Genomic DNA, 55985 nt, shown 5'->3' on the forward strand with positions numbered 1-55985 from the left:
CAAGGGCCGCGAAAATCTTTTCCTGCATGGGGCTCTGGTGGATTCTTATGGAGCCGCCGCCGATTTCCGTACCGTTAAGCACCATGTCGTAGGCTCTCGACCGCACCCGCGCCGGGTCGGTTTCAAGAAGCGCAAGGTCCTCTTCCATTGGGGCAGTGAAGGGGTGGTGAAGGGCCACGTACCGCTTTTCGTCCGGGTCGTATTCCATAAGGGGAAACTCGGTCACCCAGGCGAACGCGAAGGTTTCATCCTCGATGAGCGAGAGTTTTTCGGCAAGGTGGTTCCTTAGGGCGCCCAGGGCGTCGTTGGCGATTTTTTTGGAATCCGCCACGAAAAACACCACGTCACCCTGCTCCATGCCTATGCGGGTTGCAAGGGCCGCCTTTTCGTCGTCCGAGAAGAACTTGGCGATGGGGCTCTGCCAATCGCCCTTTTCCTTCACCTTCACCCAGGCAAGGCCCTTGGCACCGTAGATGGCGGCGAACTTGGTGAGATCGTCCAAATCCTTGCGGCTAAGCTCGCCCGCGCCCTTGGCGTTCAGGGCTTTTACCATGCCGCCCCGCAGGGCAACCTCGGCGAAAACCTTGAAGCCGGATTTTTCCACGATGTCGGTTACTTCGCAAAGGGGCAGGCCGAAGCGAAGGTCAGGCTTGTCGCTTCCGTAAAGGTCCATGGCCGTCTCGTATGTAAGCCTTTGAAACGGCAGTGAAACCGTGACTCCAAGCACCGCGTCGAAAAGCCCCGCGATCATTTTTTCGGTTAAGGCCATGATGTCCTCCTCGCCGATGAAGGACATTTCAAGGTCTATCTGGGTGAATTCGGGCTGGCGGTCGGCCCGGAGGTCCTCGTCGCGGAAGCAGCGCACTATCTGGTAATAGCGCTCGTAGCCCGCAACCATAAGAATTTGTTTGAAAAGCTGGGGCGACTGGGGAAGGGCGTAAAAAAGCCCCGGATTCACCCGGCTCGGCACGAGGTAGTCGCGCGCGCCTTCGGGGGTGCTCTTGGTCAGAAAGGGCGTCTCGATTTCCAGAAAGGCGTGTTCATTGAGAAAATTACGCACGTACTGGGAGGTTTTGTGCCGGACGGTAAGGTTGCGAACCATTCTGGGGCGGCGAAGGTCCAGGTAGCGGTTCTGAAGGCGCAGGGGCTCGGAGACCTCCACAGTGTCCTCAATCATGAAGGGCGGAGTGGTTGCGGTGTTGAATATCCAAAGCTCGTTCACCATGACTTCTATGCCGCCGGTGTCGAGATTCGGGTTTTCCATTCCTTCGGGGCGAACAGAGACCGTACCGCGCACGCCAAGAACGTATTCGCTGCGCAAATCGTGAGCCTTTTGGTGGACTTCGGGGTTTCGGTCCGGGTTGAAGACCACCTGGGTGATGCCTTCCCGGTCGCGGAGGTCCACGAAAATCACTCCGCCGTGGTCCCGGCGGCGCAAAACCCAGCCCGTGAGCACCACTTCCCGCCCGGCGTCTGCCACGGTGAGGCTGTTGTTGTGGTGCGTCCTGCGAACGTTTCCTAAAGCATCCACGATCCTGCCCTTTCGTTTTACATGCGTATCAAAATCAGGCGCGCCGCGACATCCGGCGTGTCATGTGTTTGAAAGAATTTGCGCAAGGCGCTCCACGATTCCGTCGAATGGGACAGGCACCTGCTCCTTGGTTTCCATGTCGCGCAAGAGGGCGCTTTGGTTTTTAAGCTCGTCTTCCCCAAGCATCAGCACGAAATCCGCGTTAAGCCTGTCGGCCCGCTTCATCTGGCTTTTGAGGCCCTTTCCGGCGTAGTCGATCTCGGCGGCAATCCCACGACGGTTCAAGGCGCACTGCCAGGAAAAGCCGAGCTTTTTGGCCTCATCCCCAAGGCAGGCTATGAATAGAAGCCTGTCCTTGGGCAGAACCGTTTTTTCCGACAGAAGCTCAACCAGCCGGTCCATGCCCACGGCAAAGCCCACCGCAGGCGTCGCCGGGCCGCCAAGGGCCTCCACGAGCCCGTCGTAGCGCCCGCCGCCCGCAACGGCGTTCTGAGCGCCCAAAGACGTCGTCTGAACCTCGAAGGTGGTGCGGGTGTAATAGTCCAGGCCCCGCACGAGCCTTGGGTTTTCCACGTACTTTATTCCAAGCTCCGAAAGAGAGCCGGTGACCGCCGCGAAATGGTCGCGGCAGCTTTGGCACAGGTGTTCGCGTATGGAGGGCGCGCCTTCCACGGCGTCCCGGCATCCCGGAACCTTGCAGTCCAGCACCCGCAAGGGGTTGGCCTCGTGGCGGCGAAGGCAGTTTTCGCAAAGGTCAGCCTTTTTCTGAGCCACGAAATCCTTCAAGACCTGCTTGAATCCGGGGCGGCAGTCGGGGCAGCCAAGGGAATTTATGTGAACGGAGACATCCGGGGTGTCGAGCTTTTCCAGGAGTGTGACCAGGGCCAGAATCACCAGAACGTCGGCCTCGTAACCGGCGGCCCCGAAAAACTCGGCGTTAAGCTGGTAGAACTGGCGGAAGCGGCCCTTTTGCGGCCTCTCGCGCCTGAACATGGGGCCGGTGGTATAGAGCTTGCGCGCGGGGTCGGCGGAGGTCAGGCCGTGCTGGATAAGCGCCCGCACCACTCCGGCTGTTGCTTCGGGCCTGAGGGTTAAGAGGTCCCCGCCACGGTCCTCGAAGGTGTACATCTCCTTTTCCACGATGTCGGTGTCAGCCCCAATGGAGCGGGCGAAAAGCTCGGTGCGCTCCATTATGGGAAGCCGAATCTCGGAAAAGCCGAAACTTCCGAAGACCTCCTGCGCGGTGGCCTCCACCCTGCGCCAGAGGCTTGAGTCCGGCGGAAGAACGTCCCTGAATCCCTTTATGAGATGAATCATTTTCCCCTCTTTCCACATGCAAAATGCAAACATATATTATTTGCAGACGGGAAGGGAAAAATCAAGATGAAAAGTCGGCGGGTGGCGGGCGGCAAAAAGAAATTTGAAAATGATCCTGTTTTTTTGGCAACTATTCTCTTAGATTTTTGATAACATACTCAATATTAAACTCTTTTGCTATCTGGCTAAGCCGTCTCATCGCCTCCAAATCATCAATTCTACCAGCTTTTATGAACTGCTCTCTGCTATTGTTGGCTAAATATAGCTGATCAATTACTTTGGTTTGTACTTTTTCATGAAGCTGTATCGCTGTTTTAAATTCATCAAGAACTTTCTGCTGAATCTCATCGGCTTCATGCCCATCAAGCGCTTCATAATAATAAAAATTATTATACCTTTCAACAAATATCTGAAGCTGCATTTCTTGCATTATAACTTTAGAAACTAATAAAGTTGCATCAAGTAAAGATTTTATTGTTTCTGTTCTATACATTATTATCGAGCTTTCCTGTACATTCTCTTAAACTTCCCACTTTTATCATTTGGCGCGATATGAAGAAAAAGCGTATGTTGCAATTCAACCTCCAGATGAAGTGCAGCATATTTTGCATACCAAATCACTTCTGCCAATGGTTCGCCATCATGCCATGTTGTCATTACAAAAGAAGCTTCCGGTATTTCATCGAAGTTGGAATCCTCACTTCTTGCCCAATCAACGAAATCATGCCATGATCCGCATTCACGGCCCCAAGCCATCACATATAAACAGCCGGACCATACCAGCCATTTGCTCACTATCTTTTTACAATCAACTGAAGTAAAAATTTCAGAAATTACGACGGCTTTAAATGGGCTAAGATAGCTGAGGTCCGGCAAATCCTTTTCATCGGTTATCCGCAGGTATTTGATCATGCTGTTCTCCACCGTTTTTCCTCACCCCAGGGCGAAAAGCTCCACGGACCCTGTCCGTCCGGGCACGGGGACCGGGCCCAAGGGCCTCGCGTTTGCGGGGGGCGATGAAAGGCGCGAAAGCACCTCGCGGCTTATGAGCACAGCGGTTCCCAGGGCCTTGTTGAGGGACTCCACGCGGGCGGCCACGTTCACGGTGTCGCCTATGACGGTGTATTCCCCCCGGCTTTCCGAGCCCAGCACGCCGCACACGGCGGCCCCGGCGTGGATGCCGATGCCGATGCGGGTTTCCGGCAGGCCCTGTTCCCGGACGGTGCGCTCCACGGCGCCCTGCATCTCAAGGGCTGCGGCCACCGCGTTTTCGCAATAATCGGGGCTGTTGAGCGGAGCCCCGAAAACCGCCATGAAACCGTCTCCCAGAAACTTGTTGATTATGCCCTTGTGCCTTTCCACGATTTCAATGAGGGGCAGGAAAAGCCCGTTCAGGTAGTCCATGAGGTCATCGGGCGACATCTTCTCGCTTAGAAGGCTGAATCCCCGGATGTCCAGGAAGAGCACAGCCACCTCGCGCTGTTCCGGGGCGGCCTTGCCCTTTTCCAGGAGCTTTTCCGCCACTGCGTACGACACGTGCCGACCGAAAACGCCGGTTATGCGGTCCTGCTCCAGGACCGAGGCCAGGGCGGCCTCCATGCGGCGGCGTATCTGCCTGGAAACAAAGGCCATTGCCGCGCCGAAAAGAAGGAGCATGAGGGCCCGGTCGATGTGCAGGCCCATGAGGTAGAAAAAGCTCTGGCCGATTTTTTCCGGATTCTCGTTGAAAAGGCGCATGGAGAGTATGAGGTATTCCAGGCAGGCCACCGCCCCCATGAAAAGGCAGAGCCTGGGGCGCAAGCGAAGGGCGGCCATGCCGATGAAGAGGAAATACATCATCACGAGCGGGCTGTGCAGGGTGTCGATGCCGATGATCCTTGAGGCAAGGAACATTCCGAAGGTGGGGATGCTGGCCTCGGCCAGGGCGTTGCCGTAAAGGCCGGGGGTGGGAAAGGGCCTCCCGTGCTCCTTAAACCAGGAAAAGACCCGGCTCACGCCCCATTCGTAGGCGGCCACCGTTGCCAGGAACACGGCCACGAAGGGGTGCACGTCCTCGCCGAAGGGAAGCGGGACGGCCTTTGCGAGGTTCAAAAGCGGGACGTGGCGGGTGACCAGGACGTGCAGGGCGCTCACCGCGAAAAGGGCCGAGAGCAAAAGCGCCCGCGTTCTTTCGGCGGCCAGGACCTCGGTTTCAAAGCCCCGCCGGAAAGCCTCGCTCCGCAGGCCCCACGACCGCGCAAACTCCAGGCCCGCCCGAATGCTTTCCGGCAATGGTTTTTTCACCAGGCCCCTTTTCGGAAAAGCCGGAGTGAGATGTAATTGCACAACCCCGCTTAGGTTGGGTGGTTTAAGCCCAAGGGCAGGTTCGCCCAACAATTACCCAATGAAGCCAAGATGTTGGGTGAACCTGTGCTTCGCACAGAACCACCCAACCTACAAGCTCTGATTTTCGGGATAGTACGTAACATCTATATAGTTTAGCCTTATAATGACAAACTTGTAAAAATGTTCATATCGCCAACTGAATTGAGTTTCGATTTCACCATTATTATATTGATGACAAATTTCAACTTCATCTTTCCAGCTCTCAGGCGATGGTTTGCCAAGTATGGATTCAATATATTCCGGCGTTGTTTTCCTGGTGATAGCGGTTACAGTGTTATTGACTACAATAATCCCATTAAATGGCTTTGCAAAATCTGTTTTATTAAAGAATACTGAAAAACTGGTAAGTTTATTCTTTTCAACGCCTATTGAAATACCATATTTACGTAGGCATATCGATTTATCATGTTGTTCTATATTATACTTAAGACCTAAAAATGACAGATTATAAATATAAGTAAATAATTTTATGCCATTAACGCTGAAGTCGTCAAAATTTATTATAACATGGCATGTGTCATCGATTACGCTGATCGCTTCAGGTAGCTTCTTCATATAGCTATTCTTTGCATTGATATATAATTGAACAATTATACCGTTTTTGCGCAGGCGACTAGCTCACCATCATTGAGTCCCGGCGCGCCTTGGCTGTGGCCAGGTCCTCGCCGCTTATGACGGAGGTGGTCTTTATGACGAAACCTATCTTGCGGCCCTTGTATTTTTCCGTGGCGGTCATGGAAAGACGCCCCTCCTTGTTGAGGGAAAAGGTGATCCTAAGCACGGTTTTGGCCGGAAGATCGGGGGGCAGCACCACCCAGGCCCGGCCTATTTCCGCCGTCTGCTCCACCGCCACCCACTCGTCGTCCTCCTCGCTTTCAACGAGCCGCAACTGGATGCCCTTCTGGTTCGGGACCGAGGTGGAAAAAATCTTCTCGCCCATTGCCGGAAGAACCCTGTTCTTGGGGATGACGATAAAGACCGTCTCGTGGCCGTCCTTGGCCTTGGTGAGAAAGCCCATGGACTTGCACACCACGTCCTGGATTTCCATCATGGAGTTGCGAACGGCGGCCACGGCGTAGCCGGTGTCCTCGGCCACCTCCTTCACCGACTCCTCTATCACCTGCACGGGCACGTCTATGTCGATGTCCGAAAGTTCCTCGTCCAGGGTCTTCTTGGCGCTCCTGATCTTCTCGCCCCTGTCCGTGGGGTCCCAGGAGGCGTCAAGGGTAAGCTCCAGGTGGCCGTCGAGGTCGTCAAGGGAGGGCATCTTGGACTCGGCCTTTCTGGCAACCTTTTCCAGGTTGTCGGCCAACTCCCCCAAGTCCATCTTTATATCCACCTTTTTGGAGATGCGCTCCACCATGCGGTCGCGGAGAAAGAGCTTCCAGCCGAAGATGGCCGCGCCCCGCGCTATGGCCTCCTCAGGGTGGTAGAGCTTGGGCTCTATGCCGAACTTGTCGGTTATGCCCTTGGCCACCTGCCCCAGGTATGAGCTTCCCCCCACCAGGATTATCTCGTCGAAGCGGGTGTAACCCTTTTTCCGGGCGTCTTTGAGCATTCCGCTTGTGATGTTCAAGGTCCTGTGGATGAGGTCCTTGGTTATGGCGTTGAAGATGTCGCGGGAAAGCTCGATCCCGAAATCCTTTTCAAGGTAGGAGAAGCCGATTTTGGCCTTCTGGCTGTTGACGAAGGATTTCTTGGCCTTTTCCACCTGGTCGTGTATGTCCCAGTGGGTGGCATAATCGTCCAGAATGTTGTATTCCACGGGATCGAGGCCGGTGTCCTTGTAGAATTCCTCGGCCACGAACTCCATCATGCGGTCGTTCCAGTCCTTGCCTCCGAGCCTTGGGTCTCCGCCCGTGCCGATGACCTTGATGGACTTGGGCCTTATGTCGATCATGGTTATGTCGAAGGTGCCGCCACCCAGGTCGTAGACCACGATCTTCTTGGGCTCCTGCATCTCGGCGGCTCCGTAGGCTATGGCCGCCGCAGTGGGCTCGCTGATTATCTGGCGCACGGTGAGCCCCGCGATTTCCCCGGCAAGGCGCACGCTCTCGCGCTCGTTTATGCCGAAATAGGCCGGGCAGGTGATCACCACGTTTTTGATCCTGCATCCCACCTGCTCTTGGGCGTCCTGTACCAGCTTCCTTAGAATGAAGCTTGATATCTCCTCCACGGAAAAGGCGCGACCGCAGTTCTCGAAGCGGAACCCCGGGTCGTTGATGGAGCGCTTGACGTAGCTCACCACGTTTTCCGGGTATTCCTTGGCGGCCTCCACGGCGGCCAGGCCCACCCGGACGTTTATGCCGTCTATCCAAACCACCGAGGGGGTGGTATGATGGCCCTCACGGTTGCGGACGATTTTCGGGATGCCGAAGTCGTTGACGTAGGCGATGGAGGAAAAGGTGGTGCCGAGGTCGATTCCGAAAACCCTGTCGTGGGCGTACTTCCCCATGCTGGATGACATTATGCTCTATCCTTGCTGATCCGGTATCTTCCGGGCAAAATTCCTGGGGCGGGCGGGCCGCCCGGAAATTCTCCCGCCGCCAGTGAATGTTGGATAATATAAAAACCCGGTGAAGGATTCAAGGCAAATACCGATGAAGGTAGCTTCAAAAATTTTCCGGCTGCGGTTTTTCCGGTTTCGAGCCGCATTGATTTTCGCGGCTGGGGCGGTCCTGGCCCTGTCCGCCCTTCTCTGGTTGGCCACCGCGCGCGATTTGAAAGACCCGCCCCGACCCCTTTCGTCCGTTTTCGGCGGGGTGGAAAAGCTAAGGGTGCTGGACAGGTTCGGAATCCCCCTTTCAACCACTTACAGGAACTCCTATAACATCCACGATTACGCGTATCTGCATGAAATTCCGCAGCTTTTGCAGCAGGCCTTCATAATGGCCGAGGACCGCCGCTTTTATTCGCACAAGGGAGCGGACTGGGCGGCCCGGTTCAATGCCGCGTTTCAGAATCTGCTGGCGTTAAAGGTCGTGCGGGGGGCCTCCACCATCACCGAGCAGACCGCCCGGCTCGTGAACCCCAGGCCAAGGGGCCTGTGGAGCCGCTGGCTATACGCCTTCGAGGCGGGGCGCATGGAAAAATCCTCCTCCAAGGCTGAAATCCTGGAGTTTTATTTGAACGAGGTGCCCTTTGCCGGGAACCGCCGGGGAGTGGCCCAGGCGGCCCGTTTCTACTTCAACCGCGACCTTGCGACCCTTTCGGTGAAGGAAAGCCTGGCCCTGGCCGTCATGGCCCGGTCGCCGTCAAGGCTCTCGCCCCACAGGAACCCGGCTGCCGCTGACGCCGCCATAGCGCGCCTCGCTTCCGCCATGAAAAGGGCCGGGCTTCTTACGGAAGATGAGGCTGGGCAGGCGGAATCGGAAGTTCTCTCCCCGGCCTTTCCGGGGCTTTCTGTCTCGGCCTTTCATTTCGCCGAACGGGTGCTTGGGGAAAATCCTCCCACGCGCGGCAAGGCGACGGAAATCCGGACCACCCTGGATTCCGGGCTCCAGGACTTCTGCCAGAAGCTCCTGGACCAAAGCGTGGCAAGGCTTGCTTCGCGGGACGTGGGAAACGCGGCGCTTCTGGTGGCGGACCATGAAACCAGCGAGGTCCTGGCCTACGTGGTCTCCGGCAACGGCGAGGATGAAAACGCGCCCTCCGCCAGGATGGACGCGGTGACGGCTCTCCGGCAGCCGGGCTCGGCTTTAAAGCCCTTTGCCTACGCCCTGGCCCTGGAAAGGGGCTGGACCCCGGAAACCATCATAGTGGACGAGCCCATGAGCGAGAAGGTGGGACGGGGAATCCACCGGTTCAAAAACTACAGCCGCACCCATTACGGGCCGCTGACGCTAAGGGAGGCTCTTGGAAACTCCTTGAACATCCCGGCCATCAAGACCGTTCAGTTCACGGGGGTGGGGGATTTTCTGGCCGCGCTGAAAAGCATAGGCTTTTCGGATCTGTCCGGGGACGCCCTCTACTACGGCGCGGGCCTGGTATTAGGCGACGGCGAAGTCTCCCTGTGGCAGATGGTTTCGGCCTACGCGGCCCTTGGGCGCATGGGCGAGTTCCGGCCCCTTGTAACGGTTTCTGGAAGGGCGCGCGGGGCGGCTCGCAGGGTCTTTTCCCAAAAGGCTGCGGAAGATATCGCGCTCATCCTCTCGGACCCCAACGCGCGGACCCGCGAGTTCGGAAGCGGCGGGGTGCTGGAATTTCCGGTGGAGACGGCGGTCAAGACCGGGACGTCCTCCGACTATCACGATTCCTGGGCAATGGGCTACAACTTCCGCTACACGGCGGGCGTGTGGATGGGAAACCTTTCAAGGAAGCCCATGCAGAGGGTGACCGGAAGCGTGGGGCCTGGGCTTGTGCTGCGGGCGGTTTTCGCGCGCCTTGCCGAAGGCGGCGACACCCGGCCCCTGGCGGCATCCGCGAAAGGCCGGGATTCTTCCGGGGCAGGGGACGGCGGGGAGAACGCCGTAAAGGCCGCCCCCGCAGCAGTTCCCGGCAGGGCGAGGCCCTCCTCCGCCTTTTCGGGAAAGCCTTTCGATCCTGAAGGCATAAGCCTCGACCGGCCCTTTGACGGCCTGAAAATAGCCGAGGATCCGCGAATCCCCGATCAACTGGAATTCTACGATTTCAGGCTTTCAGGGGTGAAGCCCGCCGAGCCTGTTGCGTGGAACATCGACGGCGCGGTTTTCCGCTCCAAGGGAAGCCGCTTTTCCTGGCAGGTTAAAAAGGGCAGGCACGCGGTTTCCGCCTCTGTCCGAAGGCCCACCGGCAAAACCGAAAAGACCCTCACGGTGGATTTCGAGGTGAGGTGAGAGCACAAGCCATTTGCAGTACTCAAAGGGGGGGACCATGAGATTGAATAAGCTGCTTATCCTGGCCGTTGCCTCGATGGTCGCCTGCGCGCCCCTGGCTTTTAACGCCAAAAGGGCCGAGCGGGCAAAAACCCCCGCGCTCGATTTTTCCCTGTACCAATTCGATGCCGGAACCCCCCTGGCTGGCCGGGTCTGCGATCCGCCGGATTTCGTGCTGGATTACCTGAGGAAAATGGACGAGCGGCCCGATTACGCGGCCCATGTTTTTTCGGAAAAAGAGCGAGCCCTGGTCAAAACGAACCTGGACCTTCTTCCGTCCGGTTATAAAACCATATTGAGAGAGCGGCTTTTGGGACTGTATTTCGTGGACGGCTTTCTGGGCAGCGGCTACACGGAATTCGTTTTGGACGGACGGGGCCGGGTCTTTTCCTTTATGGTCCTAAACTCCAAGGTCTTGAAGGAAAATCTTTCCGACTGGCTGACCCTAAAGGAAACGAGCGCCTTTGTACCTGACACGGGCAAGGTGAAAATAACGGTTGACTGCGGCCCTTCCGCTTCGGCCCTTACATGGATTCTGCTGCATGAGGCCACCCACGCGGCGGATTACGCCGAAAACTTCACGCCCTACGTTGAACCCGCCCTGTGGGAACTGGAAGGCAAGCCCGAACGCGCCTCCGGTTTCGCCGATGGAGCCTGGGCTGATTACGCGGCTCCAAAAGATGGCGCGGCCTGGCCTTACACAGGCAAGGTGAGATTTTACGGCATGGGCAAAGGCCCGGGACTTCCTCTTTCCAAGGCGGAGGAAGTTTACGCGGCCCTGGCCCGGACCCCCTTCGCATCCCTCTACGCCACCCAGAACTGGGCCGAGGATTTGGCCGAATACATGGCCTTTTATCATCTCACCCAAACCCTGGGCCTGCCGTACACGATCCGGGTTGTCCAAAACAATTCAACGGTGTTCGAGTTCCGGCCCTTCGCCGATAAGGATGGCCCCTGCCTGAAACGGGACGCACCCAAAAAGCTTCTTTAGAAAATGATCGTTCTGCTAAGGTCCGTCGGCCTGTTATGCCGGAATCCGTATCGTGAACCTGCTCCCAAGGCCCAGGGAGCTTTCGGCCCTGACGCTTCCACCGTGGACCAGGGCTATGTGCTTCACTATGGCAAGCCCCAAGCCGGTGCCCCCGGCGGAGCGGTCCCGGCCTTTGTCCACCCGGTAGAAGCGCTCGAAAATCCGGTCAAGATGCTCTTTGGCCATGCCCGGCCCAAGGTCTTTGACCCTGATTTCCACAAAACCCTCCGAAAGACCGGCTTCAAGGCTTATTTCCGTACCGGGGGCGGCGTATTTCACGGCGTTATCAAGAAGGTTAGCCACTGCCTGCTCCATTAAGACCTCGTCCATCGGGGCCGTTAAGTCATCCGGGCAGTCAATGTTAACGGTCATCCGCCCCGCCCTGGCCTTTTCGGCGCAGGAGTCCGCCGCTGTCAGCAGAACGCGTTGCACCGGGACGGGCTTTTTCTCCGGGCCATCGGCGGCGGTTTTTGCGTGGTCCAGGCGGGATATTGTGAGAAGGTCGGCCACAAGGGCCGTGAGGCGCTCGGCGTGCTTTTCGGCCATTTCAAGGAAGCGCCGGGCCGTGGCCGGGTCGGAGAGGCCCCCGCCGTGGAGAAGGGTCTCCACCGCCCCTTTTATGGCGGCAAGGGGGGTGCGTATCTCGTGGGAGGCGTTGGCGGCGAAGTCCTGGCGCACCCGCTCCAGGGCCTTCAGTTGGGTCACGTCCAGCATCACCACCAGTATTCCTTGGGCCGCGCCGTCGGGGTCCGAAAGCGCCGCACTGCGCAGAAGCAGGGTTTGACCGGTGGCGGCGAGCTGGATGGTTTCCTCCAAAGGGGCTTCACTCTTTAAGGCTCTTGCCAGGAATTCCTCGAAATTCCGGTTCCTTAAAACCGATGAGACGGCAAGGCCGGGGTAATCCCCGGAAGGCCGCCCCAGAATCCGCGCAGCGGCCCGGTTGACCCTCATTATCGCCCCGTTCCGGTCAACGGCTATAACCCCTTCGGCCATGCTTGTTAGGACCGCGTCCAGCTCGTTTCTCTGCCGGGTGACCTCCCTTATTCGGCTTGTGACCTCATCCGCCGTGCGGTTCAAGGTTTCGGCAAGGAGGGCCAGTTCCTTCGAGGACGGAGGATCGAGCCGGAAATTGGTATCGCCCGCGCCCATGCGCTCCGCTCCGTCGCGGATTTTTCGCAGGGGCCGCGTTACCATGACCGCCGCAAGAAGGCTTACCAGGGCGGCGAAAAGGGCGATGAGAAGCCCGGCTGAGGCCATTCTTCCGGCCAGCACCGAGGCTGGCCTGTCCACCGTGGCGACGGAGACGGCAAGGCGCACCACCCCCTTCACCCTTCCGTCCTTCATCACCGGGTGGGCCGCGTAGATGAGATCGGACTTTATGGTGGCGCTGTAGCGGCGGGCCGTGGCGTCCCTTCCGCTTATGGCCGCAGCCACTTCGGGGCGGTTTGCGTGGTTTTCCATGAGCCCGGAGGGGGTGCTGGAATCGCCCGTCACCCGCCCGTCGGGAAGGATGAGGGTCACCCGGCAGAGGGTGAGAGCGGAAATCTCCCGGCAGGCGGCGTCCGCGTTTCCGCCGGTATCCAACAGCGGTGCGAGACGCGCGGTGGCGGCCCCGGTGCGGGCGGCAAGATCGGTTTCCATGCGGGCCTCGTAGGAGCCCTTCACGAGGTGGGCCGCGTAACCCGCCACCGCCGCCGCAGTGAGAAGCACCACGAACAGGTAGGTGGGATAAAGATGCCAGATGAGCGGTTTTCTTTTCATGGTTTCTTTCCCGCAGCCTGCGGTTTTTCACCGGTTTCCCTGATTGAGGCCGCCATGCTGCTCAGGGCCTCGTTGAGTTGAAACCTGCCGTCGGCGAAAACCCCGTAATCGCCGCCCCCGGCCATGGCTGCGGCAAATCGCGTGGAATTGGCGTAAAAGAGCCAGATTCTCGTCCACTTCCGCTCCAAAGGCTCGTCAAAGGGATTGGATTTTTGGGCAAGGCCCCGGCAGATTCCCTTTTCCCAGGCCTGCCGCATGATGCCCGTGGCGGCCAGGGTGGCGGCGTTGGTTTCGGCAACCGTCGCGTCCAGCCGGTCAAAGTGCCCGGCTGTCCAGCCTGTCGCGTGGCAGGCCCCGCAGACCGAGGACATTGATTTCCTGCGGGTCTTGGCCTCTTTTTCGGAAATCAGGAAATTCGTGGCCGGGCGTCCCTCAAAATCGCAGGCCAGAGGCAGGCCGTCGGCGTTTCGAATGATGGTGGTGTCGGGCGAAACCGGGTGCCTGTGGCCGTAGATCACCCCGAAAAGCCGGTATTCCAGCCGGTCGTTCATTCTGTGGCTGCGCTTTGCGATCACCGTTCCGTCCCTGTCCGTAACCAGGCTGACGTGGCAGGACGCGCATGTCGGCGCTGAAAAGTCGCGGCCCACGACCCAGGGCACGGCGTCCATGTTCCAGTTTTTTCCCGTGGCGTCGAAGATGTTTCCGTGCTTGCTTGCGGTATAAACCTTGTACGCCGGAACATCCGGGCCTGTGTGGCACTGGCCGCAGGTCTTGGGGCTTCGGGCGGATTCCGTGGAGAAACGGTGCCTGGGGTGGCAGGCGGCGCAGGAGCCTTCCGAGCCGTCCGGGTTCACCCGCCCCACGCCCTGGTTGGGCCAGCCGGAAAGCCTTGGAAACTCCATTTCCCCAAGATCGGTGTCGCGGGTTTCAAGGCCCGTCACTGTCACCTTGGTTCCGTGGCAGGAAAAGCAGCCGCCGTCCGACGACTGTTTTTCAGGCGCATCGAAATAAAGCCTCCCGTCCTTCGTTCTTGAAGGCCCGGAACCGGCCTTGACCAATTCCGCGTAAACCGGGTTTTCCCCAAGGTTTTTAACGGCTTTCGCCATTATGTTTTCGCCGAACTGGGCCTTTTCCTCAGGGTGGCAGGCCGCACAGTCGGAAGGCGTCACCACTGGGTGTATTTCGTAACCGTTGTGGCTTACCGTGTCCTTGTGCGATGATGGGTTTTGGGTGTGGCATTCGGCGCAGCCCACGGAAAAATCGCCGGTTCCCTCGGGTGCGGACTTGGCCGAGAACCTCCGGCGCATCTCGGTTTCCGCAAGGGCGGTTTTCGGCGTGGTCCGCGCGTGGCGGCTTTTTTCCCAGTCCGCGACAATTCCCGGATGAACCGACTCGTGGCAGCCCAGGCATTCGGCGGTGGCCGGGCTGATCGGAGCCTTTTCCGCTCCCGCCCCCGCGCCTTCCGGAGCGTTTCCGCCATTTGCAAAGGAGTGCGCGAAAACGAAAACAACGATGAGAGACGCAAGCGCCAGAAAGCTCCCGAACCTTTTCATCCTATCCTCCGGCCCCAAATAAAAAAGCGAACGCTCGTTGACATTTGAACCTGGATGTGGTTTCTTAACATTGCGTTTGAAAAGGTAGCTAAAGTGTCTGACCAAAGCCTGGCTAAAAACGATGAAGCGCAAGGAACGCGAGAAGGCAATGAGTAAGCGTACTAAAAGTACGTGACGGAATTGCCTTTGAAGCGTGACACAGCGATTCGCGTTTTTAGACGGGCGCTTACCTAAAGGAGGAAATTATGGTGGATTTTTCATTAAAAGGCAAGGTTGCCCTGGTGACCGGGGCAAGCCGGGGCATAGGTGAATCAATAGCCCTCAACCTTTCCCAGTACGGCGCAAAGGTCATCCTTGTTAGCCGCAAGGAGGACGCTTTAAAGGAAGTGGCGGAAAAGGTGAAGGCTCAAGGCGGCGAGGCCCTGGTTATGGCCTGCCACACCGGAAACCTCGATCAGGTGGAAGTCCTTGTAAAGCGCATCGAAGCCGAGGTGGGCCGCCTGGACATCCTGGTTAACAACGCCGCCACCAACCCCCATTTCGGCGAGATGCTCACCGCCCCTGAATCCGCCTGGGACAAGACCTTCGAGGTCAACGTGAAAGGCCCCTTCTTCCTCATACAGAAAATCGTGCCCCTCATGGAGAAAAACGGCGGCGGGGCAATCGTCAACGTGAGCTCGGTGAACGGCGTGCGCCCGGCCTACTACCAGGGCGTCTACTCCATAACAAAGGCCGCCATCATCTCCATGACAAGGGCCTGGGCCAAGGAGCTGGCTCCGCGCGGCATCCGCGTCAACGCCCTTCTTCCCGGCCTCACCAAGACCAGCTTCGCAAAGGCCCTTTTCGACAACCCTGACGTGTACGGCTTCGCGGTGAAGGAAATCCCCATGGGACGCCACGCCGTGCCGGAGGAAATGGCCGGGGCGGTGCTGTACCTCGTCTCCTCCGCCTCGTCCTACACGACAGGAACCTCCATAACATGCGACGGCGGCATGTTGGCGTAGGCGGCGTGAGGGCGCGACCTGCTGTGTCAGCCATCGTCGGACGGCGCGTTGCGTACTTTTAGTACGCGTCCTTCCCGTCCTTCTCGCCTTCCTTGCATTTCATCGCCCTCACACCGCCTACGCACGCGGAGGATTTGAGGTGGAGAAAGGCCGCGCCTTGCGGCTCATCGTAGGTGGTGCAGTATTTGTTTTTGCAGGTTGGCTTGATATGGGTGGCCCTGGCAACTGGTTGCCGGGGTGCGAAGCACAAGAGGCGCCTTGTTCGCGGCGGATCAGATAAGAGGAAAGCCAAGATTTTCCATAGGTTGGGTGGTTCTGCGCGTAAACGCAGGTTCACCCAACATTTATCGGCGAATGCCTTCACGACGGGATTACCCAGGGGCGGGTTTCGGCCCACTTGCGGACGGTTTTCGGGAGCCAGCCGGAAAGGTTGGGGGCGAGGTAGAAGGCCGGGTGAAGAAGGCCGCCTTCGGGGGGAAGAAAGCCCTCCGCCCTTGCCTGGGATTCCAGGAGGGTCCCGGGATAGACCCGGACGCCGCAGGTGACCTTCAAGGCTTCGGGGGCAAGGGAGTCGGCGAAATCCAGGCTTTCCAGCACGGTTTGCCGGGTCTCGCCGGGGCCGCCCAAAAGAAGGAAGCCCAAGCGGCGCACACCGTGAAGGGCGAAGAGGCGGCTGGCCTCCCTTATGTCGTCCAGGGTGAAGCGCTTGTTGTAGCGCTTGAGCATGGAGGGCGAGCCGGTCTCGAAACCCAGGCTCACTTCCCGGCATCCGGCCCTGGCCATTTTCAAAACCAGGGCCTCCCTGATTCTTCTTGGATAGACTATGGCCCGCCACTCTATGGAAAGGTCCCGGTCGATGATGGCGTCGCACAGGGCGTGGGCGTAGGAGGGCGGAAGATTGAAAGTGTTGTCCACGAAAAAAAACCGGTCGAATCCCGCCTCGACGAATTTTTCGAGGTTTTCCGCCACCAGAAGCGGCGAGCGGCGGCGGAGCCTCCGGCCTTCGATGGAGGCCGTGGAGCAGTAGGAGCAGTCCATGGCGCAGCCCCGCCTTGTCTGTACCGGAACGAAAAGCTCCGGCCCGCGCCAGTCGGCGGGAACGGCGAGATGGACGCCGGGAAGGGGCAGGGGAAAAGCATCCAGGCACTTTTCCGCCGTGATGGAGGAGTCACGGGCTTTTCCGGCCACCAGGACCCCGGGGATTTCCGAAGGGTCCCCTCCGTTTTCAAGGCAGGAGAGAAGTCGCGGCAGGACCGTCTCTCCCTCTCCCGCAACTCCGTAATCCGCGCCGATATACTCAAGGGCCTCTTTCGCGAACATGGTGAAGCCCGCCCCGCCCGCCACGACGGGAGCCCGCGTAAGGGCCTTCAACTCCCTCACCACGTCCCGCGCCTGATCCATGAGAAAGACCGGGGCCGTAGGGTTCTGGTCGTCCACGTTGCGCACCGAAACCCCTGTCGCATCCGGCGAAAAAGAGGCGGCGGCGGATTTCAGGCCGTCCGAAAAGCCCGGCCCGGCGTTCACGCAAAGGCACTCGTGCCCGGCCTTTTCCAGGGCCGCAGCCAGGCAGGCCGTGCCCAGGGGCAGTACGGGCATGTTTATCTTTTCCGTCAGAACGTAAACCAAGAGAATCCGCATGTCGCCCTTCTCCGGCAGATTAGGAATAGCCGCGCAGGAAAGCCCGCCGTGCAAGAATACATCAAGCGGGCCTCTTCTTCAATGCCCTCAAAGGGCCTTGCATTGGCAGGTGGGGATATTGCGCCCCAAAGCCGTTGACAAAAGGGAGCGGGATGCGGATACTTGCTGTGGGCCATAATGAGGGAGACTTTGAAAATGACTTTGAACGAGGCTGAAATAGGGTTCATAGGCGCGGGCAACATGGCTGCGGCCATGATGGGCGCACTTGTGAAGGCCGGGGTTTCCGGCGGCAAAATCAGGGCCACTGACGTATCCGAAGAGCGCCTCAAACTTGTGAAAGACCTTTACGGCGTGAATGCCGCCAAGGATAACCGGGAGCTTTTCGACTACTGCGACGCGGTGATACTGGCCGTGAAGCCCCAGCAGATGAAAGGGGTTCTGGAATCCCTGGCCCCGGTTTCCGCCTTTTCCGGGCGCAAGCTGTTGCTTTCCATAGCCGCCGGGGTGCCCATAGCCCTCATCGAATCGGTGCTGTCAAGGGGCCTTGACAAAGACGCGGCTGGCCGCCTTGCCATAGTGCGGGTGATGCCCAACACCCCGGCCCTCGTTAGCGCCGGGGCAAGCGGCATGGCGGTGAACGGGAACGTTTTAGAAGCCGACCGGGCCCTTGCCAGGGCCATACTGGAAACAACCGGAATCGTGCGGGAATTTTCCGAGGACAGGTTAAACGCCGTGACCGCCGTGTCCGGCTCCGGCCCGGCCTACGTGTTCTTCCTGGCGGAAGTCATGATGGAGGCCGCCGCGAATCTAGGACTCGACCCCGAAGACGGCAGGGCTCTCGTGGTGGCGACCCTCAAGGGGGCCTCGCTCCTTCTGGAGCAGGGCGATGACAGCCCCCAGGAACTGAGGCGCAGGGTTACCTCCCCCGGAGGCACCACCCAGGCGGCCTTCGAGGTGCTTTTCTCCGCAGGCGTGAAGGAAGCCTTCCTGGACGCCATTTCCGCCGCCGAACACAGGGCCGCAGTTCTGTCCGGCGCGGCGGGATGAGCGGAGAACGCCTGTATAAAAACGCGAACTGCTGTGTCAGATCAAAGCGGGCTGGTCGTCATGTACGACAAGTACTATTCCCCGCCCGCTTCAATCTTCCTTGCATTTCATCGTTTTTCTCCAGGCTCACCAGCCTCGACGGAATGTTAAAGATTGAAGGCAGGCGTAAAAGTACTTGATGGAATTGGCTTTGATGCACGAACACTGCCGGATCGCGTTTTTGGCGGCATGTTAATGATATGAGGTTGCAGTTATGGACACAGCCCAGAATCTGACGATTTTTTCCGCCTTCATGTACGGGCTCGTGTCCTTTCTCACCCCCTGCGTACTTCCGGTCATTCCGGGCTATTTCACCTTCCTGGCCGGAACCAGCCTTGAGGAGCTGATTCACGGGGATAGAAGGGCGGCCCGCAGGAAGCTCATGCCCGCAACCTTCGCCTTCGTGCTGGGCTTTTCCGCAGTGTTCATCATCATGGGCGCGTCGGCCACCTATCTTGGCGGCTTTCTCGCCGACCACGCGGCCGTCCTCCGAAAGGGCGGCGGGGTCTTCATCATAATAATGGGCATCCACGTAACCGGGCTTTTGCCCATCAATTTTCTTAACCGCGAAATGAAGCTCCATGTAGCGAAAAGGCCGGTCCACGTCATCGGCCTTTTTTTCGTGGGCATGGCCTTCGCCGCCGGCTGGAGCCCGTGTGTGGGCGTGTTTCTGGGCTCGGTCCTGGCCATCGCGGCCACCCAGGACAGGGTGGGCGAGGGGGTGATGCTCCTTTCGGCCTATTCCCTGGGGCTGGGGCTTCCCTTCCTGGTGCTGGCCTGGTACACCCACTCCCTCCTGTCCTTTCTGAGGGGGGCCACCCGGTTCATGAGGGGCATAAACATAGTAGCCGGGGCTCTTTTGATTGTGTTGGGGGTGATTCTTCTGACCGACTCCCTGAAATACATCCAAGGGACATTTCAGATGTTATGGGATGTGGGGATTGAGTTCATCAAAGGCTACGGTGGATAACAGCCTGTCTAAAAACGCGAACTGCTGTGTCAGGCTTCGCGGGCGTCGTGCTCACGTGCATAAAGCACGCGCCGCCGCCGCCCGCTTGCCAACCTTGGCATTTCATCGCGTTTTTGAAAATTGACATCCAGGCTTTGCATCCAGCCAAATTGGGCGTTTCTTGCTGTTTTTGCTACCTGCACACCAATTGCTAAGGAGTCCTTAATGAGAGCGCTTTCCTTTGCGGCGGCGGCCTTTTTCGCCCTGGCCCTGTTTCTCGGCGGCGGCAGCCAGGTTTCCGCCGAAAGCGGAATAAACTGGATGGCTTTGGACGCGGCCAAGGCCCAGGCAAAAAAGACCGGCAAGCCCGTTCTGGTGAGTTTCTACACCACCTGGTGCGGATACTGCAAAAAGATGGACCGGGAAACCTTCAAGAACCCCGCCGTCATAAAGGCCGTGAACGACAACTTCCTGCCCGTGATGCTGGACGGGGACGAGGAGGCCGCCTTAACGAGGACTTACGCGGTGAGGGGCTATCCCACCATCGTTTTCACCGATGAGGCCGGAAAATCGCTTCTGGCCTCCCCCGGCTACCGCCCGCCCGAACACTTCCTGGCGCTTTTGAAATACGTTCATTCCGGCATGTACAAAAAAATGACCTACGAGAAGTTTTACGGCGATGGATTTGCCCGCCGCTATGCGTTTCCGGCGGCCAAGTAGAAGTCCGTAAAATGCCGGTTATGGATATTTGATTTTTTCAACAGGCTGTAAGGACAGGAGATGATGAAGAAGGTTCCCCCTTTCGGCCCGTTCGGCGGGGATGAAGCCCTGCCCGAAAACCCGGAAAAGGCCCGCGTGACGGTGGTTCCCGTTCCGTACGAGGCTAACCCCTCCTACGGCGAAGGGGCGGCTGACGGTCCCTTTCACATTCTTTCCGCAAGCGGCCAGATGGAGATGACGGACGAGGAAACCGGGCGATTCTGGCCGGAAATCGGGGTGCTTACGCTTCCGCCCTGGGACGTGCCCGGCGAGCCTGACCGGATGGTGGAGTTTCTGGACAGGGCAGCCGAAGGGATTTTCCGAAAGGGGACGAGGCCCCTTTTCCTGGGCGGGGACCACGCCGTAACCTTTCCCCTGGTAAGGGCCGCCGCAAGGGCACATCCCGGCCTTGGGGTGCTTCAGATAGACGCCCACACGGACCTCAGGCACACCTGGAACGGCAGCGTCTACAACCACGCCTGCGTCATGCGCCGGATAGTCGGCGACCTTGGGATTTCCTCCGTTGCCGTGGGAATCAGGAGCTTTTGCGCCCTTGAGGCTGCCTTCATGGCCGAAACCGGCTACCGTCCGTTTTTCGCCCACCATATCGCGGGCTCGGACGGGTCGTGGATGGAGGAGGCCGTGGAGAGGCTGCCGGAGAAGGTCTATCTTACGGTGGACCTGGACGGCCTGGACCCTTCCGTGATGCCCGGAACCGGAACCCCGGAGCCGGGCGGGCTTTCATACCGGGAGCTTGTCGCCCTCATACGCCTTGTGGGAAAGAGGCGAAGAGTCGTGGCGGCGGACGTGGTGGAGCTTTGCGCCTTTCCCGGCAGCAGCGTTTCAGAGTACACTGCGGCCAGGGTGGCCCAGAAGATCATCCATTTCGCGCTTTCGGAAGAAGGGCAAATTTGATGTAGGTTGGGTGGTTCTGCACATCGTTTCGGTTCACCCAACATCGTGCTATGCCGCAATTGTTGGGTGAACCCGGGCCTTCGGCCCGGAACCACCCAACTTACGCAAGGTTTTGCAATTGGTTCTGTCGAAAAAAGCCGACAAGTAAAGCCTGGCTAAAAACGATGAAATGCAAGGAAGGCGAGAAGCGCGGGGAGGAATAATACTGTTCGTATATGACCGACCCGCGCTTTGAAGCCTGACACAGCAGTTCGCGTTTTTAGACAGGCTTTCAGGCGAGCATTTCCGCCACGGAGGAAAACACGTCGGTAAGGCGCAGGATGCCCGTTATGCGGCCCCTTCTGATCACCAGAAGGCTTTTGTGGTGGCCCATCACTAATTGGTGTATGGCCTCGTCTATGGCGGCGTTTTCGTGCACGAATTCCGATTCGGAAGTGGGCTTGTACATTATCCGGGTCACGGGCAAGGTTTTGGCCTTGGAGCAAATGTCAGCCAGGGGCTCTTTCCAGAGCTTGTAGTCGTCGGCCAGAAGTTTTAAAAACCTGTTGGAAAACCCCACCCTGCCCACCTGGGGCTGGCCTGCGATTATGGCCCCGTAGCTGGGCTCAAGGCTTCTTATCACGTCCATCTGGCTTATCTTGCCTATCACGTGGCCGTCCTTTTTGGTCACCACCAGAATGGCCCTGTGCGCGTCGTGGTTGCGGTCGTGAAGTTTCTGCGACTCCTTGAGGGCCTTTACCGCGTCGGAAAGCGTTGCGTCCTCGCGTACCGTGGAGTATTGTTCCAGCGGGATCATTATGTCTTTTACCGTTACTGTTTTTTCCATGTCATTTTTTCCTTTGCGGTTATATTTAAAACAGGAAACCGCTGCCAAAAGGGCGGATGAACCGATCGGCCCGATGGCGTTTAACAAGATTGGCTATATTATTGAGGTCGCCTCCGGCGCTGGGCGATGCCTTGTGCGAAGGCTACGGAACGGTGTTTTGAACGCCTTTTCATACAGTTTCCCAAATCAGGGGCCGTTCGTCAAGAACGGCGGGTGAGTTTTTTTATGGGCCTTGTTTCATATCTTCCGGGCGACCGGTGCATTTATCACGTTTCGGGGCGCTGCCTGGCCGGGCTGGGGGAGAACTCCGGCAGGCACGCCAAGTGGCGGTGCCGCATAGTGAGCGCCTGGGAGCGCGCCTTTGACGACTATCTTCTGCAGGTTGACCAGTTCGACATAGACCCGGACACGGCGGCCCGTATATGGAGCCGCAGGCTGGAAAAAATAGTGGACCGGCCCCGGTGCCCCAGTTTCATGCCCGGAGGGGATGAAACCGTTGGTTGCGCCCTTGTCTTCGAGGACCTGTGCCTGAAAAAGATTCCGGTCTGCAAGGGCCGCTGCCGGCGTTACCGGGTGGAAGACGGCGAAGACCGGGAAAAGTGACCGCAGTAAAAAATCCGCACCGGACGGTCTTCATTTATCGGCCTTCCCCGCCGGGGTTCGGCTGATTTTTAGCAGGCATTGTGGCCGCATCCTCCAAAATATCTTCAACCATCCATAATCATTCATCAATATTCCGCAGTACCCGGCTCCGGCGTGGGGGCCGTTCGTGCTTTTCTGGTACTTTGGCCTGCCCCTCTCGCCTTTTAACTGCACCGGGTATTAGATATAATCATGATATATCCTGATGGTTTCAGCATCGCAAATTTGTTCTAATTTGCACCGCAGTCGATTTCCTTCCCGGATTGCCAGTCTTTGGAATTCTCACCCGAGGAGCGCCATGAAGCTCTATCTCGTCCATCCGCCCTCCCATTACTCCGGAGTCGTTCCGCCCCTGGGCCTGGCGAAACTTGCAGCCTACGTGCGCGAGAGGATGCCCGACATCTCAATCACCGCCTTCGACCTCAGGGTCGAGTCCCAGCGCCGGGTTTTTTTTGAAGCGGTGGCTTCGGAAAAACCCGATGTAGTCGGCATGTACGGAATAGCTCCCGACGCAGACCTTGTGGAAGCCCTCCTTTTGCGCCTTCGCCCCCATGCAAGGTATCTGGCCCTGGGCGGCCCCCTTGCCACGGTGTTTCACAGGCACGCCCTTCTAAATTACGCCGTGGACTACCTGATTTTGGGAGAGGGCGAAATCCCGTTTCTGAAACTCCTTTCGCGCCTTAAAGAAGGCAGGGAGGACGTGTCGGACATCCAGAGGGTGTTCCAGAGGGGCGATATGGATTTTTCATACGATCCGGCGGCTGACCTGGTGCCGGACATAAACACCCTGCCCCTGCCCGCCTGGGACCTCTTTGACGTTCCGGCCTATTTCAGGTTTAGCCACAATTCCATGAGTAACGTTTTGGGACGCAAAAGGGTGATGCCGGTTTTCACCTCGCGGGGCTGCCCCTTCGGCTGCGCCTACTGCCACAACATCTTCGGGAAAAAGTTCCGCCCCAAAAGCCCGGAAAACGTGCTGGAGGAAATCCGGATGCTGGTGGACAGGTACGGCGTGGACGCCATCGAGATTCTGGACGACACCGCCAACCTGGACCAGGGCCGCATAATGGCCATCTTAGACGGTATAATCGCCTTGGGCCGCAAGCTCCGGCTCACCTTTCCCAACGGGCTGCGCACCGACCTTCTCTCCGAAAAGCTGATCGACAAACTGGCCGAGGCCGGAACCTATCGCATAAGCCTTGGAATAGAAGTGGGCACCAGGCGTTCCCAGAGGGCCCTTCACAAGGTCCAGAGCTTTGGCCGCATGGAAAGGGCCATCAATTACATGGCATCCAAAAGGTCCATCGTCATAGGCGGTTTTCTGATGATCGGCTGCCCCGGCGAAACCCGAAAGGAGATCGAAGCCACCATAAGCTACGCCAGAAGGCTGCCCCTGGACATGGTGAGCATCCACATAGTGACGCCCTTTCCCGGAAACGGAATCTTCGAGCGGCTTTCGGAGGAGCGAAAGGCCCAGGTCATGGCCATTCCACCTGAGAGGTTCAGCTACGACAACATGCCGTTTACCGTTTGCGAGCTTTCCGCCGAGGAACTCGTGCGGATAAAGCGCCTTGCATATCTGTCCTTTTATTCCGACCCCAAGCGCATGTTTTCCCTTTCCCGAAAAATATCCTTGAAAGAGTTTGCCACGGGGGGGTATGAAATGCTACGGATTATCTCTTCGGGCCGCCACAGGCTGCTGGCGGATACCCGCGAAGGGCCGGCCACCGCGTGACGTCCTTCCGGCCCGATTCGATCTCACATGAGGCGGGCTTTCGCTGCGTCCCGGAAGGTTCAAGAAACCGTAAATGGCCAGGATACTCCTAGTCAAGACAAGCCCCGCCCATCTTCACCAGGCGCGCACCGCCCCTCCACTTGGCCTTATGTATCTCGCAGCCTCCTTAAGGGAGAGCGGCCACACCCCTTCCATACTCGATCTAAGGACAAATCCCCTTTCCCGCGAGGAAACAGGCCGCCGGGTCAGCTCGTTTGCGCCCGACGTGGTGGGCTTTTCCGCCTTTTCCGTGGAAATGCCCCAGGTGAGGAGCCTTGCCTGGTATCTGAGGGATTCGGGAGTCTTTTCCGGGCCCATGATACTGGGTGGCCCGCACGCCTCCGCCGCCGGGCCTGAGGCCCTGTGCGGGGGCCTTTTCGATGTGGCCCTGAAAGGGGAGGGCGATGCGGCCCTGCCCCGTCTGGTGGACGCCCTGGCGACGGGCCGGAGCGAAGGGCTCGATTCCATTCCGGGCCTCAGTTACCGCAAAAACGGAGTCACCGTGGAAACCGGCAGGCCCCGGCTTATGGCCGATGTTGACTCCCTGCCCTTCCCGGCCTGGGACCTTGTGGACGTTCCCTCCTATTTTTCCGCCATCCGCACCTGTTTTCTGAAAAACCGCCCGTACATGCCGGTATTCACCTCCAGGGGCTGCCCCTACGGCTGCATTTACTGCCACAACATATTCGGGAAAAAGTTCAGGGCCAGAAGCCCGGAAAACGTGCTGGAGGAAATGTCGGCCCTGATCGGGCGCTACGGAATACGGGAATTCGAGATTCAGGACGACATCTTCAACTACGACCCGGCGCGCGCCGCCGAAATATGCGAGGGGATTCTGAGCCGGGGCTGGAAGGTGATGATATCCTTTCCCAACGGCCTTCGGTGCGACATACTGGACAAGGGGCTTCTGGCCCTCATGCGAAGGGCCGGGGCCTATTTCCTGGCGGTGGCGGTTGAAACGGCCTCCGAGCGCATCCAGGCCATGATACACAAAAATCTCGACCTCAAGCGGGTGGAAGAGACGGTACGAAACGCCCGCGACCTGGGCATAGTCACAATAGGCAACTTCATGCTGGGCTTTCCCACCGAAACCGGGGAGGAGCTTAGGCGCACCATAGATTTCGCCTGCCGCCTGCCCTTAAACTTCGCCTCTTTCATGACCGTCACTCCCTTTCCCGGCACCAGGCTTTGCGAAATGTGCGGCCAGATCGAAGCGCCCGATGAAAGCGGGATGCACTTTTACAGGGCGAGCCACAATCTTTCCACCCTTTCGGACCGGGAATTTTTTTCCTTGAGGCGAATGGCCTACCGAAGGTTTTACGCAAGGCTTCCCCAAAGGGTGGTTTTTAGCGGCGCTCACAAGAGCCTGGCCCTTGGCCGGGCGGTTTCCCATTATTTTCAGATGCAGCTTTCATGATCTCCGGGCCGGACAAAAAACGCCTCTGGAAAAGGCTTATAGCGGCGGTTTCCCTTTCGGCGCTGTTCGTGGGCCTGTGGGAGACCTTCGTCAGCCCGGATTTTTTTTCCTACCTTGCACTTGGCGGGTATGTGGCCATCAACAAGAGCCTGCCTGCCTACAACTTTTTCACCTATATCCCCTCTCCGCGCAATTTCATAAATCACGCCTGGTCGGTGGCCGTCCTGACCCACCTTGTTTACGAGTCCTTCGGGTTTTTGGGAATACAGTGTTACAGGTGGGCCTTGGCCCTTGCGACACTGGGCCTCGTATATTACGCGGCAAGAAAGCGCGGGGCGTCCCGGACAGCCTCCCTGGCGGTCCTGGGCCTCATCGCCCCCTTTGCCCCGGCGGCCTTTCCTCTTTTCCTGGCCCGCAATTTTTCTTATTTCTATTTCGTTCTCTGCCTTCACATGCTGGAGGAAACCGGAACCAGCCGCCGGAAAACGTCCATGGTCCTGTTGCCGGTCCTTTTCTGGGCCTGGGCCAACACCCATATGTCGGTTCCGGCGGGGTTCATACTTTTCGGAATCTACATCGCCTGCGGCTTTTTTTCCAGGCCTCGGCCCCGCTGGCTCATGGCTTCGGGCGCGGCGGCCTTCGCCCTCACCTTCGCCACTCCCTTCGGGGCGGATTTGTGGGAAAACTTCCTCGTCTCCCTTTCCTACGATCCCAACGATTACGGCGGCGAATGGCTGCCCCTGGCCGAGGCCCTGAAAATCGGGTTCGACAAGGACGTGCTTTACCCGTTTCTGGGGCTTTTGCCCCTTGCCGGGATTCTTTGGGCGAGGTTCCTGAAAGGCGATCTTGCGGCTAAATCGGTCATGGCGGTGATGGCCCTCCTGGCCTTCAAATACAACCGCCACGTCACCCTTTTCGCTCTGGCCTTCGGGGTTTACGCGCCCCGTGCCCTGGACCGGGCGGCGGCGGAGTTTTTGCGGACCAGTGGCGGCTCCACCGGGCGCGCGGCCCGCGTGGCCACCGTGGCGGTCCTGCTGACGGCTGCGGCCTTTTCGGGGTTTTTCATCTCGAAAAGGGCCATGGGCCTTTCCGAATGGGGCCCGCCCCTTTCGCACAGAATTCCGGCCCGGCCCGTGAACAGCTCTGTGATACACTCCTTCTATCCGGTGGGAGCGGTTGAATACATGAAGTCCCTGGAGCTTTCGGGGGACGTTCTCACCTGGGCCATGTGGGGGGGCTATCTGTCCTGGGAGTGCTTTCCGAGGGTTCGCTCGGCTGTGGACGGAAGGGCCTACGAGGAGTATCCCAAGGACATATACAACGACTACGTGAGGTTCTATTACGGTATGCCCGGATGGAGGAGGATACTGGAGAGGTTTCCGCCGGATCACGTGCTGGTCCACGCCAACACGGTTGCCGACGTTCGCATGTCCCGGTTGAACGACTGGTGCGAAATTTACAGGGATGAGGTCTCGGCTCTTTATACGCGGATATACTGACCGAACAGGCCCGCCGTCAGCGCCTGCTATGCGCCCCAGAAACGCACCTTTTCAAAGGGGCAGCCGGAAAAATCATTGACGAAAACCCCGCCCTTCACCCGGCCCACACCGCATTCCCGCGAGCATTCGCAGTCGCAGAGGGTCTTGGCCCCGTCCTTGCCGCCAAACTCCTTGTCGTAAGAAAGGGTGAGGCGAATGTCGCGGCCCAGGTCGCGCCCTATTTTCGGGCACTGCACGTACCTGTAAACCACCATCTGAAGAGGGATTCTCTCTGCCGGCTCCATGGCTTTTCTCCCGTGCGGGTTCGGACCACTACGCCTTAAATTTAAGAATAATTATTATTTTTGTCAAGCCCTGCTTCTATGGGCTGTCAGGCCGCATCTTTTTTCCTCCTCCTCATGGCAACTATCCTCTTGACAGCCTTTTCGATTTCCACGGCCACGAAAATTGAAAAAGACACGCCGATGGTTATGCCAAGCTCTTTGATCGTTAAAGGCTCGGTGTTGAAAATCGGGTTTAAAACCGGCGTGTAAATGGTGGCGAGCTGAAGGGCGAAACTTAGAAAAACCGCGTAGAGAAGCCACCTGTTGGAAAAGACCCCTATGGAAAAGAGTGAGCGGGTCTCGCTTCTTATGGCCATTACGTGAAAGAGCTGCAGAAAGCACAGGACCGAGAAAACCATGGTCTGCCAGTGGGTGTTGTTGTGGTCGATGTACCACATTTGGGTCAAAAGGCAGACGCCGCCGATGAAAAGCCCCACCCACATGGCGTGGAAGCCGAGGCCGTGGGCGAAGATGCTTTCCGAGGGCCGCCTTGGGGGCCGCTCCATGATGTCCTTTTCCGCAGGCTCCACCGAAAGGGCCAGGGCGGGCAGGGCGTCGGTCATGAGGTTGATGTATAGAATCTGGATGGGCACAAGCGGTATGGGAAGGCCCAGGACCGGGGCCAGAAAAAGGGTCCACACCTCGCCCGCGTTGGTGGTTAAAAGGTATTTCACGAATTTTCTTATGTTGTCGTAAATCTTGCGCCCTTCCCGGACAGCCGCCACGATGGTGGCGAAGTTGTCGTCCAGAAGGATCATGTGGCTGGCCTCCTTGGCCACGTCCGTGCCGGTGATGCCCATGGAAACTCCGATGTCGGCGCGTTTCAGTGCCGGGGCGTCGTTCACGCCGTCGCCGGTCATGGCCACGTACTGGCCCCTTTCCTGGAGGGCTTTGACGATCATGAGCTTCTGCTCCGGGGCGACCCTCGCGTAGACCCTTATGTCCTCCACCCTTTTGGCGAAATCCTCCGGCGACATTCTGGCCAGCTCCCGGCCCGTGATGGCGGCGCGGGAATCATCCTTCCAGATGCCCAGCTTCATGGCTATGGCGCGCGCAGTCACCGGGTGGTCGCCCGTTATCATCACCGGGTGGATGCCCGCCGTGCGGCAGAGGGCCACGGCGTTTCTGGCCTCCTCCCGTGGCGGGTCCATGAGGCCCGCTAGCCCCAGAAGGGTGAGGCCGTTTTCCACGTTTTCCGGGGACAGGTCTTCGGGAAGGCTCTCCCAGCGGCGCATTGAAAGGCACAGGACCCGAAGGCCCGACGCGGCCATTTTTTCGTTGGCCCTTGAAAGGGCGCTGACGTCAACCGGCCTTTTTTCCTCGGAAAAAAGGGTCTCGACCGAGCGCTCGAAGAGGACATCCGGCGCGCCCTTGGTGAAGGAGACGAAGCCGTTTTCCAGGCGGTGGAAGGTGGTCATGGCCTTCCGGTCGGAATCGAAGGGAAGCTCGGCCACGCGCGGAAAGGCCTCTTCGAGATGCCCCTTGTCGAAGCCCTTTTCTGCGGCCAGAACGTAGAGGGCGGTCTCGGTGGGGTCGCCCACCGCGTTTCCCGAAGCGTCCCTGCGTGCGTCGTTGGAAAGGGCCAGGGCCAGGAGAAACCAGTCAGCCGCAAGATAGTCGTCGGGAAAGACGTCGGCCCCGGCGCGGGAGGCGATGCCCTCCGCCGGAACGCGCTCTCCGGCAAACCAAGCCTCGGTGAGCTTCATGCGGTTCATGGTCAGGGTGCCGGTCTTGTCGGTGCAGATGTATGTGACCGAACCCAGGGTCTCCACTGCCGGGAGCTTGCGCATGAGGGCGTTTTGCCTCACCATCTTGCGGGCCCCAAGGGCGAGGCTTATGGTGACCACCGCCGGAAGGGCCTCCGGGATGGCGGCCACGGCAAGGGACACGGCGGTCAGGAGCATCAGGAGGGGGTCTTCGCCACGGGCCACGCCCACGCCGAAAACCACCACGCAGATGAACAGGATCACCACCGCAAGGCGCTTGCCGAAGGAGGCCATGCGCTTTTGAAGGGGGGTTTTGACCTCCTGCTCTGTGTCCAGCATGGCGGCGATCTTGCCCAGCTCGGTCTTCATGCCCGTGGCGACAACCACACCAAGGCTGCGCCCGTAGGTGGCAAAGGTTCCTGCGTATGCCATGTTGAGCCGGTCGCCCAGGGGCGGGTTTTCATCTGAAATGGGGCGGGAGTTTTTTTCCACGGGCACGGACTCGCCGGTGAGGGCGGCCTCCTCCACAGAAAACTTCACCGCCTCCACAAGCCGCACGTCGGCGGGAACCACGCTTCCGGCCTCCATCACAACGATATCGCCCGGAACCACCCGAAAAGCGGCCACGTGCTCCGGCGCTCCGTCCCTGATCACCACCGCTGCCGGCGCGGCCATCTTCTTCAGGGCTTCCATTGCCTTTTCGGCACGGTATTCCTGAACGAATCCGATTATGGCGTTCACAACCACTATCACCACTATGGCCACGGTGTCGGCCACCTCTCCCAAAATCCCGGAAACCACGGCGGCCACCATCAGAACCACGATCATGACATCCGCGAACTGGGCCAGGAGCATCTTCCACACAGAGGCCCCGCCCTTTTCGGCCAGGGCGTTGGGGCCGTATTCTTCGAGCCGCTTCCCGGCCACGGCTGCGGAAAGCCCCGTAAACCCGGTCTCAAGCCCGGAAAAAACCTCCTGGGTGTCCAACTGGTGCCAGTTCATTAAAAACTCCCGTTTAGGAAAAAAGTGACATGACCCAAAACGGCGCGGGGCCGCCCCGAATCAAAATGTTTAACCCGAAAAATAGCCGCGTGCAAGAATAACCGGATCAGCGCCCGGTTCCGAACCAGGAGGCGAGGCGGCTGTGGCGGTGGGTGAACAGGGCCTTCACGATAATTTTCGCAAGGGGGGCGGCAAGGGCCAGCCTGGGGGCGAAGGTGAGGGTGTCGGTGAGGCTTGCGCCGCCCGGAGCGGGGGCTATGGTGCGCTCGTGGGACCAGTGGGCCATGGAGAGCATGGGGGATTTTTCCAGGAAGCGCCGGGGCGGGTCCAGTTCGACCAGGGTAACGTCGTCGTAATCAACCGGAATGACCCCGAAAAGAAGCACCCACGAGCGGCACAGGCGCTTTCCCAGGGGCACGGTTTCCGGGGTGAGGGCCTTCACGGATTTGGGGAAGGTCATGGAAAGCCAGGGGTACAACTCGTGGGCGATGCCTTCGGGGGTCGTGACCCTCTGCCAGATTTTTTCCGGAGAGGCGGTAAGCCTTGTGGTTATCGTGAACACGGAAGTCGGGGTCATGGACAAGGCTCCTGTGGTTATGGCGTTACCGAAAAAAATCGGATGTCAGATCTGGCCCCTGAGATATGCCCACAGGAGCCCGAAGTATTCGTGGAACGCTGCGGAGCTTGCCGAAAGGGCCGAGATGTTGGGCGCAAGGGCGCTCCGTCCGGCGTTGTTGAGGCGCAAGGACAGGCTTCCGGCGGGCGCGGGAACCGGATTCAGGCCTGCCTTTTTGAAGAGCCTGACGGCCCTGTGCATGTGCGATGCCGAGGTCACCACGGCAAAGGGGCGGCCAGCCACCAGGGGCTTCACGAAAAGGGGGTGCTCGCAGGTCACGCGGGAACAGGGCTCAAGGATGATCTCCGACGCCGGGACCCCAAGGGCAAGGGCGCGGGCGGCCAGTACGTCCGCCTCCGAGACCGGGGCCCCGCAGGGCGCGCCCGAAAGCACCAGGCGGCTTTCCGGGTTAAGCCTCTTTATCCGTATGCCCTCGAAAAGGCGCTCGCTGCTGGCCTCGGAATATTGCCCGCCTCCAAGAACCACAACGAAATCCACCGGCTGACCGGCATAGGCGGGGTAGCGGCCCTCAAGGGGGGCCAAAAGGAGAAGGGCCGTGGGGCGGATGGAAAAAAGGAAGAGGATCAGAAATCCGGCGGACATGAGAAGCCGCCCGGCCCTCATCTTTTTGGAGAACCGGGAAAGCGCCAGACCGGTGGCGAGAACCACCACAACCCACGACAGGGGCAGGGTGAACCAGGACAGGATGTTTTTGAGAAACAGTGTCACCGTGATCGAATTTTCTGTTTCGCCGGGTTCAGCCCCTGTAGTTGCTGTGAAGCAGGAAGGCGAATGCCGCCAGAATGGCTATCACGAACCCGAAACCCAGGTAAAACATGGTGAAGGTGCTGAACCTTTCCACTCCCTCGCCCAGAAGCATGTTGCTGTTGGCGATATAGCCCCAGTAGAGGGTGAACAGGTAATTGATGATGAGGGAGAGCTTCAGACGCCCCGCCAGCAGGGTGAGGGTTGTGGCTAAAAGCAGGGCCGCCACCTGGTACAGGGGGATGCTTATTTCGGCTTCCAGCAGTTCGGGCGGCAGACAGAACACGAGCACCTCCTTGAAGGTTTGGTTGGTTGAAAACCGGTCTTCGGCCGGTCAAACTTCCGCGAACAGCACCGTGTAGTTTTTACCGTAATGCCCGGCGCACTTGGGGCAGGTGGTGTAAAAAAAGAGTATCCGACTGGTTTCCCTGCCCTTGGAGGCCGCGTAATCCTTCATCTGGGCCGCCCACTTGCCCGCGTTCTTGTACGGGCCCTCGAAAACCTTGGTGAGGAATGTGGCGGAAATCTTCTCGTTTTTCACGTCGGGCACGTCCTTGGCCACGGCTATGTAAAGGTCCGCGCCAAAAAGGCTGTTTTCATCGGAAAGAGCAAGATATTCGGGAAGCGCCGCCCCTGCTGCGGCTATTTTTTCCATGCTGGCTTTAAGCACGTCCGAAAAATTCACCGGAATGTGAAAGATGCTGAAAACCCTCGCTTTTACAAAGGGCTTGTCCTTCCAGATTATTTCCTTTTCGTCCCAGGGTTCGGGATCAAAGGGGGGGCAGCATGGTTTGTGCGCATTTTTCTTCATGGCCTGATATCGTTCCTGGCGGCAAGAAAATTTGAATTATGTTGAAACCGGGAGCCCGCCGGTCGCCCTTTCCGAAAGCGCATAAGCCGGGGCTTTGGCGTAAAAACGCATGGAGCCGGGAAACGCGCCGTGTATGAAGGATAGGACGAACCGTCATGTTTGTAAAGATGCAAAAAACAGGGGGGGTGAAACATTGCGGCATGAAAAAAGAGGGTAGGAAAAACGATACGCTTTGCTTCATAGCCGGAGCGGACTCCGGGCTCGCCGTGCGGAAGCCCCGTTCAGGGGGTCGTGCAGCTTCTGAAAAAGAGCCTTTGGGAAGGCCAGGGCCCGCAGTGTCACCTGCGGGGCCCCGGCCATTCACAGGCGAGGGGATGTCAGCCTGTCTAAAACGCGAATTGCTGTGTCGTGCTTCGAAGCCAATTCCGCCACGTACCTATGGTACGCTTGCTCATTGGCTTTTCGCACTCCTTGCACTTCATCGTTTTATACAGGCTTCGTATTCGGACTTTTTTAACGGGCTGGTGAAGTCCGAATTTAAAGCCCGTTCCGCTCCCCCGTCCCGTCCCGGCCCGTACTAGGCCGCTGTTACGTTTTCAGCCTTCAAGCCTTTTTCGCCCTGGACCACGGTGAACTCCACCTTCTGGCCTTCGGCCAGGGTACGGAAGCCCGCGCCGCTGATGGAGCGGTAGTGTACGAACACGTCGCCGCCGTTGTCCCTCTGAATGAAGCCAAAGCCTTTGGATTCGTTGAACCACTTCACCGTGCCGGTTTCACGCTCTGCCATTTAAATAACTCCCTCTCAAGTGATGATAAAAAGGCCGCCCGACTCCGATTTCTTCGGACAGGCGACCGGACAAACAACTGTTGTATCCGCCCCTCGCGCAAAAACGCGCGGGGATGTATTTGAAGTCCGCTCATGAAAAACTGGCGCTACGACCGACAAGGCATTTCATCCGGGGATGTCAAGACGGTGTTCATAGTCGAGGCGGGCACCATGCGGCGACAATAAGGGGAACAAGCATCCAGCTTGAATTATTTCGGCACACTGTAGACTTCGATTTTTGTGAAGTCAACATTTTTTTTGTCAAAAAATGACAAGCACCTGAAAATTTTGGATACAATCAAAGGTTGCTACAACATATGGGCGTTAGAGACCGAACAAGCTCAACAAATTGGTGTCGAAATGCCCCACCGCCTGCTTTATGGCCGGGTGAAAATGACGGGGCCCTGAAATTGCGGCTTCGCGGGGCGAAAGCCGCAACATGTTGCGGTGGAAACGCCCGATCAAAATCATCCCCGGCGTCCCGAAAAGCCTTCCCGGATCAGGGCGTACCAGTAAAAATCTGTTGACACGGTTTGTATCCCTTGTTAACCAGAACGAATCCATAACAAGCGCCTTTTGAACCGGCGGCCCGGTCGCCGGAAGCCAAAACGGCAGCCTGTTACGCCCGGTCGTCCGGCAATCATAAAAATACAAGGCCACAAAACTTATGGCGTTTCTTTCAATACCATTCGTCTTTACCGGGTCCGCCTGCTGAAAAAGCCGCCAGACCGGCTTTCCCGATCCTTTAGGGCCGGTCTCCTTCATCCTTGCGACGAAACGGCAGCGGGCGGACGAAACCGGTCCGATACCGCGCCCTGTTTTCGGCCACGATCCAACGGGTCGACCGAAAAGTCCGCGCCATTTATCCATGTTTCGCCAGATAAAAGTCAGCCCGGAAGTTCGTTCGTCCACGTCAGGCGAAGCGCTTTCGTATGTAATCAAAAGGAGAAAAAAGTCCCATGATCTTCAACATGGAGTTTGAAACCCTGCCCCGCGAGGCCCTGGCCGCCATCCAGCTCCGCAGGCTGATCGGCGTGGCCGAACGGGTTTACGCCACCGTGCCCTTTTATCGCAAGAAGTTCACCGAGGCGGGAGTCAGGCCCTCGGACATAAAGAGCCTCGCCGACCTGTCCCGGCTTCCCTTCACCTATAAGCAGGACCTTAGGGACAACTACCCCTTCGGCATGTTCGCCGTGCCCATGGACAACGTGGTGCGCATCCACGCCTCCTCCGGCACCACCGGAAAGCCCACAGTGGTGGGCTACACGGCCCGCGACATTTCCACCTGGAGCGAACTCATGGCCCGCAGCCTTTCGGCGGGCGGGGCCACCCGCGACGACATAATCCACAACGCCTACGGCTACGGCCTCTTCACCGGCGGCCTTGGGGTGCATTACGGAGCCGAGCGCCTGGGAGCCTCGGTGATCCCCATCTCAGGCGGAAACACCCGCCGCCAGATAATGATAATGAAGGATTTCGGCCCCACCATCCTCACCTGCACGCCCTCCTACGCCCTGCACCTTGCCGAGGCCGCAGAGGAGATGGGGGTCGATTTCGAGAGCCTGAAATTCAAGAGCGGCATCTTCGGGGCCGAGCCCTGGAGCGAGCAGATGCGGGAGGAGATCGAAAAGAAGCTCTACCTTTCGGCTCTCGACATCTACGGTCTTTCCGAGGTCATAGGCCCAGGCGTGGCCATAGAGTGCCTGGAGGAGAAAAAGGGCCTGCACATCTTCGAGGACCACTTCATAGCCGAGATCATAAACCCGGACACGGGCGAAGTGCTGCCCCCCGGCGAGACCGGCGAGCTGGTCTTCACCACCATCACCAAGGAAGCCTTTCCCATAATCCGGTACCGCACCCGCGACATCACGTCCTTGAATTACGCCCCCTGCAAGTGCGGGCGAACCATGGTGCGCATGAAAAAGGTTTCGGGCCGCACCGACGACATGCTCATAATTCGCGGCGTGAACGTCTTCCCCAGCCAGATCGAGTCGGTCCTGATGGAAATGACCGAGGTCAGCCCCCACTACCAGTTGGTGGTGGACCGCGAAGGCACCCTGGACACCCTCACCGTTATGGTGGAGGTGAACGAGGCGTCCTTCTCCGACGAGGTGAAGACCCTCCAGAGCCTGGAGGCCCGCATCACCAAGAATATACGGGAAACCCTGGCCGTGGCCGTCAAGGTGAAGCTGGTGGAGCCAAAAACCATAGCGCGCAGTGAAGGCAAGGCGCAGCGGGTTATTGACAACAGGAAACGCTAGCGGCCGTCCAAAAGCGCGAACTGCTGTGTAAGCGAATGCGGGCCGTGTCGGGATGTACCGTGTGTACTATCCCTCCCCGGCCCACCCTCGCTTCCTTGCATTTCATCGCTTTTGATCGGCCTTGTGCGGAGGGCGGGGAACAGATTGGTCCGGGGTTCTTCGGCAGCAGGCGTAGGTTGGGTGGTTCTGCACGAAGTGCAGGTTCGCCCAACACTTTTGAATCATTTATCAGCTTGAAGCAGGATGCCTTTTTTGAGCCTGTAAAGGAGAAAAAATGCACGCACAGCAGATCAGCGTATTCATAGAGAACAAGGCCGGGCGGCTGGCCGAGGTGACCCGCATCCTTTCGGAGGCTGGCATCAACATAAGGGCCTTAGCCCTTGCCGACACGTCCGATTTCGGGATTTTGCGGCTAATCGTGAACGACAACGACGGGGCCGAGGAGGCCCTTAAGCTAAGCGGCTTCACCGTGCGCAAGACGCGGGTTCTCGCGGTGGAGGTGCCGGACCGTCCGGGCGGGCTTCATGAGATTCTGGCCCGGCTGAACGATTCTGGAATCAACGTGGAGTATATGTACGCGTTCGTGCGTCAGTCCTCGGAGAACGCCATCATGATTTTCCGTTTCGACGATCCTGACGCGGCTGTTACCGTCCTGACCGAGAAAGGGTTCTCGGTCGTTCCGGGCGAAAAGCTGTACACGCTGTAACACCAATTCATAATGGGAGGGCAGTCATGTCGAGCATTAGGTCAAAAGCCGGAATCGTCGCGTTGTGCCTTCTGTCGGCTGTTGTGCTGATGGCTGGCGCAGCCTTTGGAGCGGACAAGCCGGTGCTGAAAATCGGCGGCGTTTTCACAGTAACGGGCCCGCAGTCCATGCTGGGCGACCCAGAAAAGAAAAGCATGGAGCTTTTCGTGGAGATGATCAACAAGAAGGGCGGCATCGACGGCCAGATGCTGGAAGCCGTAATTTACGATGACGAGGGCGATCCGGCCAAGGCCGTCTCCTACACCCAGCGCCTCATCAACATGGACAAGGTCGTGGCCATCGTGGGGCCCAGCCTCACCCCCACCACCATGCCCCTGATCGGCATCGCCAATGCGGCGGGCGTTCCCCTCATAAGCTGCGCGGCGGGCAACAAGATCACCCTTCCTCCCACGTCCTTCGTGTTCAAGACCGCCCAGAGCGACATACTGGCCGTGGCCACCATCTATCGCCAACTGAAGGCCAAAAAGATTAAGAAGGTTGCCCTTCTTTGCGTGGACACCAGCTTCGGCCAGAGCGGACGCGAGCAGTTGAAGGCCCAGGCGGCCCAGTTCGGAATCACCATAGTTGCCGACGAGCTTTACGGCGACAAGGACACCGACATGAGCGCCCAGCTCACCAAGATGCGCCAGCTCGCCCCCCAGGCCATCGTATGCTGGGGCACCAATCCGGGGCCCGCCGCCATCGCCAAGAACGCCAAGGATCTTAAGCTTGGCATCCCCCTCTACATGAGCCACGGCGTGGCCTCCCCCAAGTTCATCGAGCTCGCGGGCGCTGCCGCCGAGGGAATAATGCTGCCCACCGGCAAGCTGCCCGTGGCGGCCCTGCTGGCTGCGAAAGACCCGCAGAAGGCCTCCCTGGACGCCTACGCCAAGGCCTACACCGGCAAATACGCCGCGCCTCCCTCCCCCTTCGGAGGCTATGCCTGGGACTCCATGATGATTCTTGAAAAGGCGCTCAAGGGCACCAAGGGCGACAAGGCCAAGATCCGCGCCAACATCGAAAAGGTCAAGAAGCTGCGCGGCGTTTCCGGCACCTTCACCTTCACCCCCCAGGACCACAACGGCCTGGGCGCTGACGCCTTCACCATGGTGGTGATAAAGGACGGCAAGTTCGCCATCATGAAGTAGGGCGAATTCACATTTTTTGAACCCCGGCAAGCCGGGAAGGGCGCGGACCTCGTGTTTCGCCGCCCTCCCGGCTTGTTGGCGGTATAAGGGGCTTTACAAGAGGCCCTGTTTGTGGTTCATCCTGCTGACGTTTGTATGATTCGCCGTTTTTGAGCCTGTCTACGACCGAAAGATTTGGGACATGCGGGAGTTTTTGCAATACCTCTTCACCGGGACCACCAACGGGGCCATCTACGCGGTAATAGCCCTGGGCTACTCCACCCTTTTCGCGTCCACAAAGCTCATCAATTTCGCCCACGGCGAATTCGTGATGCTTGGGGCCATGATAATGGTGACCTTTATGGGCCTTGGCGCATCCATCCATCTGCCATGGCCCCTGGCCCTTGTGGCCGCCGCCGCCGCCGGGGCCCTCCTGGGGGTGGTTTTCGAGCGGGGGGCCATACGCACGGTCCGCAAGGACGACCCCATAGTGCTGGTCATCATCACCGTTGGCGCAAGCATCATGTTCAGAAGCCTCGCCATGCTGGTCTGGGGCAAGGACCCGGCCACGGTTCCGCCCTTCACCGAGGCCGAACCACTGGAAATAGCCGGGGCCTTTTTGAACGTCCAGAGCCTGTGGATAGTGGGGATAGTGATATTCCTGGTTTTCTGGCTGCATCTTTTTTACGTGAAAACCCTGACCGGCAAGGCCATGAAGGCGGCCTCCATAAACAAGAAGGCCGCCTCGCTTCTGGGCATACCCACAAGGAAGATGGTGCTTCTCTCCTTCGCCCTTTCAGGGGGCCTTGGGGGGCTTGCCGGGGCCATAATAGCGCCCATAACCATGAACACCTGCGATATGGGAACCATGCTGGGCCTGAAGGGCTTTTCGGCGGCCATGCTGGGCGGTATTGGCGGGTTCCGGGGCGCGGTGGCGGGCGGGTTCATTCTGGGCATAGCCGAAAGCCTGGGCGTGGGCTACATCTCGTCCTCCATGAAGGACGCCTTCGCCTTTCTCCTGCTTCTGCTCATTCTGTACGTGAGGCCGGAAGGGCTTTTGGGGGAAAAGAGCGTTCATCGGTTCTGAAAAGACAGGGCCTTAGGCCGCCTGGAAAATATGAAAAAATCCATAAAATCGAATCTTTCCTACCTGGTCTTTTTCACGGTGGTGGCATCCCTTGGCATGGGCCTCACCAACCCCTATTATTTCCAGGTTCTCACCTTCATCGGCATCAACACCCTTTTGGCAGTGGGCCTCAACATGCTCATGGGCTACGCCGGGCAGATCAGCCTGGGCCACGCCGCCTTTTTCGGCATCGGGGCCTACGCGTCGGGCATTTTGAACGCCCACTACGGCTGGTCCCCCTGGCTTTCCGGCCCTGCCGCCCTTGTCCTGGCCGGGGTGGTGGCCTATCTGGTGGGGCTTCCCACCTTGAAGCTCACGGGCTATTACCTTGCCATGGGAACCCTTGGCTTCGGCATGATCGTGAACGTGGTCTTGAACAACTGGAGCGCGGTTACCGGCGGCTCCTCCGGCCTTTACGGGATGCAGGCCCTTTCCATCGGGTCCGTTTCCCTTACCCAGGACAGAAACGGCTTCCTTTTCATCTGGTTCATAGTGATAGCCGCCTTTTTTTTCTGCTCAAGGATAGTGAACTCCCGCATCGGGCGAGCCTTGAGGGCCATCCACTATTCCGAAAAGGCCGCCATGAGCGTTGGGGTGGACACCGCCAGGGTAAAACTCCAGATTTTCGTTCTAAGCGCAGTGCTGGCGGCCCTTGCGGGCTTTTTCTACGCCCACAGCGTGATGTTCATAAGCCCCGGCTCCTTCTCCTTCCTGGTTTCCGTAAGGCTTGTGGCAATGGTGGTCATAGGGGGCATGGCAAGCATCTGGGGCGCGCTTTTGGGCGCGGGCCTTCTCACCCTTCTGCCGGAGCTTCTCCACGCGGTGGCGGAATACGAGATGGCGGTTTACGGCTTCATCCTTATAGTGGTCATGATCTTTTTTCCCGAAGGACTGGTCCGGGGGATTATCTCAGTTTATGAGCGTGCAAGAGACATCAGGAAAAGACCCGATTCTTTCGATTGAAAAGGTATCCAAGGCCTTCGGCGGCGTGCAGGCGGTGCGGGACGTGTCCTTTTCCGTGGCGCCCCTAAGCATCCAGGCCGTCATCGGCCCCAACGGGGCGGGCAAGACCACCCTTTTCAACCTCATCACCGGGGTATTCACCCCGGATTCCGGCGGCATCTTCTTCAGGGGCCGCCCGCTTTCCGGGGTGGCCGTGCATAAGAGGGTGGAGATGGGCATAGCCCGCACCTTTCAGAACGTGGAGCTCTTTTCCGGCATGAGCGTCCTGGAAAACGTGCTGGTTGGCCGCCACACCCGGACGAAAACGGGCTTTCTGGGAGCTGCGGCCCACACGAGGCGGGTTAAGGCCGAGGAGACGGCGGCCTTTGAAAAGGCCAGGGCGCTTCTTGATTTCGTGGGCCTTTCCCGCGTTGCTGAAAAACGGGCCGGGGACCTTCCCTTCGGCTGGCAGCGCATGGCTGAAATCGCCCGCGCCCTTGCGTCCGACCCCGCCGTCATCCTTCTGGACGAGCCTGCTGCGGGCCTTAACGCCTCGGAAACCGGGGAACTGGCCGCTCTCATAAGAAGGATACGCGACACGGGCGTCACGGTGATTCTGGTGGAGCACGACATGAGCCTCACCATGGAGGTTTCCGACCAGATAGCGGTTCTGGACCAGGGGGCGCTTCTGGCCTTCGGCGCGCCGCGCCAGATTCAGGCGAACAAAGAGGTTATCGCCGCTTACTTAGGGACTTGAGATGCTGGCAATACGAAATCTGACTTGCCATTACGGCGGAATACGGGCCCTTTCCGGGGTGAGCCTGTCCGTGGACGAGGGCGAGATGGTGGCCCTCATAGGGGCCAACGGCGCGGGGAAAACCACCCTCTTGTCGGCCATCTGCGGCCTTATCCCAAAATTTTCCGGCGAAATGGATTTTTGCGGCGAAAGCATCAGGGGCCTTTCCACCCAGAAGATCACGGCATCGGGGATCAGCATGGTGCCGGAGGGACGCCTCATCTTCCCCTCCCTCACCGTCAAGGACCATCTCACCCTTGGGGCCTATCTGCGGCATCGCAAGAAGGACCGCTTTGGGATAGAGACCGACATCAAAAAGATTTACGAGCTTTTTCCGGTGCTGGAGGACAGGAGAAAGCAGTCGGCAGGAACACTTTCGGGCGGTGAGCAGCAGATGCTGGCCATAGGCCGGGCATTGATGGCAAGGCCGAAACTTCTGTTGCTGGACGAGCCCTCCATGGGCCTTGCCCCCCTTGTGGTGCGGATGATTTTTTCGACACTGAAACAGCTTAAAAGCGAGGGCCTCACCATAATGCTGGTGGAACAGAACGCCCAGGCTGCCCTATCCCTTGCCGATCGGGGCTACGTGCTGGAAACCGGCCTTCTGGTCCTCACCGGCCCGGCCCGGAGGCTCCTTGCCGACGAAGAGGTCAAGAGGGCCTATCTGGGCAAGGACTACTCGGCCTTCACCGAAGGCCGCGCTTAACGCCTGTCCAAAAACGCGAATTGCTGCGTCATGCGGCGCGTCGCGTACTTTTAGTACGCGTCCTTCCCGCCAACCTTAGCACTTCATCGTTTTTGATCAGGCTTAACGCCGCACCTTTTGGAATGGTTTTTAGTGGTATCAACTGTAGGTTGGGTGGTTCTGCGCGCAGCGCAGGTTCACCCAACATTTTTAATTCATGGAGAATTGTTGGGTGAACTTGGGGCCTTGCGGCCCGGAACCACCCAACCTACCAAAGGTCTTGCAATTGGCTTGAAAAATATTCTTTTTCTTTGATCAGGAATTGGACCATCGCCATGACCGCCTCCGCAATCCGAGAGGATGAACTCGTAAGCGCAGCAGCCCGCGAACAGCGGCAACTGGAGCTTTTGCAGGCCACCCTGAACCGGGCCGTGAAATCGGTGAGGCTTTACCAGGAAAAGCTGGCCGTGGAGGGCAGCGAGCCGGGCCGGGTGAAATCCCTGGAGGACCTTGCGAAGCTCCCCTTCACCCGGAGGGAGGATTTTTCCGAGCACTACCCCTACGGCATGTTCGCGGCACCTTTGCGCGACATCGTGCGCATCCACACCGCGCCGGGCACCGGCCTTGCCCCCACCGTGACCGGCTACACCAGAAATGACCTCTTCACCTGGAGGGAAATCCTCTCCCGCGCGCTCCATGCGGCGGGCGTCAACGAGACCGACGTTTTCCAGATATGCTTCGATTCCGGCCTCGCCAACTGGGGCCGCGACTACAAGGACGGGGCCGAGGACCTTGGCGCGTCGGTGATTCCGCTCACCTCCCTGTCCCTGGAAAAACAGCGCATGGTGCTTTCGGACTACCGCACCACGGTCCTTGTCACAAGCCCGTCTTTGGCGGACAAGCTCGCGGCGAAACTCGCCAGCGCGGGCGCGGCCAACGCCTCCCTGGCCTTAAAGACCCTCATCCTGGCGGGCGAGCCGGTCTCGGCCCGGATGCGCGAAAACCTGGAAAACGCCTTTTCCGCCACGGCCTGGGTCCATTACGGGCTTTCCGAGGCCCCCGGTCCCGCAGTGGCCTTCGAGTGCCACGCCCACGAGGGCCTGCACGTCTCAGAGGATCATTTCTACCCGGAGATCGTGGACCCCGAAACCGGAAGGCCCCTGGAAGCTGGCAAGCCCGGCGAGCTGGTGCTCACCACCCTCACCGCCAGGGCCTTCCCGCTCATCCGGTTCAGGACCGGCGACCGGGCGAAATTCATCACCGAAACCTGCCCCTGCGGGCGCACCTTCCGGCGCATATCCTGGCTATTCGAGCGCACCGACGACGCCCGGCTCATTCGCGGGGTCAAGGTCTCCGAAAGCCAGATAATGGCCCACGCCAAAAAGGCCCTGGGCCAGGAGCCGTCGGACTACCGCTTAAGGCCCGGCAATCGGGACGAACCCTTCGGGCTCGAGCTTTCCATCCCTGTGGACGACACGCTTTTTTCCGATGAAATAAAGGTTCTGGAGCGCCACGCCAAAAGCCTGGAAGCGGCCCTCAACCAGGAGTTGGGAATCCCGGTCAAGGTGAGGCTCACAGAGAGGATGGCCAAGGCGGGCGAGGGCGGCAGATGGATAAATGAAAACCCATAGGATTTTTTTGAGCCCGTAAAATTTCGGCTTGCCCGAAAGCGCCCGGTTCGGGTATTGCGTCGCCGGGTTTTATAGGTTATATTTCCGGTATTCCAAACTTTCCATGATACAAAAGCAGTTGCGCAATCGACAAAGAGGTGAGCCATGCACGTTGAGCAGATATCCATCTTCCTGGAAAACAAGGCGGGCCGCCTGGCCGAGGTTGGCCGCATCCTGGCGGACGCGGGCGTCAACATAAGGGCCCTGTCCCTGGCCGACACCTCCGACTTCGGGGTCCTGCGCCTCATCGTCAGCAACAACCCGGCGGCAAGGAGCGCTCTGCGCAAGAACGGCTTCACCGTGCGCCTTTCCCAGGTGACCGCGGTGCGCGTGGAAGACAGGCCGGGCGGGCTTCTGGCGGTGCTGGACGTTCTGAACGACGCGGAAATAAACATCGAATACATGTACGCCTACGCCAACCCCACGGGCGGCACCGCCATAATGATCTTCCGCCTGGAGCCCCTTGATAAGGCCACGGAAGTCCTTACGGAAAAGGGCTTCACTCTCCTTTCCGGGGAGGACCTTTCAGTGCTTTGAGCCGGGCCTGAAAACAGCCGGAACGGAACTTGCGCATCCTGCGCAATCACTCGTCCTTCAACAGGGCTGCCGGTTTGACGGCATCCTCCCCGAAGCGGTCCCACAGGGCGTCAACGGCCCTGTTGAGCCGCTTTCGTTTTTCCGGGTCAAAGGCGTCGAAAAGGGATTCCTGGAAAGGCGCGCCAGGGGCGCAAAGGCCCGAAACCGAGACCCCAAGGAGCCGCACAGGGTCATGGCCCAGCCGGGTCTTTTGGGCAAGGGGCAGGCAGGCGGCGTAGAGAGTTCCTGCGTCGTCGGTGGGGGATGAAAGGGTGTGGCTCCTTGTGACGCTTGTGAAATCGCCGTAGCGGACCTTCAGGGTGACGGTGCGGCCCGCGACTCCCCTTTTGCGCAGTCGGCGGGCGGTCTTTCGGCAAAGGGCCAGGATCATGCGGAGGGCCTCCTCCCGGTCCGAAATGTCTCTGTCGAAGGTGATTTCCCGCCCGATGGACTTGGCCGCTTCGGGCGGTTCAACGGTTCGCACGTCAATCCCCCTTGAAAAATCGAAGACGATCTCCCCAAGTTTTCCAAGGTTTCTTATAAGGACCTCCCTGGGAAGCGCTCTTGCCTCGCCCACGGTGCGCACACCCAGTGTAAGGAGCTTTTTCTGCGCCAAAGGCCCAACCCCCCAAAGGCGGCCCACGGGCAGGGGAGCCAGAAAGGCCTCCGCCTCTTCGGGAGGCACCACCAAAAGGCCGTCGGGCTTGGCCATGTCGGACGCGATTTTCGCCACGAGCTTGGTGGAGGAAACCCCGGCAGAGCCCGCAAGGTGAAGCTCCGAGCGCAGCGCGGCCCTGATTTTCCGCGCAATTTCGCTTCCGTCGCCGAAAAGCCTTCTGGACCGGGTGACGTCTATGAAGGCCTCGTCCAGGGAAAGGGGCTCCACCAGGGGCGAAAACCTTCGGAAAACGGCCATCACCGCGCGGGAGACCTCGATGTAGCGCTCCATCCGCACCGGAAGGACAACGGCATGGGGGCACGCGCGAAGGGCCGCCCCAACAGGCATGGCGCTTTTCACCCCGAAGCGGCGGGCTTCGTAGGAGGCGGCGGACACCACCGAGCGCGGGCCGCCGCCCCCCACGATCACCGGAAGGCCAAAAAGTTCGGGCCGGTCCAGGATTTCCACCGAGGCGTAAAAGGCGTCCATGTCAACGTGGATTATTGCGGGCGCACGGTCCATCGGTTCGATCCAAAAAAGATAATGGTTGCCTGCAAAGCTCCCTGCCTTTATAACTGAGCCATATTAACACATTCCGACCTTTTTCCGGCAAGGGGAGCCTGTCCCATGAAAAAAGTGGCGGTTATAGGGGGAAGCTATTTTTTGGGCCGGGTTTTCGTGGAGGAGGCGCTGAAGGCTGGCGGCCTGGACATCACAGTAATCAATCGCGGGCACCGCCCCTTGAACATGCCGGGCGTAACCGAAAAAGTCTGCGACAGAAACGACGCCCAAGCCCTCAAAGCGGCCCTTGCCGCCGACACCTGGGACTGCGTGGTGGATTTCTGCGCCTATCACCAAAGCGCCATAAAGAGCCTGTTCGCGGCCCTTCCGCCGGAGGGCGCGGGCCGGTACGTTTTCATCTCCACGGTCTCGGTCTACGCCCCCACAAGGGTGCTTCCGGTGACCGAGAACGCCCCCCTTCTTTCCGCTCCCCTGCCGCTTCCGGGGCCTGCGGCCACCTACGGCTACGACAAGCGCCTGGCCGAGCACGCAGTTATCGGGCAGGGCATTCTGAAAAAAATCCCCTATACCATTCTTCGCCCGGTGGTTGTTTTCGGGCGCTACAACTACGCGCCACGGGAGAGCTATTTTTTCGACCTGGTTGAAAATGGCCAGGCCGTCACCATCCCCAAGGGCGACATGGCTCTTTTCCAGTTCGTATACGTGGCCGACGTGGCCCGCGCCGTCATCCAAAGCCTTGAAAGCGAAAAGGCGGCGGATGCCGTCTATAACCTTGCTGCCCCCGAACTCATCTCATACGGGCGGCTGGCGGACGTCCTGGAACAGGCCATGGAGCGCAAGATAGAGACCCAGGTAATGCCGGTTTCCAAGATCGAGGCCGAGCGCATCCCGCTTCCCTTTCCCCTTTCCGAGCACTGGATTCACTCCGGGGAAAAGATCGTGCGGGAGCTCCAGTTTTCCTACACCCCGCTGGTGGCCGCCATGAAGGAAACCTACAGGGATTATCGCAAGGACCTCAGGTAACAGCCCGATTCGCCGCCGTAATATTTCCCGCAAAGATTTTCCTTGACGTCGGCCTTCTCTATCGTTTATCGTAGATTTACGATGAAGGAGGGCAAGCCCCGTGAAGAAGATTTTCGATCCCGAAAGATTCGCAAGCCTGTGCAAGGCCCTGGCCCACCCGGCAAGGGTGAGGATTCTGGCCCATCTTCTGGCCGAGGACAGGTGTTTCTGCGGCGAGATAGTGAAAATCCTGCCACTTGCCCAGTCAACGGTGAGCCAGCACTTGAAGGCCCTGAAGGAGGCCGGGCTGGTTGGCGGCGAGGTGGAGGGTCTTTGCAACTGCTACTGCGTGGATAAAACGGTGCTGAAAGAGTTTCTGAAGTTGGCTGAGGAACTAATGAAAGGAAAAATCGAATGAAGACCATGAACACATCCTGCTGCAGCGAAATCTCCAAAAACTGGCCCAAGGCCCAAGCAGTCATCGGCAAGCATTTGAAGGCCATGAAGGAAGCCGGGTTCAGCGCCTGCGATGTTAAGGGGCTTTGCGCCTGCCGCTGCGCCGACAAAAAGGCGGACGACCCCGAAAAGGGAAAAGGCGAATGAAGATAATTGACCTTTCAAGCGGCCGGATTCAGTCGGAGTCCGGCCCCGACGTCTCCTGCGGGTGCGGAGGCGCGCCGCCGCCGAAAATAGGCAAGCCTATCCCCGGCTACAGCCTTTGCGGGTTTGTTGAGGGATTTACGGAAACCCCGGCGGGGCCGGTTCCAAGGGTTAAAACGCGGCTTTCCCCCAAGGACTGGGCGGGCGCGGCATTGGCCAGGCTTGGGCCGGGGCGGCAGGATTACAAGGTATCCCCCGGCCTTTACTCGGTGGGCGGGGCCGGGCCGGACTCGCCGGTTTTCGTGACGGCCAACTACAAACTCACCTTTGACGCCTTAAGGAAGGAGCTTTCCGGGATTTCGGCCTGGATTCTGGTTTTGGACACCGATGGAGTCAACGTCTGGTGCGCCGCAGGAAAGGGCACCTTTTCCACGGGGGAGGTCTGCCGAAGGGTCGCGGAATCCGGCCTTGCCGCCGTGGTGAGCCACCGGGAGCTGATTCTTCCCCAGCTTGGAGCGCCTGGGGTCTCGGCCAGGGAGGTGAAAAAGGGTTGCGGATTTTCGGTGTCCTGGGGGCCGGTAAGGGCTTCCGACATCAGGGCCTATATCGAAAACGGAAAAAAGGCCGGACCCGGAATGAGAAGCATCGATTTTCCCCTTCTGCGGCGGCTGGTGCTGATACCCGTGGAGGTCTCCCTCCTGGCGCGCCCCACGGCGGTGATCTTCGTTTCCGCCCTCCTGCTCTCGGCCATAGGCGCGGGTTTCGGCGCTTCCCTTGGCCGGGGCCTCACGCTTTTTTACGCCTACGCCCTTGCGGTACTGGCGGGCGCGGTGGCTGTTCCGGCCCTGTTGCCGGTGATTCCGGGCCGGGCCTTTTCGGTGAAGGGCGCGATCACGGGAGCCGTCGCCGGCCTTTTCGCCGCCCTTTTCTGGCGCAGCCGGATGATCTTTCCGGAAATGCTGGCCGTGCTGGCCCTGGCCACGGTTCTGTCGTCCTATCTTGCCATGAATTTCACCGGGGCCACGCCCATCACGAGCCCCACAGGGGTTGAAAGGGAGATGCGGAAGGCCATACCATTCCAGGCGGCGGGCTTGGCGATTTCGCTTGGGCTGTGGGTTACTGCGGGATTTTTGAGATAGGAAAAGCGAGGGAGATTAACTATGAAAGCAATACGTTACATCAACGGCGCCAGCACCGTCGCCTTGAACCAAGACGCCTGCGTGGGCTGCGGGGCCTGCACCGAGGTCTGCCCCCACGGGGTTTTCGCCTTGGCGGAAAAAAAGGCCGTGTTCGCCGACCGTGACGCCTGCATCGAGTGCGGGGCCTGCGCAAGAAACTGCCCCACCGAAGCCATAAGCGTAACTCCGGGGGTGGGCTGCGCAGCCTACATAATTAGCGGATGGATCAAGGGGCCGGAAAACGCCTCGTGCGGATGTTCGGGCTCATCCGGCGGGTGCTGCTGCTGACAGCCGGTGATCGTCACAACTTGTCGAAATAGATAAGAATTCCTATCACGATAAAGCCGACCGCCGCGATTTTTTTGATGAGAGCAGGTTCGACGTGCTGGGACAGGAACGAGGCGAAAAGAACCCCCACGGCGCTCACCGCCACCAGGGCCAGGGACGCGCCCAGAAAGACGGTCCAGGGCTTTCCCGTCTTGGACGCCATGAGGATGCAGGCAAGCTGGGTCTTGTCGCCCATCTCGGCGATAAAGAGAGTGGCGAAGGTGGTGGCGAAAATCTTCCAGTCCATTGCTTCTCCTGTACGCCCGCCTAAAAACGCGAACTGCTGTGTCAGGCATCGCAGAAAAGTCGGTCACGTACAAAAGAGTACGCTCCCTCCTTTTCTGCTCGCCTTCCTTGCATTTCATCGTTTTTATTCGGGCTGCATCGCGCGTGTTGTAACAAGCTGACAAGCGCTATTGGTCCTTATAAATTCTGGGCACGCGTTTTCCCACTCCGCAGGTGAGTTCGTACGTGATGGTTCCTATGGTCTGGCTGACTTCCAGCAGGCTAATCGAGCCCTGGTCCGAATCTCCCCACAAAAGGGCAGTATCGCCCACTTTCGCGTCAAGCCCCGTCACGTCCGCCATTATCTGGTCCATGGTGACCCTGCCCACTATGGGACATTTTTGTCCCCTTATGAGAACATGGCAGCGGTTGCCCATGCGCCGGTCTACTCCGTCGGCGTAACCAGCCGCAATTACGGCTATTTTTGAAGGACGTGGCGTGACCCAGGTTGAGCCGTAGCTGACCGGCGTGTTTGCTGGCAGATTGCGCACGTGGGCCACGGCGGCTTTTAGGCTCATCACCTGATGCGCCGGAAGGGTGCGGGCGACTTCCCCTGACGGATAATGGCCGTAGAGGAAGATGCCGGTGCGAACCGCCGAAAACCGGGCTTCCGGCAGGGCCAGCACGCCGCCGGAGTTCGACATGTGAATCATGGGGTGGCGGATTCCCGCGCCAGACGCTTCGGAGACAGCCGCCCGGAAGCGTTCCATCTGAATCCGGGCAAAGGTGAGGTCGGCCTCGTCCGCGCTTGCGAAATGGGAGTAAAGCCCCTCGATTTCCAACGCACGCGAACCCGCCAGCCTTCTGAAGAAATCCGGCCCGTTTTCGCTCAAAAGCCCCACCCGGCCCATGCCGGTGTCGATCTTGGCGTGGACCTTTACGGGCGAGCCGCAGCCCTCCCGCTCTATCCACTCGATATCTTCCGCCCCGAAAACCGTGACCCGGAAACCGTTTTTCGCAGCCTCTTTAATCTGGCCCGGAAAGAGCCTGCCGAAGATCAGGACGGGAGCGTCAATACCGGCTTCCCGAAGTTCCTGCGCTTCGGCGAGCCTTGCCACGGCGAAAAAATCGAAGCCGTGCTTTATCAGATGCCCGGTTACGGCCACGGCCCCGTGTCCGTAGGCGTCGGCCTTCACCACGCAGATCACCCGCGACGGTGCCACAAGGTCCCGCACCGCCACTGCGTTTTTGGCGAGGTTGTCGAGATTGATTTCAGCTATGGTGGATGCCTGCATTTTCCGCCGCTTTCGGGTTTTCGCGTTACGGGAGCCGATGATTGCCGCTTATTGCGCCATTGTGCGGATTTATCACACAAGAGCGTTTTTTCCAACGGCCGATTTCCCGCGCCCGTCAAAATGCCTTGACGGGGCGGGCGATCTGTTCCATAAATAACCGTTTTTTTGCGGCGGGGATGACCGCCGCCAATTGTCCGAAAAGGCCGGGACGCGTTTTCCGGCCTTTAGGGGCTGTTTCCAAAAAAACTTTTGCATTCGGTTGCGCCTTCATCCCCTCCGACTGTGTTGCGCTCCTTGCGGAATACGTTAAGTATTCCTCAGTCGCGCGCCTTATCGGCGGGGCGAAATCGCAACCTCGGTGCCACAAATTTTTTTTGGAAACAACCCCTACCATATCCGCAAAAATTTGCGGAAAAACACGAAAGGAAACGCCACATGTCCGCAAAGCTCATCAAGGGAAGCGAAATCCGCGAGGAAATCCTGGCCGAAATCAAGCAGGAAGTTGAAGCGATCAAGGCAAAGTACGGCAAGGTTCCGGGGCTCGTCACCATACTCGTTGGCGAAAACCCGGCCTCCATCTCCTACGTCACGCTTAAAATCCAGACCGCCCATCGGCTTGGTTTCCACGAAATCCAGGACACCCAGCCGGTCGATCTTTCGGAAGAAGCCCTGTTGGCCCTTATCGACAAGTACAACAAGGATGACAATATCAACGGCATCCTGGTCCAGCTTCCGCTTCCCAAGCACATAAACGAGAAGAAGGTGCTGACGGCCATCGATCCCGACAAGGACGTGGACGGCTTCCACCCGGTCAACGTGGGCCGCCTCATGATCGGCGGAAGCGAAGTGAAGTTCCCCCCCTGCACGCCTGCCGGCATCCAGGAACTCATCGTGCGCTCAGGAGCCGAAACCAAGGGCGCTGAAGTTGTCGTCGTGGGCCGCTCCAACATCGTCGGGAAACCCATCGCGGTCATGATGATGCAAAAGGGCAAGGGCGCGAACTCCACCGTAACGGTTGTCCATACCGGCACCAAAGACCTCGCCGGCCACTGCCTCCGCGCCGACATCCTCATCGTGGCGGCGGGCGTACCCGGCCTTGTGAAGCCCGAATGGATCAAGCCCGGCGCATGTGTCATCGACGTGGGCGTCAACCGCGTGGGCGAAAAAATCTCCGAGAAGACCGGCAAGGCCGTGCCCATACTTCGCGGCGACGTGGATTTCGAAGCGGCCAAGGAAATCGCCGGTTCCATCACCCCCGTGCCCGGCGGCGTGGGCCCCATGACCATCACCATGCTCATGGCCAATACTCTCAAATCCCTCAAATTCAAATTGGGGCTGCCGGTTTAGGCGGCTGTCCACAAGCGCGATCCGCTGTGTCAGGCGGGTTCGGTCGGGTCGTCATGTACGAAAAGTACTATTCCTCCCCGCCCGAATCCGCCTTCCTTGCGGCTCATCGCTTGTGACCGGCCTTGAGGAGCGATAAGAAAATTCAACGGAGGGGGTTCGGTTTTCATGCCGGAACCCCTCTCGTTACTTGAAGCGAGGTTCAAAAATCGAAATGGAACTCAAATTCGACAAGATGGGCGGGCTGATTCCGGCCATAGCCCAGGACGCGGAGACCGGCGAGGTTCTGATGCTGGCCTTCATGAACCGCGAGGCTTGGGAAAAGACCCTGGAAACGGGAATCGCCACCTACTGGAGCCGCAGCAGGAACAAGCTGTGGATAAAGGGCGAAACCAGCGGCAACGTGCAGATAGTAAAAGAAATCCGCATTGACTGCGACGACGATACCGTGCTTATGAAGGTGATCCAAAAGGGCGGGGCCGCCTGCCACACCGGGCACAAGTCCTGTTTCCATAAAAAAATTGAAAACGGAAAAGTTGTAATAGTGGGCGAACCGGTTTTTGACCCGAAGAAAGTGTACGGAAAATGAACAAGTTAAAGCTCGGCATCCCCAAGGGAAGCCTTCAGGACGCCACCCTGGCCCTTTTCAAGCGGGCGGGCTGGCGCATAAGCGTCGGAAACCGCAGCTATTTCCCGGAAATTGACGACGCGGACATAGACTGCGCCATCTGCCGGGCCCAGGAAATGAGCCGCTACGTGGAAAACGGAGTCCTTGACGCGGGCCTCACCGGCAAGGACTGGATCGCCGAAAACGAGAGCGACATCCACGTGGTTTGCGACCTTGTTTACAGCAAGGTCAGCTCAAGGCCCGCCCGATGGGTTCTGGCGGTTGCCCACGACTCGCCGGTGAAAACCCCCGAAGACCTTGCCGGGAAAAAAATCGCCACCGAGCTCATGGGCTTCACGAAGCGCTGGTTCGCCGAGCAGAACATACCGGTTGACGTGGAGTTCTCCTGGGGGGCCACCGAGGCCAAGGTGGTCTCGGGCCTTGCCGACGCCATAGTTGAAGTCACCGAGACCGAGAGCACCATCCGGGCGCATTCCCTTCGGGTCATAAAGGAGCTGATGCAGACCAACACCCGCCTCATCGCCAATCACAAGGCCTGGGCGGACCCGGTTAAACGCAAGAAACTGGAGCAGATAGCCACGCTCCTTTCGGGGGCGCTCCGGGCCGAGAAGCTCGTGGGCCTTAAAATGAACGTTTTGGGCAAAGATCTGAAAACCGTGGTGGATTTACTCCCAAGCCTCAAAGCGCCGACGGTGTCGAGGCTCTGGACGCCCGAGGGGATCTTCTCCACCGCCCAGGAAGTGGACGAACCGGAACGCTGGTTTTCCGTGGAAACCGTGGTGGACATCCACGTCGTACGCGACCTTGTTCCGAAGCTTCTCGAAAACGGCGCTGAAGGCATTATCGAGTATTCGCTTAATAAAGTGATTTAGTGCGGGCCGGGATTTTCCTGGGAGCGCGGGCGTCCCGCCCGCTCTTGCCGCCCAATGCGGGCGGGACGCCCGCGCTCCCAGGAGACAAGGCCCCTCGCCGCTTTGGTTAATTCGAAAGACAGGTTCAAAGAATCAAAAGCTGTGTGTTAGCGGGAAGGATAAAAATCATGGATAAGGCGCTGGTCTCCAAAAGGGTTTCCGATATAACCCCCTTCATAGTCATGGAGGTCCTTGAACGGGCCAAGGCCATGGAGCGCGAGGGCGTTCACGTTATCCACCTTGAGGTGGGCGAGCCCGACTTCGACACCCCGGAAGTGATCGTTGAGGCGGGAATCAGGGCCTTGAAGGACGGCCACACCCACTACACCCACAGCCTTGGGATGATCGAGCTTCGGGAGGCCATCTGCGATCACTATAAGAAGACCTACGGCGTAACCGTGAGCCCCGACCGGGTGGTGGTGACCTGCGGGTCGTCCCCGGCCATCTTCATGGCCTTCGCGGCCCTTCTTTCCCCGGGCGACGAGGTGATTATCTCCGACCCCCACTATGCCTGCTACCCCAACTTCATCCGGTTCGCGGGCGGCGTGCCGGTTAGGGTTCCGGTATCCGAGGACGACGCCTTCCAGCTTACGCCCTCCGCAATCGCGGAAAAGATAACGGACAGGACAAAGGTCATCTTCATAAACAGCCCCTCGAACCCCACGGGCACCCTTCTCTCAGCCGAAAGAATGAAGGAAATCGCGGGACTTGGGCCCATGGTGGTGTCGGATGAAATTTACCACGGCCTGGTGTACGAGGGAAAGGAACACTCCATCCTGGAGTTCACGGACAACGCCTTCGTTTTAAACGGTTTTTCCAAGGCCTACGCCATGACCGGCTGGCGGCTGGGCTACCTCATCGCGCCTGCGCCTTTCATAAGGCCCCTTCAGAAGCTCCATCAGAATTTTTTCATCTCCGCCAACGCCATGGCCCAGGTGGCGGGAATCACGGCGCTGAAACAGGCTGATGACGACGTTATGCGCATGAGGGCCATCTACGACGAGCGCCGCAGGTTTATGATCCGCCGCCTGCGTGAGATTGGCTTTTCCATCGCCTGCGAGCCCACCGGCGCTTTTTACGTTTTCGCCAACGCGAAGATGTTCGGGGCCGACTCCTACCGGCTCGCCTTCGACATACTGGAAAACGCCCACGTGGGAGTGACCCCCGGCATCGACTTCGGCCCGGGCGGCGAGGGCTTTCTGCGCTTCAGTTACGCCAACAGCCTGGACAACATAGCGGAGGGGCTTTTGCGGCTGGAGAAGTATCTGAAGGCGGGTTGACAGGCCGCTTTGTGTGTATTATTTTTAGTCAATTCGATTTACCTATATACTATACGATTTACCTATATACTATACGATTTGCCTTTGGTAAGGAAATTGGGATGATACGCAATTTTTACGAGGCAGCCAATTCAAAAAGCTGCTTCAATGCAAGGAGATGGACATGTTCGAGTGGAACGAGGATAAGGCCAGGACCAACCTGAAAAAGCATGGAGTCAGCTTTCAGGAAGCTTTGGAAATTTTTGATGATGAGCTTTCCGTTACTTTTTCAGACCCGATGCATTCGGATGATGAAGACCGTTTCATAATTATCGGGTTGAGTTTTGGGGGCCGCCTGTTAATGGTGTCCCATGCGCATAGAGAAGAAAAAATTCGCATAATCAGCGCAAGAGAACCAACTAAAAAAGAACGCAGGGATTATGAAAACGACAGAAAAAAAAGACGAAGAAGATGAACTTCTTCCTGAGTATGACTTGAAACCGCTCCTTAAAAACGGGATTCAAGGCAAGTATGTGGAATTTTACCGCAAGGCCTACGGCACGGTGCGTCTGGACCCCGACGTGGCCCAGGCCTTTCCGACGGACGAGGATGTCAACAAGGCCCTGAGGATGCTCATCCACTGGGTCGAGATTGAGAAAAGAATTCGTCCGACCGCCGCCAGGCGCTCTCAAAAACGCGAGTCCCGCCAAACAAAGCTCATGGCGGGAGTGAGGAAAAGGCTGAAGCCAGCATAGGAAGATGTTTTCCCTCCGCTTCTTTCAGGGTTCCCCGTAACAATCCCCACATCCTTTTAATGCTCGAAAGGAATCTGAAGGCCGGTTGACCCGAAGCGCACGGGCGGTGTACAATTGCCTCATGAAGATCGTACTCCTGTTACTCACCATGATGGCCGTCATTTTCATCGGGCTCTTTACGCTGGAACCCGTCTCCCCGTCCGCAGACGCCCAGGCTGAAATGGTCGCAAAGCAGGCGTATCAGACCGCCCAGGCCTATTTTATGGAATGCGGGGGAACCAGGCTGGACAGGATGGCCCTCGTTACCCTTGGGCTCAATGCGCCTTCCGACATAAGCCTTGAAATCGAAAACGGCAGTCCTGACGGCTTAAGACTAAATGTGCATCACACCCACGGCGGGTTCATCCACAAGGTTGACGCCCAGGGCAACATCCGGTCAGTGCCTCGCGGAAGGCTGGCCCGCCTGATTGCCCGCTTCACGTATCCCGAAGAATCCGAGCCCCCCAAACTGTACGGGCCTTTCCCGTCTACCCGCTATCCCGACCCGGGCTCCGCAGCCCGTCTGGCGGCCCGCAACGCTTACAGCGCGGCGGAGTATTTTTTCTACTCCAACCCGGACAGGACATTGACCAGGGACGACCTTGGGGCCTGGTGCGGCAGACGGGATGACGGAGTCACCGTGGATATCCTGGACGGAAGAAGGCAAACCCTGCGGATACGGGCAAGGCATCCGGGAAGCGGCGCAGTCTGGGAGGTGAACTCGGACGGGCGGATAACCTCTCCGGCCCAGAAGGCCGAAGCATCGCTCGTGACGCCAAGCCGACCGTTTACGCCGTCAAGAATCGCCACGCCGGAGGCCGCCGACCAGGAGGCCCGCGAAACCGCCGCAAAGGTTTTTTCCCTTTCCAGGTCCTACCTTTCCGAATACAGGCCCGCCGCCGGGCTCAAGCTGGACGCCCTGAAACGGGCCTACCCCGCATATTCCATTCCTCCCGACGTCACGGTGGAGGTTTTGGACAGGCGGGAGGAGACCTTGAGGCTCAGGGTAAGCCACAGGCTGGGAAGCAAGGTCTTCGAGGTGGACCCCACCGGCCAGATCACGGCCCGGCCTCTTTCATAAAGATATTTTCGGTCCCGTTCACGGGCTGTTTGCCGCGCATAGTCAATTTCTCATGCCCCGCTCACACAATCCTAACAATTTATCGTCATCTTCCTTTTCGTAAACGGCGCGGTGAGTGTTCGCGCATACCACAGATAAACCTTACCGGAGGATTGACAGATGAAGAAGGCATTGGCGGCGATTCTGGCCCTGGCCATCGTAAGCCTTGGAACCACGGCTTTTGCTGGCTCCATCCGCATAGATGGCTCCACCACCGTTTTACCCATTGCCCAGATGTGCGTCGAGCAGTTCATGAAGGAAAACCCCGCTGTAAAGATCTCCGTTTCCGGCGGCGGCTCCGGCAACGGCATCAAGGCCATCATCGACGGCACCACCAACATAGCCGACGCTTCCCGCTTCATAAAGCAGGAGGAAGTGGCCCGCGCAGTGCAAAAGGGCCGCTACCCGGTGCCCTTCTGCGTGGCCTACGACTCCATCGTGCCCATAGTGCACCCCTCCAATCCCGTCGCCAACCTCACCCTTGCCCAGCTTAAGGACATCTATACGGGCAAGGTCACCAACTGGAAAGCCTTGGGCGGACCCGACAAGGGCATAGTGGTGGTGGGCCGTGAGACATCGAGCGGCACCTACGAGACCTGGGAAGAGAAGGTCATGAAGAAGGAGCGCGTCACCCCCGCCGCCCAGATGGTTGCCTCCTCCGGCGCACTGTTCCAGACCGTTGCAGGCAACAAGTACGCAATAGGCTACGACGGCATAGGCTACGTGAAAAAGGGCGTCAAAGCCCTAACGGTGAACGGGATCAAGGCCACCGCCGCCACCACCATCTCCGGCAAGTACCCCATCAGCCGCCCGCTTTTCATGTTCACCAACGACTGGCCCGAAGGCGACGTGCTTGATTTCATCAACTTTGTGCTGAACCCGAAAAAAGGCCAGCCGCTGGTCACCAAGGCGGGCTTCGTACCTCTTTACTAGGAGGCCGTCCACAAGCGCGAACTGCGGTGTCAGAGCAAAGCGGGCGGGTCGTCATGTACGGCAAGTACTATTCCTCCCCGCCCGCTTCACTCTTCCTTGCATTTCATCGCTTGTGGCCAGCCTCTGTCCGGGGCGGATCGAAAAGCAGGGAGTGTCGTGGCTGTCAGCCTCCGGCTGGAGCCAAATGAGCGCAAGGCCCTTCTTTCCTGGGAGCGCGGGCGTCCCGCCCGCATTGGACGGCAAAAGCGGGCGGGACGCCCGCGCTCCCAGGGT

The 55985-nt window shown here is 58.8% G+C and carries 55 protein-coding genes and 1 pseudogene (1 of these 56 only partly in view); 33 read left to right on the forward strand and 23 right to left on the reverse strand.

Annotation, left to right across the window (positions count from 1 at the left end; genetic code table 11):
- From aspS to HZB23_14855, 7 genes are all read right to left on the reverse strand, one after another.
- Window positions 1-1534, reverse strand: the 5' portion of a protein-coding gene (gene aspS, locus HZB23_14825) for an aspartate--tRNA ligase (GenBank protein MBI5845931.1). Its footprint begins 254 nt before the window's first position; only the first 1534 of its 1788 coding nucleotides appear in the window; the start codon lies at window positions 1532-1534; the stop codon falls past the left edge of the window.
- 57 nt (window positions 1535-1591) lie between these two features.
- A complete protein-coding gene (locus HZB23_14830) occupies window positions 1592-2848 on the reverse strand; it encodes a histidine--tRNA ligase (protein ID MBI5845932.1) in 1257 nt (418 codons plus the stop codon).
- Between the two features lie 130 nt (window positions 2849-2978).
- Complete coding sequence (locus HZB23_14835; protein ID MBI5845933.1) at window positions 2979-3341, reverse strand: hypothetical protein; 363 nt, start codon at window positions 3339-3341, stop codon at window positions 2979-2981.
- 2 nt (window positions 3342-3343) lie between these two features.
- Window positions 3344-3760: a hypothetical protein gene (locus tag HZB23_14840; protein MBI5845934.1), complete on the reverse strand. Its 417-nt coding sequence runs from the start codon at window positions 3758-3760 to the stop codon at window positions 3344-3346.
- Window positions 3761-3781: 21 nt separating this feature from the next.
- On the reverse strand, window positions 3782-5131 hold the full coding sequence (locus tag HZB23_14845) for an adenylate/guanylate cyclase domain-containing protein (GenBank protein MBI5845935.1): 1350 nt from the start codon (window positions 5129-5131) through the stop codon (window positions 3782-3784).
- Between the two features lie 150 nt (window positions 5132-5281).
- The gene (locus HZB23_14850) at window positions 5282-5788 is read right to left on the reverse strand and encodes a hypothetical protein (GenBank protein MBI5845936.1); all 507 of its coding nucleotides are present in this window, start codon (window positions 5786-5788) and stop codon (window positions 5282-5284) included.
- Window positions 5789-5846: 58 nt separating this feature from the next.
- Window positions 5847-7700, reverse strand: a complete 1854-nt coding sequence (locus HZB23_14855) for an Hsp70 family protein (GenBank protein ID MBI5845937.1) — start codon at window positions 7698-7700, stop codon at window positions 5847-5849.
- A gap of 133 nt (window positions 7701-7833) precedes the next feature.
- Between HZB23_14855 and HZB23_14860 the strand changes: the two genes are divergently transcribed.
- Both HZB23_14860 and HZB23_14865 read left to right on the forward strand, forming a co-directional pair.
- On the forward strand, window positions 7834-10047 hold the full coding sequence (locus HZB23_14860) for a transglycosylase domain-containing protein (protein ID MBI5845938.1): 2214 nt from the start codon (window positions 7834-7836) through the stop codon (window positions 10045-10047).
- A 37-nt stretch (window positions 10048-10084) separates the two neighbouring features.
- Window positions 10085-11077 carry a hypothetical protein gene (locus HZB23_14865; protein ID MBI5845939.1) on the forward strand — a complete coding sequence of 331 codons (993 nt, stop codon included), beginning with the start codon at window positions 10085-10087 and terminating at the stop codon, window positions 11075-11077.
- A 33-nt stretch (window positions 11078-11110) separates the two neighbouring features.
- Here the strand turns inward: HZB23_14865 and HZB23_14870 are convergent, their stop codons facing one another.
- Both HZB23_14870 and HZB23_14875 read right to left on the reverse strand, forming a co-directional pair.
- Window positions 11111-12877: a PAS domain-containing protein gene (locus HZB23_14870; GenBank protein MBI5845940.1), complete on the reverse strand. Its 1767-nt coding sequence runs from the start codon at window positions 12875-12877 to the stop codon at window positions 11111-11113.
- On the reverse strand, window positions 12874-14430 hold the full coding sequence (locus tag HZB23_14875; protein MBI5845941.1) for a hydroxylamine oxidase: 1557 nt from the start codon (window positions 14428-14430) through the stop codon (window positions 12874-12876). Before HZB23_14875 ends, HZB23_14870 begins: the two co-directional genes overlap by 4 nt.
- Window positions 14431-14675: 245 nt before the next feature.
- On the opposite strand from HZB23_14875, the gene HZB23_14880 reads away from it, so the two are divergent.
- Window positions 14676-15434: an SDR family oxidoreductase gene (locus HZB23_14880; protein ID MBI5845942.1), complete on the forward strand. Its 759-nt coding sequence runs from the start codon at window positions 14676-14678 to the stop codon at window positions 15432-15434.
- A gap of 360 nt (window positions 15435-15794) precedes the next feature.
- Here HZB23_14880 and HZB23_14885 read toward each other — a convergent pair whose 3' ends face one another.
- Window positions 15795-17072 carry a radical SAM protein gene (locus HZB23_14885; GenBank protein ID MBI5845943.1) on the reverse strand — a complete coding sequence of 426 codons (1278 nt, stop codon included), beginning with the start codon at window positions 17070-17072 and terminating at the stop codon, window positions 15795-15797.
- Between the two features lie 195 nt (window positions 17073-17267).
- Between HZB23_14885 and HZB23_14890 the strand changes: the two genes are divergently transcribed.
- The 4 genes from HZB23_14890 (at window position 17268) to speB (ending at window position 20781) form a co-directional block, all read left to right on the forward strand.
- Window positions 17268-18119, forward strand: a complete 852-nt coding sequence (locus HZB23_14890; GenBank protein MBI5845944.1) for a pyrroline-5-carboxylate reductase — start codon at window positions 17268-17270, stop codon at window positions 18117-18119.
- Between the two features lie 253 nt (window positions 18120-18372).
- Window positions 18373-19128, forward strand: coding sequence for a cytochrome c biogenesis protein CcdA (locus HZB23_14895; protein MBI5845945.1), 756 nt, complete (start codon window positions 18373-18375; stop codon window positions 19126-19128).
- A gap of 204 nt (window positions 19129-19332) precedes the next feature.
- Window positions 19333-19827 carry a thioredoxin family protein gene (locus HZB23_14900; GenBank protein ID MBI5845946.1) on the forward strand — a complete coding sequence of 165 codons (495 nt, stop codon included), beginning with the start codon at window positions 19333-19335 and terminating at the stop codon, window positions 19825-19827.
- Between the two features lie 63 nt (window positions 19828-19890).
- The gene (gene speB / locus HZB23_14905) at window positions 19891-20781 is read left to right on the forward strand and encodes an agmatinase (protein ID MBI5845947.1); all 891 of its coding nucleotides are present in this window, start codon (window positions 19891-19893) and stop codon (window positions 20779-20781) included.
- Between the two features lie 271 nt (window positions 20782-21052).
- Here speB and HZB23_14910 read toward each other — a convergent pair whose 3' ends face one another.
- Window positions 21053-21607: a CBS domain-containing protein gene (locus HZB23_14910; GenBank protein MBI5845948.1), complete on the reverse strand. Its 555-nt coding sequence runs from the start codon at window positions 21605-21607 to the stop codon at window positions 21053-21055.
- A 225-nt stretch (window positions 21608-21832) separates the two neighbouring features.
- Between HZB23_14910 and HZB23_14915 the strand changes: the two genes are divergently transcribed.
- The 4 genes from HZB23_14915 to HZB23_14930 all read left to right on the forward strand — a co-directional run bounded on the left by HZB23_14915 (window position 21833) and on the right by HZB23_14930 (window position 26939).
- Window positions 21833-22210 (forward strand): hypothetical protein, encoded by a 378-nt coding sequence (locus tag HZB23_14915; GenBank protein ID MBI5845949.1) that lies wholly within the window; start codon window positions 21833-21835, stop codon window positions 22208-22210.
- Between the two features lie 337 nt (window positions 22211-22547).
- Complete coding sequence (locus HZB23_14920; protein MBI5845950.1) at window positions 22548-23984, forward strand: B12-binding domain-containing radical SAM protein; 1437 nt, start codon at window positions 22548-22550, stop codon at window positions 23982-23984.
- A gap of 73 nt (window positions 23985-24057) precedes the next feature.
- The gene (locus HZB23_14925; GenBank protein ID MBI5845951.1) at window positions 24058-25440 is read left to right on the forward strand and encodes a B12-binding domain-containing radical SAM protein; all 1383 of its coding nucleotides are present in this window, start codon (window positions 24058-24060) and stop codon (window positions 25438-25440) included.
- On the forward strand, window positions 25437-26939 hold the full coding sequence (locus tag HZB23_14930; GenBank protein ID MBI5845952.1) for a hypothetical protein: 1503 nt from the start codon (window positions 25437-25439) through the stop codon (window positions 26937-26939). Before HZB23_14925 ends, HZB23_14930 begins: the two co-directional genes overlap by 4 nt.
- A 26-nt stretch (window positions 26940-26965) precedes the next feature.
- Here HZB23_14930 and HZB23_14935 read toward each other — a convergent pair whose 3' ends face one another.
- The 8 genes from HZB23_14935 to HZB23_14970 form a co-directional block, all read right to left on the reverse strand.
- Window positions 26966-27223, reverse strand: a complete 258-nt coding sequence (locus HZB23_14935; protein MBI5845953.1) for a hypothetical protein — start codon at window positions 27221-27223, stop codon at window positions 26966-26968.
- Between the two features lie 86 nt (window positions 27224-27309).
- A complete protein-coding gene (locus HZB23_14940) occupies window positions 27310-29970 on the reverse strand; it encodes a cation-translocating P-type ATPase (protein MBI5845954.1) in 2661 nt (886 codons plus the stop codon).
- 106 nt (window positions 29971-30076) lie between these two features.
- The gene (locus tag HZB23_14945) at window positions 30077-30547 is read right to left on the reverse strand and encodes a hypothetical protein (protein MBI5845955.1); all 471 of its coding nucleotides are present in this window, start codon (window positions 30545-30547) and stop codon (window positions 30077-30079) included.
- 45 nt (window positions 30548-30592) lie between these two features.
- Entirely contained in the window at window positions 30593-31315 is a 723-nt protein-coding gene (locus HZB23_14950; GenBank protein ID MBI5845956.1) for a YdcF family protein, read from the reverse strand.
- 28 nt (window positions 31316-31343) lie between these two features.
- Window positions 31344-31637, reverse strand: a complete 294-nt coding sequence (locus tag HZB23_14955; protein ID MBI5845957.1) for a hypothetical protein — start codon at window positions 31635-31637, stop codon at window positions 31344-31346.
- A 48-nt stretch (window positions 31638-31685) separates the two neighbouring features.
- Window positions 31686-32162 carry a hypothetical protein gene (locus HZB23_14960; GenBank protein ID MBI5845958.1) on the reverse strand — a complete coding sequence of 159 codons (477 nt, stop codon included), beginning with the start codon at window positions 32160-32162 and terminating at the stop codon, window positions 31686-31688.
- Window positions 32163-32739: 577 nt separating this feature from the next.
- Window positions 32740-32949: a cold-shock protein gene (locus HZB23_14965; protein ID MBI5845959.1), complete on the reverse strand. Its 210-nt coding sequence runs from the start codon at window positions 32947-32949 to the stop codon at window positions 32740-32742.
- A 363-nt stretch (window positions 32950-33312) separates the two neighbouring features.
- Entirely contained in the window at window positions 33313-33753 is a 441-nt protein-coding gene (locus HZB23_14970; GenBank protein MBI5845960.1) for a hypothetical protein, read from the reverse strand.
- Between the two features lie 194 nt (window positions 33754-33947).
- Here HZB23_14970 and HZB23_14975 point away from each other — a divergent pair, with 194 nt between their 5' ends.
- From HZB23_14975 to HZB23_15015, 9 genes are all read left to right on the forward strand, one after another.
- A complete protein-coding gene (locus tag HZB23_14975) occupies window positions 33948-35249 on the forward strand; it encodes a phenylacetate--CoA ligase (GenBank protein ID MBI5845961.1) in 1302 nt (433 codons plus the stop codon).
- A gap of 274 nt (window positions 35250-35523) precedes the next feature.
- The gene (locus tag HZB23_14980) at window positions 35524-35955 is read left to right on the forward strand and encodes an ACT domain-containing protein (protein ID MBI5845962.1); all 432 of its coding nucleotides are present in this window, start codon (window positions 35524-35526) and stop codon (window positions 35953-35955) included.
- A gap of 26 nt (window positions 35956-35981) precedes the next feature.
- Window positions 35982-37142 (forward strand): ABC transporter substrate-binding protein, encoded by a 1161-nt coding sequence (locus HZB23_14985; protein ID MBI5845963.1) that lies wholly within the window; start codon window positions 35982-35984, stop codon window positions 37140-37142.
- Between the two features lie 181 nt (window positions 37143-37323).
- Window positions 37324-38208 (forward strand): branched-chain amino acid ABC transporter permease, encoded by an 885-nt coding sequence (locus tag HZB23_14990; GenBank protein MBI5845964.1) that lies wholly within the window; start codon window positions 37324-37326, stop codon window positions 38206-38208.
- A 30-nt stretch (window positions 38209-38238) separates the two neighbouring features.
- A complete protein-coding gene (locus HZB23_14995; GenBank protein MBI5845965.1) occupies window positions 38239-39210 on the forward strand; it encodes a branched-chain amino acid ABC transporter permease in 972 nt (323 codons plus the stop codon).
- Window positions 39164-39946: an ABC transporter ATP-binding protein gene (locus HZB23_15000; GenBank protein MBI5845966.1), complete on the forward strand. Its 783-nt coding sequence runs from the start codon at window positions 39164-39166 to the stop codon at window positions 39944-39946. The genes HZB23_14995 and HZB23_15000 overlap by 47 nt, the downstream gene beginning before the upstream one ends.
- Before the next feature lies 1 nt (window position 39947).
- Window positions 39948-40691: an ABC transporter ATP-binding protein gene (locus tag HZB23_15005; protein MBI5845967.1), complete on the forward strand. Its 744-nt coding sequence runs from the start codon at window positions 39948-39950 to the stop codon at window positions 40689-40691.
- 314 nt (window positions 40692-41005) lie between these two features.
- Entirely contained in the window at window positions 41006-42301 is a 1296-nt protein-coding gene (locus HZB23_15010; GenBank protein ID MBI5845968.1) for an AMP-binding protein, read from the forward strand.
- 144 nt (window positions 42302-42445) lie between these two features.
- Window positions 42446-42877 carry an ACT domain-containing protein gene (locus HZB23_15015; GenBank protein MBI5845969.1) on the forward strand — a complete coding sequence of 144 codons (432 nt, stop codon included), beginning with the start codon at window positions 42446-42448 and terminating at the stop codon, window positions 42875-42877.
- Between the two features lie 46 nt (window positions 42878-42923).
- Here HZB23_15015 and HZB23_15020 read toward each other — a convergent pair whose 3' ends face one another.
- Window positions 42924-44096, reverse strand: a complete 1173-nt coding sequence (locus tag HZB23_15020) for a DNA polymerase IV (protein ID MBI5845970.1) — start codon at window positions 44094-44096, stop codon at window positions 42924-42926.
- Window positions 44097-44201: 105 nt separating this feature from the next.
- Here HZB23_15020 and HZB23_15025 point away from each other — a divergent pair, with 105 nt between their 5' ends.
- The 5 genes from HZB23_15025 to HZB23_15045 all read left to right on the forward strand — a co-directional run bounded on the left by HZB23_15025 (window position 44202) and on the right by HZB23_15045 (window position 47164).
- On the forward strand, window positions 44202-45119 hold the full coding sequence (locus HZB23_15025; protein MBI5845971.1) for an NAD-dependent epimerase/dehydratase family protein: 918 nt from the start codon (window positions 44202-44204) through the stop codon (window positions 45117-45119).
- Window positions 45120-45219: 100 nt separating this feature from the next.
- The gene (locus HZB23_15030; GenBank protein ID MBI5845972.1) at window positions 45220-45516 is read left to right on the forward strand and encodes a helix-turn-helix transcriptional regulator; all 297 of its coding nucleotides are present in this window, start codon (window positions 45220-45222) and stop codon (window positions 45514-45516) included.
- Window positions 45513-45701, forward strand: coding sequence for a hypothetical protein (locus HZB23_15035; protein ID MBI5845973.1), 189 nt, complete (start codon window positions 45513-45515; stop codon window positions 45699-45701). The genes HZB23_15030 and HZB23_15035 overlap by 4 nt, the downstream gene beginning before the upstream one ends.
- Window positions 45698-46837, forward strand: a complete 1140-nt coding sequence (locus HZB23_15040) for a hypothetical protein (GenBank protein ID MBI5845974.1) — start codon at window positions 45698-45700, stop codon at window positions 46835-46837. Before HZB23_15035 ends, HZB23_15040 begins: the two co-directional genes overlap by 4 nt.
- Window positions 46838-46858: 21 nt before the next feature.
- Window positions 46859-47164, forward strand: a complete 306-nt coding sequence (locus HZB23_15045) for a ferredoxin family protein (GenBank protein MBI5845975.1) — start codon at window positions 46859-46861, stop codon at window positions 47162-47164.
- A 13-nt stretch (window positions 47165-47177) separates the two neighbouring features.
- On the opposite strand, the gene HZB23_15050 is transcribed toward HZB23_15045, so the two are convergent.
- From HZB23_15050 to HZB23_15060, 3 genes are all read right to left on the reverse strand, one after another.
- Window positions 47178-47450 carry a TMEM165/GDT1 family protein gene (locus HZB23_15050; GenBank protein ID MBI5845976.1) on the reverse strand — a complete coding sequence of 91 codons (273 nt, stop codon included), beginning with the start codon at window positions 47448-47450 and terminating at the stop codon, window positions 47178-47180.
- Window positions 47451-47616: 166 nt separating this feature from the next.
- Window positions 47617-48723, reverse strand: a complete 1107-nt coding sequence (alr, locus tag HZB23_15055) for an alanine racemase (protein MBI5845977.1) — start codon at window positions 48721-48723, stop codon at window positions 47617-47619.
- 115 nt (window positions 48724-48838) lie between these two features.
- The gene (locus HZB23_15060; GenBank protein ID MBI5845978.1) at window positions 48839-48994 is read right to left on the reverse strand and encodes a hypothetical protein; all 156 of its coding nucleotides are present in this window, start codon (window positions 48992-48994) and stop codon (window positions 48839-48841) included.
- A gap of 164 nt (window positions 48995-49158) precedes the next feature.
- Between HZB23_15060 and folD the strand changes: the two genes are divergently transcribed.
- The 8 genes and pseudogenes from folD (at window position 49159) to HZB23_15100 (ending at window position 55712) form a co-directional block, all read left to right on the forward strand.
- A complete protein-coding gene (gene folD / locus HZB23_15065; protein ID MBI5845979.1) occupies window positions 49159-50070 on the forward strand; it encodes a bifunctional methylenetetrahydrofolate dehydrogenase/methenyltetrahydrofolate cyclohydrolase FolD in 912 nt (303 codons plus the stop codon).
- Window positions 50071-50281: 211 nt separating this feature from the next.
- Window positions 50282-50656: a phosphoribosyl-AMP cyclohydrolase gene (gene hisI / locus HZB23_15070; GenBank protein ID MBI5845980.1), complete on the forward strand. Its 375-nt coding sequence runs from the start codon at window positions 50282-50284 to the stop codon at window positions 50654-50656.
- A complete protein-coding gene (locus HZB23_15075) occupies window positions 50653-51567 on the forward strand; it encodes an ATP phosphoribosyltransferase (GenBank protein ID MBI5845981.1) in 915 nt (304 codons plus the stop codon). The genes hisI and HZB23_15075 overlap by 4 nt, the downstream gene beginning before the upstream one ends.
- A 167-nt stretch (window positions 51568-51734) precedes the next feature.
- A complete protein-coding gene (locus HZB23_15080) occupies window positions 51735-52886 on the forward strand; it encodes a pyridoxal phosphate-dependent aminotransferase (protein MBI5845982.1) in 1152 nt (383 codons plus the stop codon).
- 157 nt (window positions 52887-53043) lie between these two features.
- On the forward strand, window positions 53044-53340 hold the full coding sequence (locus tag HZB23_15085; GenBank protein MBI5845983.1) for a BrnT family toxin: 297 nt from the start codon (window positions 53044-53046) through the stop codon (window positions 53338-53340).
- A pseudogene (locus tag HZB23_15090) lies at window positions 53306-53503 on the forward strand (hypothetical protein). The gene HZB23_15085 and the pseudogene HZB23_15090 overlap by 35 nt, the downstream one beginning before the upstream one ends.
- Before the next feature lie 238 nt (window positions 53504-53741).
- The gene (locus HZB23_15095) at window positions 53742-54740 is read left to right on the forward strand and encodes a hypothetical protein (GenBank protein MBI5845984.1); all 999 of its coding nucleotides are present in this window, start codon (window positions 53742-53744) and stop codon (window positions 54738-54740) included.
- 159 nt (window positions 54741-54899) lie between these two features.
- Entirely contained in the window at window positions 54900-55712 is an 813-nt protein-coding gene (locus HZB23_15100) for a phosphate ABC transporter substrate-binding protein (protein ID MBI5845985.1), read from the forward strand.
- Window positions 55713-55985 lie beyond the last annotated feature (273 nt).

The sequence above is a fragment of the Deltaproteobacteria bacterium genome (assembly GCA_016235345.1).
In the GTDB taxonomy this organism is placed as follows: Bacteria; Desulfobacterota; Desulfobacteria; order Desulfobacterales; family Desulfatibacillaceae; genus JACRLG01.

Excerpts from the sequence above, each read along its gene's own strand:
- HZB23_14830 (MBI5845932.1), bottom strand. The coding sequence starts at position 2,848 with ATGATTCATCTCATAAAGGGATTCAGGGACGTTCTTCCGCCGGACTCA.
- HZB23_14835 (MBI5845933.1), bottom strand. The coding sequence starts at position 3,341 with ATGTATAGAACAGAAACAATAAAATCTTTACTTGATGCAACTTTATTA.
- HZB23_14840 (MBI5845934.1), bottom strand. The coding sequence starts at position 3,760 with ATGATCAAATACCTGCGGATAACCGATGAAAAGGATTTGCCGGACCTC.
- HZB23_14850 (MBI5845936.1), bottom strand. The coding sequence starts at position 5,788 with ATGAAGAAGCTACCTGAAGCGATCAGCGTAATCGATGACACATGCCAT.
- HZB23_14855 (MBI5845937.1), bottom strand. The coding sequence starts at position 7,700 with ATGTCATCCAGCATGGGGAAGTACGCCCACGACAGGGTTTTCGGAATC.
- HZB23_14860 (MBI5845938.1), top strand. The coding sequence starts at position 7,834 with ATGAAGGTAGCTTCAAAAATTTTCCGGCTGCGGTTTTTCCGGTTTCGA.
- HZB23_14865 (MBI5845939.1), top strand. The coding sequence starts at position 10,085 with ATGAGATTGAATAAGCTGCTTATCCTGGCCGTTGCCTCGATGGTCGCC.
- HZB23_14870 (MBI5845940.1), bottom strand. The coding sequence starts at position 12,877 with ATGAAAAGAAAACCGCTCATCTGGCATCTTTATCCCACCTACCTGTTC.
- HZB23_14875 (MBI5845941.1), bottom strand. The coding sequence starts at position 14,430 with ATGAAAAGGTTCGGGAGCTTTCTGGCGCTTGCGTCTCTCATCGTTGTT.
- HZB23_14880 (MBI5845942.1), top strand. The coding sequence starts at position 14,676 with ATGGTGGATTTTTCATTAAAAGGCAAGGTTGCCCTGGTGACCGGGGCA.
- HZB23_14885 (MBI5845943.1), bottom strand. The coding sequence starts at position 17,072 with ATGCGGATTCTCTTGGTTTACGTTCTGACGGAAAAGATAAACATGCCC.
- HZB23_14890 (MBI5845944.1), top strand. The coding sequence starts at position 17,268 with ATGACTTTGAACGAGGCTGAAATAGGGTTCATAGGCGCGGGCAACATG.
- HZB23_14895 (MBI5845945.1), top strand. The coding sequence starts at position 18,373 with ATGGACACAGCCCAGAATCTGACGATTTTTTCCGCCTTCATGTACGGG.
- HZB23_14900 (MBI5845946.1), top strand. The coding sequence starts at position 19,333 with ATGAGAGCGCTTTCCTTTGCGGCGGCGGCCTTTTTCGCCCTGGCCCTG.
- speB (MBI5845947.1), top strand. The coding sequence starts at position 19,891 with ATGAAGAAGGTTCCCCCTTTCGGCCCGTTCGGCGGGGATGAAGCCCTG.
- HZB23_14910 (MBI5845948.1), bottom strand. The coding sequence starts at position 21,607 with ATGGAAAAAACAGTAACGGTAAAAGACATAATGATCCCGCTGGAACAA.
- HZB23_14915 (MBI5845949.1), top strand. The coding sequence starts at position 21,833 with ATGGGCCTTGTTTCATATCTTCCGGGCGACCGGTGCATTTATCACGTT.
- HZB23_14920 (MBI5845950.1), top strand. The coding sequence starts at position 22,548 with ATGAAGCTCTATCTCGTCCATCCGCCCTCCCATTACTCCGGAGTCGTT.
- HZB23_14925 (MBI5845951.1), top strand. The coding sequence starts at position 24,058 with ATGGCCAGGATACTCCTAGTCAAGACAAGCCCCGCCCATCTTCACCAG.
- HZB23_14930 (MBI5845952.1), top strand. The coding sequence starts at position 25,437 with ATGATCTCCGGGCCGGACAAAAAACGCCTCTGGAAAAGGCTTATAGCG.
- HZB23_14935 (MBI5845953.1), bottom strand. The coding sequence starts at position 27,223 with ATGGAGCCGGCAGAGAGAATCCCTCTTCAGATGGTGGTTTACAGGTAC.
- HZB23_14940 (MBI5845954.1), bottom strand. The coding sequence starts at position 29,970 with ATGAACTGGCACCAGTTGGACACCCAGGAGGTTTTTTCCGGGCTTGAG.
- HZB23_14945 (MBI5845955.1), bottom strand. The coding sequence starts at position 30,547 with ATGACCCCGACTTCCGTGTTCACGATAACCACAAGGCTTACCGCCTCT.
- HZB23_14960 (MBI5845958.1), bottom strand. The coding sequence starts at position 32,162 with ATGAAGAAAAATGCGCACAAACCATGCTGCCCCCCCTTTGATCCCGAA.
- HZB23_14965 (MBI5845959.1), bottom strand. The coding sequence starts at position 32,949 with ATGGCAGAGCGTGAAACCGGCACGGTGAAGTGGTTCAACGAATCCAAA.
- HZB23_14970 (MBI5845960.1), bottom strand. The coding sequence starts at position 33,753 with ATGAAGGAGACCGGCCCTAAAGGATCGGGAAAGCCGGTCTGGCGGCTT.
- HZB23_14975 (MBI5845961.1), top strand. The coding sequence starts at position 33,948 with ATGATCTTCAACATGGAGTTTGAAACCCTGCCCCGCGAGGCCCTGGCC.
- HZB23_14980 (MBI5845962.1), top strand. The coding sequence starts at position 35,524 with ATGCACGCACAGCAGATCAGCGTATTCATAGAGAACAAGGCCGGGCGG.
- HZB23_14985 (MBI5845963.1), top strand. The coding sequence starts at position 35,982 with ATGTCGAGCATTAGGTCAAAAGCCGGAATCGTCGCGTTGTGCCTTCTG.
- HZB23_14990 (MBI5845964.1), top strand. The coding sequence starts at position 37,324 with ATGCGGGAGTTTTTGCAATACCTCTTCACCGGGACCACCAACGGGGCC.
- HZB23_14995 (MBI5845965.1), top strand. The coding sequence starts at position 38,239 with ATGAAAAAATCCATAAAATCGAATCTTTCCTACCTGGTCTTTTTCACG.
- HZB23_15000 (MBI5845966.1), top strand. The coding sequence starts at position 39,164 with ATGAGCGTGCAAGAGACATCAGGAAAAGACCCGATTCTTTCGATTGAA.
- HZB23_15005 (MBI5845967.1), top strand. The coding sequence starts at position 39,948 with ATGCTGGCAATACGAAATCTGACTTGCCATTACGGCGGAATACGGGCC.
- HZB23_15010 (MBI5845968.1), top strand. The coding sequence starts at position 41,006 with ATGACCGCCTCCGCAATCCGAGAGGATGAACTCGTAAGCGCAGCAGCC.
- HZB23_15015 (MBI5845969.1), top strand. The coding sequence starts at position 42,446 with ATGCACGTTGAGCAGATATCCATCTTCCTGGAAAACAAGGCGGGCCGC.
- HZB23_15020 (MBI5845970.1), bottom strand. The coding sequence starts at position 44,096 with ATGGACCGTGCGCCCGCAATAATCCACGTTGACATGGACGCCTTTTAC.
- HZB23_15025 (MBI5845971.1), top strand. The coding sequence starts at position 44,202 with ATGAAAAAAGTGGCGGTTATAGGGGGAAGCTATTTTTTGGGCCGGGTT.
- HZB23_15035 (MBI5845973.1), top strand. The coding sequence starts at position 45,513 with ATGAAGACCATGAACACATCCTGCTGCAGCGAAATCTCCAAAAACTGG.
- HZB23_15040 (MBI5845974.1), top strand. The coding sequence starts at position 45,698 with ATGAAGATAATTGACCTTTCAAGCGGCCGGATTCAGTCGGAGTCCGGC.
- HZB23_15045 (MBI5845975.1), top strand. The coding sequence starts at position 46,859 with ATGAAAGCAATACGTTACATCAACGGCGCCAGCACCGTCGCCTTGAAC.
- HZB23_15050 (MBI5845976.1), bottom strand. The coding sequence starts at position 47,450 with ATGGACTGGAAGATTTTCGCCACCACCTTCGCCACTCTCTTTATCGCC.
- alr (MBI5845977.1), bottom strand. The coding sequence starts at position 48,723 with ATGCAGGCATCCACCATAGCTGAAATCAATCTCGACAACCTCGCCAAA.
- HZB23_15060 (MBI5845978.1), bottom strand. The coding sequence starts at position 48,994 with ATGAAGGCGCAACCGAATGCAAAAGTTTTTTTGGAAACAGCCCCTAAA.
- folD (MBI5845979.1), top strand. The coding sequence starts at position 49,159 with ATGTCCGCAAAGCTCATCAAGGGAAGCGAAATCCGCGAGGAAATCCTG.
- hisI (MBI5845980.1), top strand. The coding sequence starts at position 50,282 with ATGGAACTCAAATTCGACAAGATGGGCGGGCTGATTCCGGCCATAGCC.
- HZB23_15075 (MBI5845981.1), top strand. The coding sequence starts at position 50,653 with ATGAACAAGTTAAAGCTCGGCATCCCCAAGGGAAGCCTTCAGGACGCC.
- HZB23_15080 (MBI5845982.1), top strand. The coding sequence starts at position 51,735 with ATGGATAAGGCGCTGGTCTCCAAAAGGGTTTCCGATATAACCCCCTTC.
- HZB23_15085 (MBI5845983.1), top strand. The coding sequence starts at position 53,044 with ATGGACATGTTCGAGTGGAACGAGGATAAGGCCAGGACCAACCTGAAA.
- HZB23_15095 (MBI5845984.1), top strand. The coding sequence starts at position 53,742 with ATGAAGATCGTACTCCTGTTACTCACCATGATGGCCGTCATTTTCATC.
- HZB23_15100 (MBI5845985.1), top strand. The coding sequence starts at position 54,900 with ATGAAGAAGGCATTGGCGGCGATTCTGGCCCTGGCCATCGTAAGCCTT.